Origin of the sequence: Dictyobacter alpinus (assembly GCF_003967575.1) — a bacterium.
Taxonomy (GTDB): Bacteria; Chloroflexota; Ktedonobacteria; order Ktedonobacterales; family Ktedonobacteraceae; genus Dictyobacter; species Dictyobacter alpinus.
The window spans coordinates 1-57,671 of record NZ_BIFT01000001.1 but is presented as its reverse complement, the minus strand read 5'-3'; the positions used below and the strand labels follow the sequence as shown (position 1 = coordinate 57,671).

The 57,671-nt window shown below is 45.1% G+C and carries 50 protein-coding genes and 2 pseudogenes (1 of these 52 running past the window's edge); 28 read left to right on the top strand and 24 right to left on the bottom strand.

The features are described 5' to 3' along the window. The 4 genes from EL633_RS00255 to EL633_RS00240 all read left to right on the top strand — a co-directional run. A protein-coding gene (locus EL633_RS00255; protein ID WP_161981826.1) for a valine--tRNA ligase crosses the window boundary here: on the top strand, window positions 1-36 show its end. Its footprint begins 2,427 nt before the window's first position; only the last 36 of its 2,463 coding nucleotides appear in the window; its start codon lies off the left edge, out of view; it ends in the stop codon at window positions 34-36. A gap of 237 nt (window positions 37-273) precedes the next feature. Further along, window positions 274-1,101: a M55 family metallopeptidase gene (locus tag EL633_RS00250; RefSeq protein ID WP_126625272.1), complete on the top strand. Its 828-nt coding sequence runs from the start codon at window positions 274-276 to the stop codon at window positions 1,099-1,101. A gap of 94 nt (window positions 1,102-1,195) precedes the next feature. Next, complete coding sequence (locus EL633_RS00245; protein WP_126625271.1) at window positions 1,196-2,095, top strand: LysR family transcriptional regulator; 900 nt, start codon at window positions 1,196-1,198, stop codon at window positions 2,093-2,095. 91 nt (window positions 2,096-2,186) lie between these two features. Further along, window positions 2,187-3,191 carry a serine hydrolase domain-containing protein gene (locus EL633_RS00240; RefSeq protein ID WP_126625270.1) on the top strand — a complete coding sequence of 335 codons (1,005 nt, stop codon included), beginning with the start codon at window positions 2,187-2,189 and terminating at the stop codon, window positions 3,189-3,191. A gap of 132 nt (window positions 3,192-3,323) precedes the next feature. Here EL633_RS00240 and EL633_RS00235 read toward each other — a convergent pair whose 3' ends face one another. The 6 genes from EL633_RS00235 to xylB all read right to left on the bottom strand — a co-directional run bounded on the left by EL633_RS00235 (window position 3,324) and on the right by xylB (window position 12,066). Continuing rightward, entirely contained in the window at window positions 3,324-4,130 is an 807-nt protein-coding gene (locus EL633_RS00235) for an ABC transporter permease (protein ID WP_126625269.1), read from the bottom strand. Beyond that, window positions 4,111-4,878, bottom strand: a complete 768-nt coding sequence (locus EL633_RS00230) for an ABC transporter ATP-binding protein (RefSeq protein ID WP_246039056.1) — start codon at window positions 4,876-4,878, stop codon at window positions 4,111-4,113. Before EL633_RS00230 ends, EL633_RS00235 begins: the two co-directional genes overlap by 20 nt. A gap of 110 nt (window positions 4,879-4,988) precedes the next feature. Then, window positions 4,989-6,071: an ABC transporter substrate-binding protein gene (locus EL633_RS00225; RefSeq protein ID WP_126625267.1), complete on the bottom strand. Its 1,083-nt coding sequence runs from the start codon at window positions 6,069-6,071 to the stop codon at window positions 4,989-4,991. 562 nt (window positions 6,072-6,633) lie between these two features. Continuing rightward, window positions 6,634-8,910 carry an ATP-dependent helicase gene (locus tag EL633_RS00220; protein ID WP_126625266.1) on the bottom strand — a complete coding sequence of 759 codons (2,277 nt, stop codon included), beginning with the start codon at window positions 8,908-8,910 and terminating at the stop codon, window positions 6,634-6,636. Between the two features lie 171 nt (window positions 8,911-9,081). After that, a complete protein-coding gene (locus EL633_RS00215; protein ID WP_126625265.1) occupies window positions 9,082-10,503 on the bottom strand; it encodes a hypothetical protein in 1,422 nt (473 codons plus the stop codon). 120 nt (window positions 10,504-10,623) lie between these two features. Continuing rightward, window positions 10,624-12,066 carry a xylulokinase gene (xylB, locus tag EL633_RS00210; RefSeq protein ID WP_126625264.1) on the bottom strand — a complete coding sequence of 481 codons (1,443 nt, stop codon included), beginning with the start codon at window positions 12,064-12,066 and terminating at the stop codon, window positions 10,624-10,626. 454 nt (window positions 12,067-12,520) lie between these two features. On the opposite strand from xylB, the gene EL633_RS00205 reads away from it, so the two are divergent. The 7 genes from EL633_RS00205 to EL633_RS00175 all read left to right on the top strand — a co-directional run bounded on the left by EL633_RS00205 (window position 12,521) and on the right by EL633_RS00175 (window position 19,397). Further along, window positions 12,521-13,558, top strand: a complete 1,038-nt coding sequence (locus EL633_RS00205) for a GNAT family N-acetyltransferase (RefSeq protein WP_126625263.1) — start codon at window positions 12,521-12,523, stop codon at window positions 13,556-13,558. Between the two features lie 140 nt (window positions 13,559-13,698). Further along, window positions 13,699-14,427, top strand: a complete 729-nt coding sequence (locus EL633_RS00200; RefSeq protein ID WP_126625262.1) for a DUF7873 family protein — start codon at window positions 13,699-13,701, stop codon at window positions 14,425-14,427. A gap of 708 nt (window positions 14,428-15,135) precedes the next feature. Further along, entirely contained in the window at window positions 15,136-15,516 is a 381-nt protein-coding gene (locus EL633_RS00195) for a hypothetical protein (protein WP_126625261.1), read from the top strand. Window positions 15,517-15,764: 248 nt separating this feature from the next. Further along, window positions 15,765-16,517 (top strand): YybS family protein, encoded by a 753-nt coding sequence (locus tag EL633_RS00190; RefSeq protein ID WP_126625260.1) that lies wholly within the window; start codon window positions 15,765-15,767, stop codon window positions 16,515-16,517. Next, the gene (locus EL633_RS00185) at window positions 16,502-17,377 is read left to right on the top strand and encodes an energy-coupling factor transporter ATPase (protein ID WP_126625259.1); all 876 of its coding nucleotides are present in this window, start codon (window positions 16,502-16,504) and stop codon (window positions 17,375-17,377) included. The genes EL633_RS00190 and EL633_RS00185 overlap by 16 nt, the downstream gene beginning before the upstream one ends. Beyond that, a complete protein-coding gene (locus tag EL633_RS00180) occupies window positions 17,370-18,278 on the top strand; it encodes an energy-coupling factor transporter ATPase (protein WP_126625258.1) in 909 nt (302 codons plus the stop codon). Before EL633_RS00185 ends, EL633_RS00180 begins: the two co-directional genes overlap by 8 nt. A 336-nt stretch (window positions 18,279-18,614) precedes the next feature. Further along, entirely contained in the window at window positions 18,615-19,397 is a 783-nt protein-coding gene (locus tag EL633_RS00175) for a TIGR01458 family HAD-type hydrolase (RefSeq protein ID WP_126625257.1), read from the top strand. 18 nt (window positions 19,398-19,415) lie between these two features. On the opposite strand, the gene EL633_RS00170 is transcribed toward EL633_RS00175, so the two are convergent. After that, a complete protein-coding gene (locus tag EL633_RS00170) occupies window positions 19,416-19,757 on the bottom strand; it encodes a hypothetical protein (protein WP_126625256.1) in 342 nt (113 codons plus the stop codon). Between the two features lie 257 nt (window positions 19,758-20,014). On the opposite strand from EL633_RS00170, the gene EL633_RS00165 reads away from it, so the two are divergent. Further along, on the top strand, window positions 20,015-21,046 hold the full coding sequence (locus EL633_RS00165; RefSeq protein WP_126625255.1) for an energy-coupling factor transporter transmembrane component T family protein: 1,032 nt from the start codon (window positions 20,015-20,017) through the stop codon (window positions 21,044-21,046). Window positions 21,047-21,650: 604 nt separating this feature from the next. Here the strand turns inward: EL633_RS00165 and EL633_RS00160 are convergent. The 4 genes from EL633_RS00160 to EL633_RS00145 all read right to left on the bottom strand — a co-directional run bounded on the left by EL633_RS00160 (window position 21,651) and on the right by EL633_RS00145 (window position 25,453). After that, the gene (locus EL633_RS00160) at window positions 21,651-23,045 is read right to left on the bottom strand and encodes a glycoside hydrolase family 32 protein (protein WP_126625254.1); all 1,395 of its coding nucleotides are present in this window, start codon (window positions 23,043-23,045) and stop codon (window positions 21,651-21,653) included. A gap of 27 nt (window positions 23,046-23,072) precedes the next feature. Then, window positions 23,073-23,807 carry a response regulator transcription factor gene (locus EL633_RS00155; RefSeq protein ID WP_126625253.1) on the bottom strand — a complete coding sequence of 245 codons (735 nt, stop codon included), beginning with the start codon at window positions 23,805-23,807 and terminating at the stop codon, window positions 23,073-23,075. A gap of 5 nt (window positions 23,808-23,812) precedes the next feature. Continuing rightward, window positions 23,813-24,898 carry a HAMP domain-containing sensor histidine kinase gene (locus EL633_RS00150; RefSeq protein ID WP_126625252.1) on the bottom strand — a complete coding sequence of 362 codons (1,086 nt, stop codon included), beginning with the start codon at window positions 24,896-24,898 and terminating at the stop codon, window positions 23,813-23,815. Window positions 24,899-25,066: 168 nt separating this feature from the next. Further along, entirely contained in the window at window positions 25,067-25,453 is a 387-nt protein-coding gene (locus EL633_RS00145) for a FixH family protein (RefSeq protein ID WP_126625251.1), read from the bottom strand. A gap of 441 nt (window positions 25,454-25,894) precedes the next feature. Between EL633_RS00145 and EL633_RS00140 the strand changes: the two genes are divergently transcribed. The 3 genes from EL633_RS00140 (at window position 25,895) to EL633_RS00130 (ending at window position 30,720) form a co-directional block, all read left to right on the top strand. Beyond that, window positions 25,895-27,616, top strand: a complete 1,722-nt coding sequence (locus EL633_RS00140; RefSeq protein ID WP_126625250.1) for an ArnT family glycosyltransferase — start codon at window positions 25,895-25,897, stop codon at window positions 27,614-27,616. 438 nt (window positions 27,617-28,054) lie between these two features. Then, window positions 28,055-29,563, top strand: a complete 1,509-nt coding sequence (locus EL633_RS00135) for a cache domain-containing protein (protein ID WP_126625249.1) — start codon at window positions 28,055-28,057, stop codon at window positions 29,561-29,563. Further along, window positions 29,560-30,720 (top strand): sugar ABC transporter substrate-binding protein, encoded by a 1,161-nt coding sequence (locus EL633_RS00130; RefSeq protein WP_126625248.1) that lies wholly within the window; start codon window positions 29,560-29,562, stop codon window positions 30,718-30,720. The genes EL633_RS00135 and EL633_RS00130 overlap by 4 nt, the downstream gene beginning before the upstream one ends. A gap of 40 nt (window positions 30,721-30,760) precedes the next feature. Here EL633_RS00130 and EL633_RS00125 read toward each other — a convergent pair whose 3' ends face one another. Further along, a complete protein-coding gene (locus tag EL633_RS00125; RefSeq protein WP_126625247.1) occupies window positions 30,761-31,534 on the bottom strand; it encodes an alpha/beta fold hydrolase in 774 nt (257 codons plus the stop codon). Between the two features lie 1,031 nt (window positions 31,535-32,565). Here EL633_RS00125 and EL633_RS00120 point away from each other — a divergent pair. Next, window positions 32,566-33,819 (top strand): glycosyltransferase family 4 protein, encoded by a 1,254-nt coding sequence (locus tag EL633_RS00120; RefSeq protein WP_126625246.1) that lies wholly within the window; start codon window positions 32,566-32,568, stop codon window positions 33,817-33,819. Between the two features lie 120 nt (window positions 33,820-33,939). On the opposite strand, the gene EL633_RS00115 is transcribed toward EL633_RS00120, so the two are convergent. The 6 genes from EL633_RS00115 to EL633_RS00090 form a co-directional block, all read right to left on the bottom strand. Beyond that, window positions 33,940-34,572, bottom strand: coding sequence for a PadR family transcriptional regulator (locus EL633_RS00115; RefSeq protein ID WP_126625245.1), 633 nt, complete (start codon window positions 34,570-34,572; stop codon window positions 33,940-33,942). 125 nt (window positions 34,573-34,697) lie between these two features. Beyond that, a complete protein-coding gene (locus EL633_RS00110) occupies window positions 34,698-35,306 on the bottom strand; it encodes an HNH endonuclease (protein ID WP_126625244.1) in 609 nt (202 codons plus the stop codon). A gap of 228 nt (window positions 35,307-35,534) precedes the next feature. Continuing rightward, window positions 35,535-37,055 (bottom strand): cache domain-containing protein, encoded by a 1,521-nt coding sequence (locus tag EL633_RS00105; protein WP_126625243.1) that lies wholly within the window; start codon window positions 37,053-37,055, stop codon window positions 35,535-35,537. Window positions 37,056-37,068: 13 nt separating this feature from the next. Then, window positions 37,069-37,668, bottom strand: coding sequence for a DUF4388 domain-containing protein (locus tag EL633_RS00100; protein ID WP_161981824.1), 600 nt, complete (start codon window positions 37,666-37,668; stop codon window positions 37,069-37,071). 828 nt (window positions 37,669-38,496) lie between these two features. Next, window positions 38,497-39,687, bottom strand: a complete 1,191-nt coding sequence (locus EL633_RS00095) for an MFS transporter (protein WP_126625241.1) — start codon at window positions 39,685-39,687, stop codon at window positions 38,497-38,499. A gap of 183 nt (window positions 39,688-39,870) precedes the next feature. Continuing rightward, entirely contained in the window at window positions 39,871-40,728 is an 858-nt protein-coding gene (locus EL633_RS00090) for a DUF72 domain-containing protein (RefSeq protein WP_126625240.1), read from the bottom strand. 250 nt (window positions 40,729-40,978) lie between these two features. Between EL633_RS00090 and EL633_RS00085 the strand changes: the two genes are divergently transcribed. Then, on the top strand, window positions 40,979-41,245 hold the full coding sequence (locus EL633_RS00085) for a hypothetical protein (RefSeq protein WP_126625239.1): 267 nt from the start codon (window positions 40,979-40,981) through the stop codon (window positions 41,243-41,245). A gap of 260 nt (window positions 41,246-41,505) precedes the next feature. Here the strand turns inward: EL633_RS00085 and EL633_RS00080 are convergent, their stop codons facing one another. From EL633_RS00080 to EL633_RS38035, 4 genes and pseudogenes are all read right to left on the bottom strand, one after another. After that, the gene (locus tag EL633_RS00080) at window positions 41,506-41,871 is read right to left on the bottom strand and encodes an acetate and sugar kinases/Hsc70/actin family protein (RefSeq protein ID WP_126625238.1); all 366 of its coding nucleotides are present in this window, start codon (window positions 41,869-41,871) and stop codon (window positions 41,506-41,508) included. A gap of 189 nt (window positions 41,872-42,060) precedes the next feature. Continuing rightward, window positions 42,061-42,195 (bottom strand): annotated as a pseudogene (locus EL633_RS38040) (sugar isomerase); the annotation flags it as partial. A gap of 345 nt (window positions 42,196-42,540) precedes the next feature. After that, window positions 42,541-43,017 (bottom strand): annotated as a pseudogene (locus EL633_RS37395) (DeoR/GlpR family DNA-binding transcription regulator). Between the two features lie 69 nt (window positions 43,018-43,086). Continuing rightward, window positions 43,087-43,269: a DeoR family transcriptional regulator gene (locus EL633_RS38035; protein ID WP_126625236.1), complete on the bottom strand. Its 183-nt coding sequence runs from the start codon at window positions 43,267-43,269 to the stop codon at window positions 43,087-43,089. Window positions 43,270-43,460: 191 nt separating this feature from the next. On the opposite strand from EL633_RS38035, the gene EL633_RS00055 reads away from it, so the two are divergent. The 5 genes from EL633_RS00055 to EL633_RS36405 all read left to right on the top strand — a co-directional run bounded on the left by EL633_RS00055 (window position 43,461) and on the right by EL633_RS36405 (window position 49,538). Continuing rightward, window positions 43,461-44,888 carry a hypothetical protein gene (locus EL633_RS00055; RefSeq protein ID WP_126625235.1) on the top strand — a complete coding sequence of 476 codons (1,428 nt, stop codon included), beginning with the start codon at window positions 43,461-43,463 and terminating at the stop codon, window positions 44,886-44,888. A gap of 789 nt (window positions 44,889-45,677) precedes the next feature. Further along, window positions 45,678-46,832: a sugar ABC transporter substrate-binding protein gene (locus tag EL633_RS00050; protein WP_161981822.1), complete on the top strand. Its 1,155-nt coding sequence runs from the start codon at window positions 45,678-45,680 to the stop codon at window positions 46,830-46,832. Window positions 46,833-47,095: 263 nt separating this feature from the next. After that, on the top strand, window positions 47,096-47,908 hold the full coding sequence (locus EL633_RS00045) for an ATP-binding cassette domain-containing protein (RefSeq protein WP_126625233.1): 813 nt from the start codon (window positions 47,096-47,098) through the stop codon (window positions 47,906-47,908). After that, the gene (locus EL633_RS00040; protein ID WP_126625232.1) at window positions 47,905-49,164 is read left to right on the top strand and encodes a sugar ABC transporter permease; all 1,260 of its coding nucleotides are present in this window, start codon (window positions 47,905-47,907) and stop codon (window positions 49,162-49,164) included. The genes EL633_RS00045 and EL633_RS00040 overlap by 4 nt, the downstream gene beginning before the upstream one ends. A gap of 230 nt (window positions 49,165-49,394) precedes the next feature. Beyond that, a complete protein-coding gene (locus EL633_RS36405) occupies window positions 49,395-49,538 on the top strand; it encodes a hypothetical protein (protein WP_161981821.1) in 144 nt (47 codons plus the stop codon). Between the two features lie 1,024 nt (window positions 49,539-50,562). Here EL633_RS36405 and EL633_RS00035 read toward each other — a convergent pair. Both EL633_RS00035 and EL633_RS00030 read right to left on the bottom strand, forming a co-directional pair. Next, window positions 50,563-51,706 (bottom strand): IS3 family transposase gene (locus EL633_RS00035; protein ID WP_371865511.1). Its coding sequence is split into 2 segments (ribosomal slippage): window positions 50,563-51,417 and window positions 51,419-51,706, totalling 1,143 coding nucleotides; the frame shifts between segments, so codons are not numbered across the junction. 850 nt (window positions 51,707-52,556) lie between these two features. Beyond that, entirely contained in the window at window positions 52,557-52,871 is a 315-nt protein-coding gene (locus tag EL633_RS00030) for a hypothetical protein (RefSeq protein ID WP_126625230.1), read from the bottom strand. Between the two features lie 239 nt (window positions 52,872-53,110). Between EL633_RS00030 and EL633_RS36400 the strand changes: the two genes are divergently transcribed. The 6 genes from EL633_RS36400 (at window position 53,111) to EL633_RS00005 (ending at window position 57,095) form a co-directional block, all read left to right on the top strand. Beyond that, a complete protein-coding gene (locus EL633_RS36400; protein WP_161981820.1) occupies window positions 53,111-53,254 on the top strand; it encodes a hypothetical protein in 144 nt (47 codons plus the stop codon). Window positions 53,255-53,317: 63 nt separating this feature from the next. After that, entirely contained in the window at window positions 53,318-53,629 is a 312-nt protein-coding gene (locus EL633_RS00025; RefSeq protein WP_126625229.1) for a transposase, read from the top strand. Window positions 53,630-53,658: 29 nt separating this feature from the next. Next, a complete protein-coding gene (locus tag EL633_RS00020) occupies window positions 53,659-54,480 on the top strand; it encodes an IS3 family transposase (RefSeq protein ID WP_126625228.1) in 822 nt (273 codons plus the stop codon). 64 nt (window positions 54,481-54,544) lie between these two features. After that, on the top strand, window positions 54,545-54,985 hold the full coding sequence (locus EL633_RS00015) for a Mu transposase C-terminal domain-containing protein (RefSeq protein ID WP_161981819.1): 441 nt from the start codon (window positions 54,545-54,547) through the stop codon (window positions 54,983-54,985). Window positions 54,986-55,521: 536 nt separating this feature from the next. Continuing rightward, window positions 55,522-55,998, top strand: coding sequence for a TniB family NTP-binding protein (locus EL633_RS38030; protein WP_246039055.1), 477 nt, complete (start codon window positions 55,522-55,524; stop codon window positions 55,996-55,998). 857 nt (window positions 55,999-56,855) lie between these two features. After that, entirely contained in the window at window positions 56,856-57,095 is a 240-nt protein-coding gene (locus tag EL633_RS00005) for a hypothetical protein (RefSeq protein ID WP_126625225.1), read from the top strand. Window positions 57,096-57,671: the final 576 nt, after the last annotated feature.

The window sequence follows — 57,671 nt, the reverse complement described above, 5'->3', positions numbered from 1 at the left end:
CCATGGAAGATGGAAATATTGCTCTCGAAAGTTTGATTGGCTTCATCAAAAAGCAAGTATGGTTCTGGCAAACGTGTGTTTTCGTTGGCGAAGTACTTTTCCTATAGTGGTTATCTTGTCGATATCTAAATAAACGTTTAAAAGGAAAAGTGCTTTGCCATTTTGTGCGTGGTTGCTTTGTGGTCCCAAATGTATATGGTCATGTAAGTATCGCTGCTAATCTGTTACAATAATGCATGAAATAGAGGTAAGCTAAAAAGGGAGAAATGACGCATGAAGCTTTTTCTATCTACAGATTTCGAAGGTACAAGTGGAATTGTAGCATGGGAACAAATTATTGAAGGCAATGCGGAATATGAGCAGGGGAGACGCTTACTTACTAATGAAGTAAATGCCGTCATTGCTGGCGCGTTGGAGGTAGGGGTGACAGATTTTGTGGTCAATGATGCTCATCATGCAATGCGCAACCTGCATCCACAGGATCTACTCGGTCGAGCAACTTTAATTACGGGTAGGCACAAACCTTTTTATATGATGGAAGGATTGGATGCTAGCTTTGACGGTATCTGTTTTGTCAGCTATCATGGTTCGATCGGTGCTGAGCACGCGATTCTTTCCCATACATATAATCCTGGCGCGATCTGGGAAGTGCGTATTAATGGTGAAATAGTCGGAGAGTCAGGTATCAACGCTCTGGTTGCCGCCCATTATCAAGTTCCCATTATTTTTATTAGTGGTGATGAGGCTACAGCACGAGAAGCGGGCACTATTGCCCCGCAGGCTGAAAAAATTATCGTCAAGCAGTCACTGGGCCGTTTTGCAGCAGCCCATGTTCATCCTGAGGTAGCCTGTGAATTGTTACAGGTGGGAGCGCGCCGTGCTGTGGAGCAGCTCTCCAAAATGCGGTATCCCGATTTTACGCTACCAGTAGAGCTTGAAATCACTTTTCAGGTAGCGGACATGGCAGAGATGGCAACCTGGATTCGTGGCGTTGAGCGTAGCGCACCCCGAACTGTTAAGATTGCTAGTAGTAACTTATTGGATCTCTATCGGACGTTTGTTATCCTTGTTACTTTGACGCGTTCGCTCGTTGATCGCTAGCCACTATGGAATGCGGCCATTTTCTGCTAGTAGACAGAGATTACGAAGATAAAGATGAAGCACAATTAAATTTCCAGTAAGGTAAATAAGTCGCATGAATTTACAAAACCTGCGTGTTTTCTTAAAAGTAGCTGAACTTGAGCATATTACAAGAGCATCAGAAGAGCTTCATCTGACGCAGCCAGCGGTGACAAAGATTATTCAGAGCCTGGAGCATGAGGCACAGTTGGAACTGGTAGAGCGGCAAGGGCGACGTATTGTGTTGACCCATGCAGGTCGTGTGCTGCAGACCTATGCACGAAAAATGTTTTCCCTGGAGCGTGAGATGGATGACGCTCTCGCTTCCTTGCGCGATATCCATCGTGGAGAGATCAAACTGGCCGCAAACACAACGGCAGGCGTATACTTATTACCATCAATTGTCGCACGTTTTCGGACATTATATCCCCAGGTAGGCTTGAATATTTCTATCTTGAATTCGCAAGATATTATTGAGCATATCCTGGATTGGTCCTTGGATTTTGGTATTGTTGAAGGCGAAACGTCTCAATTGCCAGGAGGACTAGATGTGCGCTTTTTCACACGTGATACTTTGATTCTGGTTGCTTCTCCCAACCATCCCTGGTGTGGTATGGATGCAATAACGCCCGAACAGCTTGGAGATCAAACTCTAATTGTGCGTGAGCCAGGAAGTGGTGTGCGAGATATGCTCGAGCGTGATCTTGCTTGCCGTGGAATTACGCTTCATCCATTACTTACCCTGACAGATAACGAAGCTATCAAACAAATGGTAATAAGTGGAGTTGGATCTGCGGTTGTATCCTTTTTGACAGTCCAAAGAGAACTTGCAAGTGGTGATTTAGTACAAATCCCTTTCTCCAGTATGAGCCTGCATCCCCAATTAAGTTTTATTCAACGCTCCGACAAACAATTATCGCGTGCCGCTCAAGCGTTCTTTTCGTTTCTCTTCCCGCTCGCTGAAAATCCAGTATAAATATTCTCTCTTCTGTTTGTGTAGACTGGAAATGTAGCGCTTATCAGTGATTAACAAGTTTTGCTTTTAATCAGAAAAGAAAGAGGGCTAAATGGATTTATCTCTTATTGATGCTGTTATTAACGAGTACATTCAAGATGAAGATCCAGGTGCGGTTGTGGCTATTGTGAAAGATCGTGAGATCTATTATCAGCAAGCATATGGAATGGCAAATATAGAGTGGGGTATTAAAAACACTCCAGAGACTCTCTTTCGCATGGCTTCAATAAGCAAACAATTTACTGCATCGGCCATTATGTTGCTGGAGCAAGCTGGAGAATTGAATATTACTGATGATTTTACACAATATGTGCCAGGCTATCCGACTCATGGGTATGCCATCACTATTGAACACTTGTTAACCCATACCTCAGGATTGAAAAGTTTTACCAATCTGGCAAGTTATCCACTATTTTCTGTACAAGATCTGACACATAATGAACTACTGGCATACGTCAAAAATGAGCCATTGGATTTTGCGCCTGGCACCCAATACGCTTATAACAATACAGCATATTATTTGTTAGGCATGATTATTGAAGCAGTCTCCGGGTTGAGTTATGCAGATTTTATGCGTACATATATCTTTGAGCCATTGGATATGAGATCTGCCTGTTATCTTTATGACGAGCCTATCATCAAGCAGCGAGCCAGTGGATATCAAAAAAGAGCGGAAGGTAGTTATGAGAATGCTTCTTACGTTTGTATGAAAATCCCATTTTCAGCTGGCAGTCTGGGAGCTCGTATAGAAGATCTTATCAAATGGGACCTGGCGTTGCGTGAAGAGGCGCTTTTGAATAAAGCTATTCAAAGGCGTATGTATACGCCAGTGAAGTTGAATGATGGGCAACAGGAAAATTACGGCTATGGATGGGGGGTAAGTAAGCATATGGGACATGCCGTAGTGAATCACTCTGGTGGAATCAATGGTTTTGTCAGTTTTATTGCGCACTTTCTTGAGGAAGAATTAAGCATAATGTTTTTATCAAATAATTCGGGTGGATTTGATGCTGGGAAAGCCACCTGGGATATCAGCTCGCTAATTTTGGCTAATTAACGTCACGTGTCATTTTTATCCAGCACACCTCGAGCCTGAGGTTCTCGCTCATTTAAGAGGAGGAACATGGCGAGGCGCTCGCGAGCGCCTCGCCATGTTCCTCCTCTTAAACGTTGGTATAGAGAGGCATGGTTAGACTGCGAAGCCCCAGCGTCTACGAACCATTCTTTCTAGTGGCTGAAAGATAATGCTATCAATGGCAATACCAATGATGACGATGACAATCATGATGGCAAAGATTTGTCCGATGTCTCCGAAGTCTCGGCCTCCTTCAAGTAAAGCGCCCAGGCTGACGGTGTTGTAGAGTAACTCTGCCGCCATCAATGAACGCCAGGCAAAGGTCCAGCCCTGTTTGAGCCCGGTAAGAATGGATGGTAAGGCGGCAGGTAGTATAACCTGTGTTGAGAGGGCCAGTCCACGTGATCCCATATTACGAGCAGCTTTAATATAGACAGGTGGAGTATTTTTGATACCCGCATCTACACCTAATGTAATTGAGAAGAGAGCACCCATTACTACCACAAAGATCATGGCCTGCTCACTTAAGCCAAGCCATAACAGAGCCAGTGGAATCCAGCAGACGCTAGGTAAGGCTTGCAATGCAAGGACAAGAGATCCCAGTGTTTCTTCTATATAGCGATTGCTACCAATTGCCAATCCCAAGATCAAGCCCAGGATAAGCGAGATACCATAACCTAGTGCCAGACGACGCACACTTACCAGGATGGCGGTCACTAATGAGCCATCTTGATATAGTACTTTTGAGCTCTCCAGAACGGTGAGTGGTCCGGCGAAAAGATAATCTTTCCAGATATGGGCGTTGGCCAGGAGTTGCCAGATAGCTATCAAGCAAGCATAGAAGATAAGCTGGCGTAAAAGTTTACCTATCCATCGTGTGTGGACACGTTTTTTGGTGATATTAATGGACGGTGCTGCCAATCTTTTTCTCCTGTTCTTGTTCTTCCATTTCTTTGCGTAGCGTTTGCAAAATTTCGGAGGCTTTATCTACCAGCTGGTGATCCTCCAAGCTGCGTGAGCGTGGTAGATTAATGTGGAAGTCGCGAATGATACGTCCGGGCCGGGGAGCAAAGACTATCACGCGATCTCCTAATGCAACAGCTTCTCGTACATTGTGGGTAACAAAAAGGATAGTTTTATGGGTTGCGGACCAGATCGTTTCGACCTGGGCTTGAAGCTTGTCGCGTGTGAACGCATCAAGAGCCCCAAAGGGTTCATCCATTAACAATATTTCAGGATCAATGGCAAGGGCACGAGCGATGGCAGCGCGCTGGCGCATTCCGCCAGAGAGTTGATGTGGATAGCTATGTTCAAAACCGTTAAGGTTCACCATATTGATGTAGTAGCGAGCAATCTCCGCCCGTTTTTTTGCAGGAACATTGGTCTGACGCAAGCCAAACTCGACATTTTTTTGTACATTCAACCAGGGGAAGAGTGCCGCCTCCTGGAAAAGTAAGATGCGGTCGGTTCCTGCTCCACGAATGGGTTTATCATTAGCGATAATGGAGCCGCTAGAGGGTGATTCGAGGCCAGCAATAATGCTCAACAACGTCGATTTGCCACAGCCGCTTGGTCCCAAAAAGCAAACAAATTCGCCTGGTGATATGGAGAGATTGACAGGGCGTAATGCCTCTACCACACGTTCGCCATCCACAAATGTTTTACTCACGCCTTCTATCCGTAGCGATTTACCGCGAGCGGGTGGGGATATAATGTCCCCACTGCTTGCGGAAATAGAACCTCTTTTATTGACGATAGATTGGATCATTTGCATCTCCCTTATGAGGCTGCAACCTTCTGCAGTCCCTTGCTATTGAGCACAGTGTTCAGGGTATCAAGCGAGAAGATATTAGCAAGGTCTGGCTTACTCTTACCCAGAAAACCTAGCGCATAGGCATTGTCTGCTGATTTGAACAAGGTCGTCGCTAATGGATCATATGTGATATCTAGCCGCTTAAAGGAACCATCGATAGCTTTAGCTGAAAGGGTTTTGCCAGTGAGCTTCTTTAACTGTTCGTTAGCAACTTTCTCTGCTGCGGGCAAATTGCTGTTGATATATTGAACAGTCTCAACGTGAGCCTGAAGGAACTGTTGCACCACATCTGGATGTTGATCTAGAAATTCTTTACGAGCCACAACGACCGTTGTGATAAATTTATTATTGGGCCAGGTGGTACGTTCGTCTACGAAGATTGTTCCCTGGGCCTCATTGACGAGGCGAGACGCCCAGGGTTCTGGTACCCAGGCACCATCAATCTGTCCTTGTTTGAACTCGTTCAGGATATTAGCATTATCAGTTGGCAAAATTTGGATGTCACCACCCTGTTCACTAGACTTTAGATTGTTTTCCTGCAGGTAGTGACGCAATGCAATATCCTGTGTTCCGCCTTTTTGTGGGGTCGCCAATTTCTTGCCTTTAAGATCGCTGGCAGTCTTAATATTGGCTCCTGGTCTCACAATGAACGAGGCGCCGCCACTAGATGCACCTGCAATGATACGTAAGGCATCACCATGGCTTTTCACATAAGTATTGATGGCAGGATTTGGTCCTACATAGCCAATATCGATATCGCCCGCACTTAGAGCCTCCATCAATGCTGGTCCTGCATTAAAAGTTTTGGATGCATCCAACTTATTGTTACCTAGAGCCTTAGCAAAGGTTCCATTCGCCACACCAACCAGAGCGACTGCATGGGTAATATTGGGAAAATAACCGAGATGGACGGTGACAGGACTACTAGACTTGTTTCCCCCACTGTTGCTACTGCTAGTATTGCTATCATTGCCACAGGCAGTTATAGCCAGTGAGAGAAGTATCAGGATAGCCAGGATTCGTGGGAAGTGACGGGATGATACCTTCATAAAAATACTACTCCTTCATCCTTAAGACAGAGCATGAATATGGTTACAAAAGACGTGCCTTAGCAAAAGATGTCGTAGGTGTGTCTGACGAACGACCATATAAAAAAAATACTACTCTTTCCCAACCATCATTGGCTTATGAGCTCACTCTCATTACTTAAAGGGATGAGTGTAAATACAAAGCAGGCTGAATAGTACAGCCAGGATTTTATTATGTGCTGTTATCCTATAAAAATGTAACGAACATTACATTTTTATCCTTTGATCGTGATAGAACACCACAAATATGAAACTGATGTTACGATATTGTTTAGAGATTACATAAGTTTAAATCAGAAGTCAATATTTTTGTTGATTTTCTTGATGAATTTAGTCATCAATAGAAAGTTTATCCATGAAACTTTTCTGTGCGTGTATCTTTTATTCATAATAAATGCATATCAATCTGATAGAAATTTCATATGAGTAGAGTAAGAGTAAGGAAGAAAAGAGGGGAGTTCCTGGCAGGAGATCCTCGCTAATCCTCCTGCCAGGAACTCCCGGCTTATGTGGTTTGGTATTTCTAAAAGAGCGTAGGTGTTTCAACCAGAGGGCTAAGTTTGCGTGGAGTGCCGTCGTGTTTGAATAGATAAGGATTGAGTTCACCATCCTCATTGGTTGGAGTAAGCGCAGCCTCATCAATAAAGCGCGAGGGAACGGCATCGCTACCACGATAGCGGAGTAGCGAACTGAGGAAAAGTTGTTTTTGAGCACGTGTAAAAGCTACATAAGCCAGACGGCGCTCCTCAGCCATACCGGTGAGTGCAATTGGACCATCATCGGCGATCATTGTAGAGGATCGGCGGTGTGGGAAAATGCCTTCAGTCATGCCCATTACAAAGACGACCGGGCTTTCCAGGCCTTTGGATTTGTGAATAGTCATTAAACTCACACAATCGCGTTTGTTCTTATTATTATCTTCTGCCTGCTCTTTAAGTTTGGTCATTGCTTGCAAAAAATGGCGGATCGTATGATGCTTTTGAGCAATCTGAATTAATTCTTCAAGTTCATCATAACGCGCCTCAAGCTTAACCTCCTCATGATGGGTTGGCGCCTCTGCCTCATCCTCCGCATTATCCTTGTGTTTGCTATCGTAGTGGCGCAAATGAACATCATACGCCATTTGGCGAAGTTGTTTGATAGCTTCAGCGGGATTATTCTTTGATTTTGACCATAGCCGTTTGATTAAAGCAACAAGATCCTTGACACCCAATTGATGTTCTTTAGCAATTGTATAAGGATATTCTTCACAGTATTGTAACAATGGTCGACCGCTGGCATGGGCAGCTAAGGTACCATAGAAAGTGGCATTGAAGCGATGTGAGGTTTTGCCAGTACTGGCAAAAAACTCGCGGGATGGGATGTTAGCAACGATACGGAATGCCGTATTTTGTTCGCCGCAATGCACTGGTGTAAAAACATCATCCCATTTTTTGGGATCTGGACCATTGCGAGAAGCCAGGAAATCTTCATGAACACGTATTCCATCCATTAAGGAGAGATAAGCCAGGATATCGCGTGTCGTTTTACGTTTGAAGAACGATGAACCACCGGCGGCACGATAAGGAATACGCTTACGTGCCAGCGCAATCTCTAATGATGCCAGATGATGATTGGTACGAGAGAGTACAAAAATATCTTTATAAGAGAGTGCCTCTTGATGTTCTTTCCAGGTACGTTGCAAGCGATCGATGCCCTCAGCAATACCCTCTGCCTCCATCTCTTGATCCTCATATGCCGTAACCCAGACAGGTGCTCCATCAGCCTGCGTTGAGCGTAGCATCTTTTCAAATCCAGGCGTAATATCGTTATGACTGATCAGCTTATTCGCCGCTTCAAGAATCTGAGGAGTGGAACGATAATTGTGCTCGATGCGATAGATCTGCCCTTGAGGATACATAGTTTTAAAAGACAGGATTGATGCTTCCGGACTAGCGCCCCGGAATTGATAAATAGCCTGATCTGGATCACCGACCACGACTACATTTTGTTTAGGAGCGGCCAGATATTGGATCAACTTATACTGTGACGGATTGGTATCCTGTGTTTCATCCACCTGTAGATACTGATACCGTCCCTGCCAGGATTTACGATATTTAGGACTGGTTTCTAACAAATTAAGCGGAATGTAAATCAAATCTGATAGATCGTAGAGTTTTTCCTTTTTTTTCGTCTGCTCATAGGTAATAAAAAACTCTTGATAGCGGGCTGCAAGCTCGGCTTCTATACTCATATCACTGCTGAAGAAGGAACTGGACGTTTCGGGTGTGATCATTGCATCTTTAGCCCGATCAACAGCGGCCAGAGCATCAGTGATTTCGACATCCCAATTCATGCCGCGGGTGCGATTACTACGCCATGGGCGAATAATATCCTCTGCCAGCCACTGACGAGGATCACCACTAAGCAGTTTCTGATTTAATTGTTGAGGAGTGAGCTCTAATTTCTCGCGCAGCATTTGATGGCCAAGACCATGGAATGTTACCACCCGGAGTGGCTTAATTTCTTTTAAAGTCATGCCACGTGCACGCAATGCTTTTGATGCACGCTTTTCCATTTCATCAGCAGCGGCTCGTGTAAATGTGACACAGAGAATAGATTCTGGTGCAATCCCCTCATCTGCCACAAGCCGAACCAGACGCTGTACAAGAATCGATGTTTTCCCAGTACCTGCCGCAGCAATAAATGCCGCGGGCCCATTCGTATGGGCGATCGCGGCAGCCTGTTGTGGATTAGCATTAAACGAAGGAATGGTACTGGTTCGAGTTTTTGCCTTTGGTCTTGTTCCCTGAGAGGTCATTCTACAACTTTCTCTAATTACTAGTGCTCAAGTTTTCAGTGTATGAATGGTTTTTACGACCTGTACTATAGCAGGTTCAACTGCAGAGAACAAGTGGAATCCCATAAAAGTGAGATGCTAATGTCTCTCTTCTAATCAGCATCTCACTGACGTCACAGCTGGGCTGTTTGTTTACCAGCCTTGAGATAGACTTAAGCCATAGCGTACTAATTTGCATTGTTCAATGCGTTGAGCATCACAGGTAGATGAAGCTGAATAATTGTCACTAAACTCCATCAACTTGTTGGGACCTGCTAAAACGAGATCCCAGTCTTCCTGTGGTATCTGGGGGAATAAGTAATGAAGTTCCTCGCGTTTTGGCCAGCCACTTTTAAGTTGAAAGAGGAGTTTGTGCAAGACTGCAGGTATACCCTTTGGTAAGTAAAGAACATGAGAATGGATAGTAATAAAACTTCCACGCAAATGTTGATGCGCAAATTCATTAATTGTTTCAAAGATATTGATAGTGGCTCGCTCATAGACTTTATCATAGTTCCAGCTAATACGTTGATTCTGGAAGTGAAATTCAGTAATAGTTTGGAACTTCTCAAAGGTAGTTTTTAATTGTTCAATTGTCCACTCTCCCTGTGTAAGATCAGCATAGCGCTGAATAATGGCATTCAACTCGTTTTCAGTTTTCCAACTACTATTCATGGGTAAGAAGTGTTCTGGCAATAGTATCTTAAGCATTTCAAGAACACAGGATTGGGCTGTAGCCTCTGCCAGTTGAGCAACAGTAGGATTGTTCAGAAGATCATATTGTTGAAGCAAAGAAGCGACATGAGCAACATGACGATAATGCGCAGTTGATATTCCGAGATGGTCTGTTGTTTGTTGCCATGTAGGCGTGTAACCATACCAATAAGGTTCAGGTAACAACAATACTCCTCCGTCATCCAATAGTTCACAGCGCCAGGCAGGAGTTTTAAGCAGGTGTTCACGACCAAAGCGCTGCACTAACTCTGGCCCAAAAATGTTGACGAGAGAAAGATTATGCACATGCCCTTGAAAAGCATCTAGCCAGTCAGTGGAAGGTTCATGCGAGAAACTTGCATCGTAGAGGGATGCATAGAACGGATGTAGGTGATTATAGGTAAGTTTCACTACTTCTAACCAGTGCTTATACGCTTGAATGCCATCACCATCATACTTGCCTGCTAGATATTTTTGATCTACCTCGATTGATAGGGTGCATAGCGATTCGGGGGACAAATTCAAATTGAATTCCAATGTCTTCTCAATATGATATGCACATAATTTCAATGGGCCGTTGTGGTTTTGAAAGAATGTGTTCAGTTCAGATTGTAGCCGTTCAGTAATACCAGCCTGAAGCATGGTAGGTAGTAGTTTTTCTAATGCTGGCGTAAGGCGATGTTTAGATCGGCCTGGTTGGTGGACATGCCACCATGTTTTAAAGCAATCTATCGTTTCTAGAGCAGAAACGAGTCGGTAGCCTTGATTCACTAAAATTTCGAGCCATGATTCTACAATAGTTCGATTAAGTAAAGTCTGATAATCTTTTATGTCAAAGGTGAGTTCTAACAAAGGCTGCATAGTACCATCTCTTTCTTGAATTCATTTTTCATTTTTTTGTCGTTCAAAAAGAGCAAAAAATGCCCTGCTGCTTCAGAGAAAGCATAAGATTTGTAAAGGAGTAGAAAAGAATCTCCTCGCTTAAAAGCTCATCCTGGCTTGTTGTAGAAAGTGTTGATAGATGTTTTGATAGAGCGAGGCTCTTTGTGAGTCGGGGGTGATGTAGGCTTGAATGCCGGGAGCTATTTGTTGAGTTGCCTGTATATCAGGCCAACTATGATTGATGATCCCTGCCAATAAGGCAGCGCCGCGAGCGGATGCTTCGCTAGTGTTGACCAATTCTAATGTACGGCCAAGGATATCGGCTAGCATCTGTTGCCAGGCTGGATGAACACTTCCACCGCCCGCCAGACGTAAGCTAGAGGCTTGCTGAGCAGCAGGTAAGGATTCAAGAGCAAGGCGGATGCCAAAGGCAACGCCTTCGAGAGATGCATAGAACAACTCTTCCCGACGATGATGGATGCGTAGATGTAAAAAAGCTCCACCTTGATGATCTGCCAGTTGGTTAGCTCGTTCCTTTGTGAACTCAGGTAGAAAAATTAATCCTGTTGATCCTGGCTCTACCGAATTGGCACTGGCAAAAATTTCATCCCAACTGGCATTGAATGTTTGTCTGACCCAATCTAGAACCAATCCTGCGTTCTGGATTGCAGCCATGTTATACCAATTTTTGCCATCGGCGGCTCGGTAGAGATGTGTACGTGTAGTCTCATCTGAAAGTGGTTGTGCACATAGCTGTATAATCTGAGCACCAGTGCCCAGTGTTAGTTGTAACGTGCCTGGAGCCAATAAACCAGTTCCTAATGCAGCAGCAGCAGTGTCAGCGGCACCTGTCGCAACAGGTATAGCTGCTGGAAGGCCGAGTTCAGCGGCAGCCTTAGTTGAGAGTAAGCCAGCCTTAGCACTTGAAGCCATGATATCAGGAAAGAGAGAGCGCTTTAAGTTTAAACTTGCAATTACATCTTCCGCCCAATGATCACCAGGTAAGTCATAAAGTAAGGTGGCCGACGCATCACTTGGATCTGTGGCTGGAATGCCTGTCATACGCATGCGCAACCAATCCTTAGGCTGAAGTGCCCAACGTGCCGATTGATAACTGGCTTTTTCATATTGTGCAAGCCAACATAAAAGGGGACCGGCCATACCAGGGACCAAGGGATTCGCCAGGCGTTTTTTAGCAGCAGCGCTTAGAGATTGATAATGAGACAACACTGCCTCTGCACGCATATCTGCCCATAGTAGCGCTGGCCGGAGCGCTTTACCTTGTTCATCGGTTAGTACTACGCCATGCATTTGTCCGGAGAGTCCAACTGCTGTAATTGTGGGATGCTTGGCTGCAACCAGAGCGTTATGTACAGCGGTGACTGTAGATTGCCACCAAACCTCAGGATCGCTTTCCACCCAACCCCGGTGAGGAGAAAGCACTGTATAATCTGTTTTTCCCATTCCCAACATACCTCCTTGCTCATCTAAAATGATTACTTTAACTGAGCTTGTTCCCAGATCAATTCCTACTAATGCCATGTTACACTCCTCACCACATTATAGTGCGTAATAGAATCTGGCTCTTTTAGATAGCCGCCAGGGAGTCACTCTATAAAAAAAGCACCTAGATTTTTATTATACCGTATAAAGATGTCAATGTATATATCTGGCCCATTTTGGTTATTAGCTTCATTTACTGTATGCTTCTTTCCTCGACAAAATAGGATACTAGAATGAGTTTACAACTAATTGCACCAGTAGGACAAAAGGTAAAACTCATTTATTTAACGTCATATGCAAGTTTTCTCCCGCCCACCTAGCGCTGACAGTGCTAGCTTGTTTTTTGAGGGGAAGGATGGTGGTCGCTACCGCAATTCTTCTCCTCAAAAAAGTTGTTGCGTGGAAGAATTGCACATGGCGTTATGTAGTATAAAATGGTTATGTATCAGGTAAACACAATGAAGTTAAAATAGTTGCTCAGGAGGAAGAAGGAATGAGTAGTCAGCACATACTGGTTACATCTATGGTAGATGAACAGATTCCTGCGATTATTGAGCTAATTCAAGCGCAAGAGCGGCGTTGGAAGCAACTGGATGGTCGGCTTAGTAAAGTACGTTCAATAGAGCAAATAGCTGCGATGATTCAGGACCACCTCAGTCAGGAGTCACCTCCTCTGATAGCTGTGGATGTGCAGAATCGTGTGCGTGCATATGTTCATCCTACTATCTGGCAACTTGATCCGGAAGATGAGCTGAGAGCATTTTTTGCAGAACGTAATGGTTTGGCGCGCTATCTGACCTTGCCTGATCCAGCTGACTCTGATGCTTTTCTGGTAGCGAGCACGCTTTTTGCTGAGTTAAGCCTACGCTGGAATAATCAACAGGTATATGGTGAGATGATGCGTTGGCCATGTTGTGATCTCTGGTTGGATAAATTACTTCATAAGCAAGGATTCCTGCTTGATAGTGAATTGGCCTATCAACGAAGTCCAATAAACTTGCCTGAAATAGTTACCTCCTCTAATGATTTGCAAGCACGTCTGGCCCGCCCTGAAGATGAAGAGATGCTGGTTGCATTATTTAAAGAAGAGTTAGTTTTTCATGAGCCTTATACTCCATTTGTACGTATGAGCCCTTCAGTTGAACGTGCGTTTCGCGATCGTCTAGCCTTACTCTGGTCTGGTAAAAGTTTAGAGGCGGGAGCACCATTGGTGATTGTGATTGAGCAGTCTGGAAAAGTAGTAGCGATGGCTGAAAATGACTTATACATTGTGGAGGGGGGTAAAGAAGAAGAACCATATTTTATGCCTGTTGGTTATTATTGCCATATTAATAACATGGGAGTAAGTCAGGAACTTCGTGGCCGAGGGATCGGTCGCGTGCTGTTAAAAGCAACGGTAGAGGCTTTTTCCAATGTGAAATTGGATGGCTATATCCTCTGGTTCAATCCAGACAATCCACTATCGAGTCGCTTCTGGCCACGACTAGGCTTTCAGCCCCTCTGGCGTACATATCAACGCCATTATAAGTAGCTAGCCAGGCTTTAACTCCAGGTTGGTACGATGCAGTCAAAAGAATAAGGCAGTATACTGAGAGTTGACAGAGCGACTTATACTAATTAATGTAGCAGTACCAAAATAGAATATAAAAAAACGTATGAGGGTTAAAAAGCATGAAGCTGAACCAAATCATCGCGATTGAAAAAGGCACGAAAAGCCGTTCGCTGCAGGAATTAACTGAATCCCATCATAACTTACAGAAAACTACATTGCTAGCTGGTATCTCCCGTACCTATCGTCCTAAGGACGAAGAAGGTGAACAATTTCCCCCCGAGTCTACCCGCGTACAATTACGTGCTGAAGAAGTTATTCGCACGACATCAGAAATGCTCACGAAATTGTTTGATGTAGTGGCTACCAAGGACTGGGCTAACTGCCAGGCTAAGGCCGATGTAATTATTGACGGTAAAATCTTATTAGCGCAAGTACCAGCAACGTACCTGCTTTTTTTGGAGAAGCAGCTGGTTGATGTGTATACCTTTATCAAAAAGTTGCCAGTGTTAGATGCTTCTGAGTTATGGACCTTTGATCCATCAGCTGATTGCTGGGCAACAGAGCCGGTTCAAACAGTAAAAACAAAGAAGATCCCACGTAACCATGTAAAGGCCGAAGCTACTGAGAAGCATCCTGCTCAAGTTGATGTTTATTATGAGGATGTAGTAGTTGGTAACTGGCGCACCATTAAATTTTCTGGTTCTTTACCTGCAAAACGTGTCAATGAGCTGCTCAATCGCGTTGAAAAATTACAAGAGGCTGTGAAATTTGCAAGAGAAGAGGCCAATAATCAAGATGTTACCGAACTGAAAGTGGGAGCTGCCGTATTTAATTACCTGTTTAGTTAAGCCAGTAATTAACTACAGTACAATTTAACAGGCAAAGGTATTGCAAGTAGAGTTGTCGTGTTTAACCAGACATAAATTTATTATTTGCATTTTTGCCAACATTCTTTTATAATTTTAGCTGGAGTATAAATTTAAGCTTAAATTAATTTTTACGGTAAAGACGTGAAGGGCAGGTTCGAATCCTGCACCCGCCATTCATGGCGGGGTAGCCCAGTTGGCAGAGGCAACGTCAGCGCCATCCAAGAATGAGATTATTACTCCAATCTCAGCATTCTCTGTCGAACGCCAAATCGTATGAAGACATTTAAACGTCGAGGTGCTAGTGCAATTCTGGCCCGGTCCGCTCTATTCACATGGGCCGGTAGTTTATCAAGTAGAACACGACGTACTAAAACTCAGATGTCTGTTTAAATGTGTTGGTGTGTGCAAATGGACAGAACATAGGGACCCGGACAGGCTACGTTCCGGGTCTCGCTTTTTTATGGAGAGATGCGAAAAGGCAGCAGTAAGCATGTACTGTTGTCCTTAGTACAGGATATTTTAGATAAAGATCAGAAAACAGGATCTGCTGAAAATTTGGTTCTGTTCGCTGATCTTTTTGTGATTTGTGATATTTCGTGTCGAAAATTTCCGCATCCGTGGTGGTGTATGGGTATTACAGTTGTGGAGGACATATTAGTCTGCATCAGGTTGTTGAGGAGGTTAGAGATGACACTAGTAATTCCATGCACCGAAAGATTTATTGAAGCTCTTGAAGGTTTCAACAAAGCTGAGCGTATAAGTGTAGTAAAGAAGGTTCGTCTGTTTGTCACCAACCCAACGAGTAAATCGCTTAAAGTACATCGTTATGCGGCACTCGATAATGTTTGGGAATTTTATGTCGATCGACGAATGCGTGTCCTCTTTGAGCGTTTCGAAGGTCAATTACATCTAAATGATGTTGGTTTTCATGCAATTCTGCAGAAGGCATGCCGTTATCGATATAATTCATATACACATGTACTGCATCTTGATGAGAATGTATCTTATTATGCAACCAGCCAGAGTTCACTAGCATCCCTTGAGGAAGCACGCGTTGCTCTCTTTTAGCAGGGTTTGATGTATTCAGCAATCGGCACGTGCTCATGTGCCGATTGCTGACATTAAAACAGTTTTTTTTGCACTCGGGTGCATGCATACATCGTTTACACTATGGGTGAGAGAGTTTCCTGAAGGTTGTGCTACATATGCTAAATACAGAAGAGATATGTGTGATAGATCATTGTTTGCCAACCTGATAAGAGATTAAAATATATGTCAGAGGACTAATTAAAAAAGAAAAATATGCAAGGTGTAGAATGTTCCGAAATTTGCAAGCCATCGAGATCGCAGAAGGCGCCCTATTGGCGGACATAGCCGTTGCTTTTCAATTTCTAAAAACTTTTTTGCCCGTTGGCGGTGGTTTTTTCTATGCCATGAACTTTATCGTTTTTACAATTTTAGTTTTGCGACGAGGGGTATATGTAGAACTATTAAGTATGTGTGTCGCGATCTTTGTAATGAGCATTTTTGTGGGCCCTTATTCCATCATTGCTTTAGTCACTCAAGGGTTGGCAGGTGCATTTCTTGGTTTTACATTGAAGCATCGCTTTCACTATATTCCTATTGCCTTGTCTGGGGCACTGGCAGGTGCTAGCTATATCTTTATATTAACTGTGGGTGTAGCCTGGCTAACTGGCATACCGTTTGACATCTATATAAACGGCCTTCACCGCACCTATAAGGCAGCCATGTCATTGATCGCTTTAACTGCGCAGCGTGTGGGACTTGAGGCAATGTGGCAACAGAACTTTTATCCCCATATGGTTACTCTTTCTCAATGGGCCTTTGATCATTGGGCCCTCGCCTATTATTGTCTACTACTAATATTCTTTGTGCCTGCGATTTTAGGAATATATGCAGTCGTTAATTCTTTTGTGCGTATGCTTGGTTATGATGTGCGTCCCATGCTGAGCGGGAAATCCAGGCGTTGGCTACAGCGTTTACGCCGACGAATAGTGAAGTTAGCTGTGAAAAGAAAAACGGAGCGTCAGCGATGGAGCAACGTATAGCCTCTTTACCTTTAATTGATGTCCAGCAAGTAACCTACAGGTATCCTGTACAGAATGCTGCGAAAGATCAAGAACTCTTAGTGGCAGTTCCAGCTTTGCAGAATGTCAATTTACAGATCCAGAAAGGCGAATATGTAGCGTTATTAGGACATAATGGTTGTGGGAAGTCAACGCTGGCCCGTCACTGTAATGCACTATTGCTTCCTGATCAAGGAAAGGTACTTATTGCAGGAATGGATACTAGAGATGTCGCGAAGCAAAATATGATTCGTGAACGGGTTGGAATGATTTTTCAGAATCCTGATAATCAATTGATTGCGACACTTGTTGAGGATGATATTGCCTGGGGACTAACAATTAGAGGATATCCACTCCAGCAAATTCGTGAGCGAGTAGCTGAGGCATTAGATGCAGTTAATATTCGTCATCTACGTCAGTTACCACCAGATAAATTATCTGGCGGTCAGCGCCAACGCCTGGCGATTGCTGGTATTTTGGCTTTACGACCACAATGTATTATTGCCGATGAGGCCAGCTCAATGCTTGATCCTTTTTCGAGGCAAGAACTGGCAAAATTGTTTGCGCAGATCCACCATATGTTTGGTCTGACCATCATTCAGGTGACCCATTTACTTGAAGAGGCCATCTATGCGCAGCGGATCGTTGTTATGGAGCGAGGTCAGATAATACAGGAAGGGACACCAGCACAAATCTTCTCAAATGTGGAACGGTTACGGGAGCTCAAACTTATTATTCCTGAGCCTTTAACTTTAGTGGAGCATTTGCGATCAGCCGGTTTTACTATTGCCGATCATGCATTAACCATAGAAGAGATAGCACAGGAGATTGCCAATGCCTGAAGCAATCATTCGTGTAAAGCACCTTTCGCATATCTACAAAGCAGCCCCATTTCCGAAGAAAGCTCTTAACGACATTTCTCTGGAAATTGTCCAGGGGGATTGTGTAGCAATTATAGGTTTTAATGGTTCAGGCAAGTCAACGCTTGTCCAGCATCTTAATGGCTTGTTACGACCCACGCAGGGCTCAATTTGGGTAGATGGGATTGACATAGGGGTTAAGAATATAGACCTGAGAGCTCTACGGCAACGGGTAGGAATGTTATTCCAATTTCCTGAGTCGCAACTCTTTGGTCGAACAGTCTACACTGATGTCGCGTTTGGTCCTCAGCGTATGAAATTAGGTCGACATGAAATTCGTACACGTGTAAAAGGGGCACTAAATATTGTAGGCTTACCGCATGAGGAATATGGCTGGCGATCACCATTTGAGTTGAGTGGTGGCCAGAGACGCCGTGTAGCCCTGGCGGGTATCCTGGCAATGTCACCACGCATTCTTATTCTAGACGAGCCAACTGTCGGCCTGGATGGTGAAGGGCGCTCAGAGTTCTATTCCTATCTGCAACATATTCAGCGCGAACAAGGTGTAACAATTATCCTGGTTTCTCATGATATGGCAGAGGTAGCAGCTATGGCGGACTGGTTGTATATACTCCATCAAGGCAATCTGGTGCAGCAAGGAACGCCGCGAACCATTTTTGCGGAAAGTGGGCAGCTACATGCCTGGGATCTAGCCGTTCCCCCTCTTCACGCATTATTAGAGGAGTTGCGCCAGCTGGGAATAGCCGTTTCAAAAGATCTTTTAACTGTTGATGAAGCCTTTACTTTTTTGCAAAAGTGGAAGTTGGAAAGCAGCTTCCGAATAGCATATTCGGAAGCTGAGGCAGATCACCCTCGTCGTTAGAGAGCAGTTGACCTGAGCAGAGTGAGCACCCAGGCTCTTTTTGCCTGCAGTGGCATGGACATTTGCAGAACGAACGATAGGGAACGTCCTGACTATGTGTCATACAATCTGGCAGCTCAGAGTGTTGGATGCACATCTTACATCTCGATAATTCGAACATTTGTATTATACACTATTTTTAGTGTCATTGAAACCATCAAAGAAACGGTGATGTCAATGCACTGACATATCAAGTACAATGTATTATTTACTAAGTAAAGAAATATTTTAATCAGATAGTAGTATATGAATTATTGTCATATGATGATGTTGTGCAAGCAGTAGAAAGAAAAAGAGATGCCGCCAATTCGTGGTGTTTTACTTGATATAGATGGAGTGCTACATGTGAGCATGCAGCCATTGCCAGGCGCTGCAGAGACCCTCTTCTGGCTAGACCAGGAAGGCTATAGTACCTACTGTGTGAGTAATACCACAACTATGTCACGGGAGACTCTAGCTCAGAGCTTGCAGCGAATTGGTTTGCCTGTATCCGAGCAGCGTATCATTACGGCCCCAGTTGCCGCTGCTCGCTATCTACGGCAGCATTTTGCTGGTAAGCGATGCTGGTTATTAACCAAAGGAGACACAGCTAAAGATTTTGCAGGTATTGAACTGGTTGATACACATGCGGATGTGGTGATAATTGGTGGTGCAGAAGAATTGCTGACTTACGAAACCATGAATGCAGCCTTTCGAATGCTTATGGATGGAGCAACTTTGTTTGCGTTGCATAGGAATCTCTATTGGAGAACGAAAGATGGCTTGCAACTAGATAGTGGGCCATATGTGAAGGCGTTAGAGGTAGCTAGCGGAAAAGAAGCGATTGTGTTTGGTAAGCCAGCCGCTACATTTTTTAAACAAGCTCTGGATACTATTGACTGTGCAGCCAATGAAACCATAATGGTTGGTGATGATATCGAGAATGATATTGGGGGAGCGCAAAGAATGGGGATGCGTGGGATATTTGTTTGCACTGGCAAGCACAAAGCTGACTCTCCTCTACTTGCCCGTATTCAACCTGAAGCAATTTTACCGGCCTTAGCTGATCTTTCTCATTGGCTAGCAAGCAATAACGCGTGATGGCTGTATATATAAGTGTCAGGTTGGAGACAGCCCATTACCTTTCATTGCAGGATGAAAAAAGGCAAAGCGATGAAAAAAGCGTTGCCCTAGTGGTTTACGTGGCGTCATGCCAGTTGTCGAAGGGATATCCATATTCCATACCTGTTCATGTAGGTCAATGATTGCTTTAACCTGTTGTTGTACTGATTCGGGAAGCATTTCAGAGACAATCGATAACGTTACCACAGTCGCGGCATCTATTTCGATGCGCTTCAAGTTAATGTCATGTGTGGTTGTTATATCTTGTTCGATATAAAGCCTTGTATCATTGAGCAGTTGATGAATGCGTTGTTCTTGTTGCGCCTGTGTTTCTGTCATGATAAATGCTCTCCTTCTCTATAGTAATGTGACTGAGACATTCCTATACGATATACGTTTCAAGGTACAAAATCGATGGCTTTTTTTGTACAATAAGAAATAAATATACTGGTAGAATTACTTTCTAAGCGAATCGGAGTACACACAGATAATGTCATAATGGCGACAGCACTTTTTTGAGTAGCAACTTTCTTGATACGTTAGATGTATATTGAAGCACTAATATTGCGCAAATAAACAATAAAAAAGGATATTATATGCTCAAAAGCATTTCATTTGGCACCTTTTATCCTGGTAATAGTGTACTGCATCGTTTGCAAGCACGTACTAAATTGATAGCAGCCATCTGGTTGGTAATCACGTTATTGATAGCCAATCACAGGCAGTGGCATTTGGCATCTTATATTATGTCTATTATACTCGTTATAGGTAGTATATTCCTTGCGCGTATCTCCCTGCGTGAGTTTGGAAGGCGACTCTGGCTGCTGATCTTACTCATTTTTTCAAGTATGTTTCTCTCTGTTTTTGGCTCTGCGGGTGATAGTCCGGTGATCTGGCACCTGGGTCCCTGGTTACCATCCTATGGCACAGTTAGCCAGAGCTTGTTTATCGTGGGATGTACTTTTCTTGGTCTTTTTGTGATAAGCTGGTTCCCTCCTCTGCGTTCCTGGTGCCAAAGAAAATTCTGGTTACGACTGATACGTAATTTATTATTATTATTAGTCATTGCGGACCTGTACTTTTTCTGGCTTACCAATGGTTTTGATCCCTCGCACCATATGACAATTGGGCCTCTTGTCGTTACTCAACAAGGAGCCTGGCTGTCTCTTGTAAGCTTTATGGTCTTTTTTGTGCTTTATACTTTCTCGACATTATTGACCATGACAACGTCTCCTATAGCCTTAATAGAAGGTCTTACATTACTGCTTTCTCCACTCAAATATTTGAAACTGCCTGTGGACGACTTTGCATTAATGATCCTATTAGCTTTACGCTTTATTCCAACATTACTTGACGAAGCGGATCAACTAATGAAGGCGCAGGTAGCTCGTGGAGCTGATATTATGCATGGAACCATGCGTGAACGTTTTCAGAGTCTGGCTATATTTTTTGTTCCTCTTGTTCAGAACACTTTGCGTCGTGCTTCAGAACTTGCAACCGCATTAGATGCTCGTGGATATCGCAGTGAAAGAGGACGTACGCTGCTTCATGAAAAGAAACTGGGAAAGCTTGACTACTATATTCTAGGTATTGTTCTTTGTCTTACGACAATCCCCCTGTTTTTATAAATGTGACATCTTATATTTTAGAGAGTGGCATCAATTTTTTTGTTATATAGGAATTTATCGATACATAAAGAGCAATAATGCTTTATTTTGTATTCTATAGTAGAAGTGATGTATTTTTCTCAACCAGAATGAACTAATTTGGATGAATCTCTACAAAACCTTAACGTGATATCAACTCTATCTTCCTCTGCATTCGATATCATTATTTACGGGGAAATGGCGTTACTAGAACGAGGCCTGGGGGGGCCAGTGTTCTGTAATGTAACGTTTTTCATGGGCATGGTACCGCTACGTTTGGTGGAAACTAACGCCTGTGGACAGAGCTGCTTGCATGGTGCACAGGCACAGATCTGGATGAAGCAGGAACAGAACATTCGCGATTTGTCTGTTTGGCCAACAGTTTATTCGCGAGCATGTTTTGATGAACGAAGTAGATGCCAGTGAAAGATGTTTCGGGGGGAATGTCTATTATCTGGCATTAAAGAGCTTATGGAGCCTCTTGAGACTCTATAGTTCTGGCGTGATCTCTGGTTTCCAGGGAAACAATAAAGGAGGGTCATTTTTGACTCTCCTTATTGTTTTTTGGAAGCTATCGAAAGAAGCATCAGGAATGCCAGATGGTATCCATTTCCCAAATATCCAGTGAATAGAGTTGAGCTTCTCCTTCGTTAGCAAAGAGAGCGAGACTTAGATGTTGTGGCATACTAAAATAGAAGCGTTCCGTCAGGCACATTTGCTCATCAACGAATATTTCCATAACAGATCCATCAAGAAAAATATGCAAGCGCCTTGAAAGTGTCTTGAGTTGTTGGAGTTCGCACATTTCTGCTTCGTATAGCCTTGAATTAATCCCTTGAAATTTGAATTCACTGACTAGTTGTGATTTTTGAACAGTAACAGTGATAATTTCTTCAGGATAGGAACTGTCTTGGATACGTAATCCCCACATGGACGTTGAGCCTGCATCAATTTCCAGTACAATCTCCAATGCATTTGTCGATAAATCTGTAATGACCATATTATCGCCGGTGATAGGTTGGGCAGGTATAGTATGGTGTTTGCGACGTAGTTGTTGGAGTTCTGAGGCAGGTTCAATTTTCAACTGGTGGCCTGAAGTCAATGATAGAATACGTGGTAATGACATGGCGCCAGCCCAGCCAGCAGTTTGTATCTCTTGATCTCCTCGTCCTTCGCGCAGCCAACCGAATAATAAACGTCTTCCTTGATCATCCTGCATTGATTGGGGGGCATAAAAATGGGTACTGGCATCTAGAACACCCCGGGTTTCTGGGGTAAAAGTAAAATTTTGATAAGTGCCAGTAAAGTAGTAGACAAGACCATCTGGTATGGAAGAAATGGTCAGAACATATTTATCTCCAAGGGGAAAGAAATCTGGACACTCCCACATGGTGCCGGTTTCAGCTTTATTCCCTATGCACAATGGTTGAATAAATTCCCAGGAGAGCAGATCGCGAGAGCGATAAAGTAAAACTGTTCCACCGACATCTTTGATCCCAGAGCCAATAATCTGATACCAGATGTCATCCTCCTGCCAGACACAATGGTCTCGGAATTCGACGACATCTAATCCTTCTGGCCAATGTTGGATAACAGGATTTTGGATATGCTTTTGCCAGGTAAGCAAGCCATCAAAGCTAGTTGCCAGGCATGGCAATTGCCGACCATGAGCATTGCCGCTGTAGACCAGAGTTGGTATTCCTTTATCATTAACCAGGCAACCAGACCAACAGCCATCTTCATCCGGTCCACCCGGAGTAGGACTTAATGCGACAGGCAAATGTGTCCAATGTAGCAGGTCATAGCTTACCGCGTGTCCCCAATGTATTTTTCCAAATAGAGGTCCATCAGGATTATACTGGTAGAAGAGATGATAGTCACCTTGCCATTGTACAAGCCCATTCGGGTCATTCATCCAATTCGTAGGGGATTGAAAATGATAGGCAGTTCGATGATGATCGCCAGCATGTTTGTGTATCATTTTTGTATCCTGTCATAGTTGCAGTAACTATAAATATGGTTCAGCTGAAATCAAGCCGTAGTGGATGGCGAAGCGGACAAGATGAGTAATATCATGCAGTCCAAGTTTTTCCATCACATTGGCACGATGAGCTTGAATTGTTTTGATACTTAAAACTAGTATATCAGCAATTTCTTGATTGGTTCTACCTTCAGCAACAAACTTCAAGACTTCAATTTCGCGCGGGGTAAGTATATTTAGAGCATGTCCTAGCGAAGTGTTCTTCTCCTTGCCCATATATTTAGGGCTAATAGACGAGATATCGGTCTGATCATGAGTAGAAACATAGGCCCGTATAAGTGTTTTGGCCAGGCCTGGATAAAGGTACACCTCACCTTGTGCCAGTGTACGTATCGCTGTACTCAGTTCTGTTGGCGCGGCTTTTTTGACCAGATAGCCAGAAGCGCCAATGCGTAAGGCCTGTAAAAAGTACTCTTCGCTCTCATGCATGGTAAGGATTAAGACCTGCGTAACAGGATAGAGCTTACGAATGCGCTGGCAAGCCTCCAACCCATCCATTTCAGCCATGCTGATATCCATCACAACAACATCTGGTGTGAAGCGTTGAGTCTGGGTGATAGCCTCTTTGCCGGTGCGGGCTTCTCCAACGACCTCCATATCTGACTGCGCTTCAAAAAGCAATTTGAGTCCCTGGCGTAATAAATCGTGATCATCGGCAAGGAGAATACGAATTTTTCCATGTGTTTGATGTTCGCCTGACATACATATTATCCTTTATTATTCTTCATGATTTTCCTGGAGTCGATTGTAGAAGGGAGTGGTAGAGTAGCCTGTACAATTGTCCCTCGTTCTGGGAGAGCGTTAATAGTGAGTGATCCACCTAGAGAGGTTGCTCGTTCACGCATGCCTAAGATACCCGTGCCCATTTTTTTTTCAGCCTGGTAACCAGTGCCATTATCCTGAATGGTTAGATAAATATTTTTTTCCTTCAATCCTAATGAAATAAGAGCCGTTTCAGCCTGAGCATGTCGTGCAATATTCGTCAGGCTTTCCTGAGTGATGCGGAAAAGAGCTGTTTCATAATTGGGAGGCAAAAGTTTCACAACGGGTTCGATTTGTTGAAGGTCCAGATCCACCTGTAATCGTAGTCTTTGTCCACTGTCCTCCCCCAACCAGCGAAAAGCCGCCAGTAATCCCAAATCATCCAGCACACTAGGTCGTAACTGCTGGGCCAGGATACGCACATTTTCCAGTGAAAGCCGGGTTAAATGTACCAGTTGTTGCAGTTCAGTGGATAGCTGTACATGTGATTGTTCTGCCATCCTGCTGGTGGTAAGTTGATGGAAGTGTTGATTAAGTACCTCCGCATGAATGAGTAGAGCAGTCAAATTTTGTCCAGCTTCGTCATGTAGTTCCATACCAATGCGCCGGCGCTCATTTTCCTGGGCCTGTAAAATGGTTCTTGTCTGTTCACGACGTACTTCTTCCAGGCGGTCCAGCATATTATTAAAAGCTTGTGCCAACTCGCTAATTTCCCATGAAGCGGTAGTGACAGTGGCTCGTTGTTGGGTATGTCCTGTTCCTATTGCTCTGATGGTCTTGAGCAACTCAAAGAGTGGATGGAAGCTAGCGCGCAACAAAAAAATATTGGCGAAAAGTGTAAAGAGAGCAGCTATGACAATGAAGATTGTATCGATCAGATAGTGGTGCATTTCTAGTTGATGGCTTGTAACCCAGAGTGCAGCCAATGTCTCTGCAATGAGCATAAAACTGTTTACAAGGATAACCTTTTCAAACAGGGATATGTGCCAGTTTTGAAGCCACGCCGTTAAGGGACGGAAAAATTTGCTCACCGAAATATGGCCACCTTCTATCTATCAACATTGAGCTCAGCTTGTTGTTTCGTGTTTTTGCATGCAAGTTCTCATAGTGCCGATTTTACCATAAAACAGTCGCAACGGACTCGCGTATAGGGACAATGACGTGGTGTCATAACTAATTTAGTGCGCAAGTGGCTTAAATCAAAGAACTATGACCTGTAAGGTTTTTTGTTGGGATATAAATCCTTGCGCCTGTGTTTTGATTGTTATTGACCATGGACCTGCCATATTCAGAGCAAGATTCACCTCATAATTGCCTTGGCCACGAGCAACCACACTACTTTGCAACGCAGGCATGTCCATATTAGTCATGTGAGCATTGGGGATTACCCGAGCCTGATCGATTGGTAAGCCATCGGGATCAGATAGATGTAATTCTAGCTTTGAAGGGCCAGTTGCGACAAATTGTTTTTGTGCCACTTCTACTTGTAGAAATGCTGGTGCATAAGGTTGATAGAAAAAAGCCAGCGTCAATGAGCTCGCACAAACTATCAGCAAAAGAAGCCAGAAAAAAGGTCTGATGCGCATATTACTCCACCATATTTACAAGATAAATATTTCTATCTTCATTGTATATGGACAATGGGACGGTGACAATATCACACCTTACTTATGAAATAACTGTGTGTTTAATCGTAACCTCCGCACGACATCTACTTGAAAATTTAATAGCCTTGCGTGATAACGTGCTCCACTAGAGAATATACCTAAAATAGAGCCAATGTCCATCCGGAAAACTACCTAATTTTGTCCCTAAGGGAGATGGTTATATAGATGCTTTCTGATCAGGTATAGTGAAAGAAGAAACCTCTCCTAGCAATACATTTTAGATCCTCTCTGGGATAATTTCCTGGAGAGCTCTGTTAATGATGAGCTAAAAAGAGAATTAACAATAACGTTAGCGGTATTCAATTTAGAATATGAGTAACAATACGTGTCTTGATTTTACGCTAATTGAGGAGGCATCCTTTGCCAGGTGCGCATATTTTCAAATATTTGAGACAGAATATTCATGGTTTTGTAGCTGCACTCATAATTACTTTTGCAGTTGGTATGCGCCTGATTTTAATTTTTCAGCATTGGCCGCCAACCAACGGTGATGAAGGTATTATGGCAACGATGGCTTACAACATTGCCTACAAAAATGAGCTTCCAATGATGTTTTACGGTCAGGATTACATGGGAGTAATAGAAGCTTATCTCGGAGCATTATTTTTTCATATTGCTGGTGGTCCTTCCCTGATGGCATTGCGCATGGGGGTAGTGCTTATGGTTGGTTTTTTCTTTGTCTGTATGTATTTTCTGATTAGTTTACTCTTTTCAAAAAGATTGGCCCTGGTGACGCTGGCATTGTTGAGTATTGGTTCAATTCCGTACCTGACACGTCAAACTATTGCAACAGGAGGGTCTTCACAGACCCTCCTGTTTGGCTCACTAGCATTCCTCATTGCTGCGTGGCTTGCGTATTCGTATCGACGCTATATGTCGGTCCGTACACATCTGTTTCGCCTTTCACTCTATGGTGTCTTTGGTGTGGTAGCTGGACTGGCCATATGGAGTGACATGGTTGTGCTGCCCTTTTTAGCGATGGTAGTATTACTGATGCTCGTATTTTGTTGGTATGAACTTCTAATCTGGGGTGGCTGGTTAGCAGGGATTGCTGGAGGTTTTATTGGTTTCTTTCCTTCCTTCTTGTATAGTATTCATAAAGGGCTGAACCCTTTGCTGATACTCCTCAATCAAGTGCATGGCACGGGATGGGCCAAAGATGATCCTATGGCTACAGTAGGGTTATGGCACAATCTCATAGAGACGATACAAGTAACACTTCCCACAGCGACTGGATTTCCTTTTTGCCCTGTTATTGAATATCCTTTTTTAGGAGATAATACTCCACGCACAGTTCAATGTAGGATCATTCAAACAATCTGGGGTGGTAGCTATCTGGTGTTGATCCTATTTGCACTGTTTTTTACTCTGCTTATGTTGCAGAATGTCATCCGAGATAGAAAAATCCTAGGTGAGGTTGAATGCCACACGCGCTTGGTGAGAAGGATTGCCCAGCTCCTAATGCTTGGTGGTGCTATTAGCGCCATTGTAGTGTTTATACATAGCACAGGTCCTGTTAATCAAGCAGGCTATCATGCTCGTTATTTAATTGGCCTACTCATAATATGGCCAGCGCTCATTGATCCGTTATGGAGTGCCGCAGGCCAAATAAACCCACGAGGTCATTGGCAGAAGTTATTGGTCTATAGTAGCCGGTGTATCCTGTACGTTATCGGCGCCATCCTGATTTCTGGTACCGTGATCGCATTTAGTCAGGTGTCCAGAGCCCAGACTGCCAATCAACAGCGGAGCCATCTTGTCGCACAGTTGGAGAATATGGGGATAACCCATATCTATATGGACTATTGGAGTTGCTATAGCTTGATTTTTGAGAGTCAAGAAAAGTTACTTTGTGGCGTTATAAACCATCATCTTAATCCTTCACATAATCGTTATCCAGCATATTACACTATAGTACATGCAGATAAAGCGTCCTCCTGGATGTGTCCCAAGTATGCAAACATGACAACTGCAGAATATGACTGTTTGGATTGGTTAGAGAAGTGGATAGTAAAGCAGACGCCTGGTAAATACAAACGTTACGAGATTGATAACTATATCTTATATCGCTACATGTTTTAGTTAATATATAAAAAATAATAGATTTGTAATTGGCTTCTTTATAAAAACACTAATGGCTTTCCGTCCTTCTGGAGTGGAGGAGGAGGGTTACGAGGGCAGCTCACGCTCCGTCATGGGCTACCGCCCCTGCACCCCGCTTTTTCCCTAGTGGACGAAGAGCCATTAGTGTTTTTATAAAAGCGCGATGGTTGCTGTAAAGTCCTGTTTTTCTCATAAAATATTGTGTATGCTTGCATATTTAGGTTATAGTATGTACAGTTATTTTTTTGGAACTATTAGATTAATAGTATAGACATTCATTTGCCAGATGAATGTTGGAGGGAGCGAGGAAGATCTCGCAAAGAGAGAACGTTTTGTATTATCTAACGCACGCAGATATCAATTTTGCACGTGCAGAGTTTGATAAAATCATAGAAGTATCTCAAAAGGAAATAGCATATGGCCTTATTTAAGAATGGATCTTCGACGAATAGAAGATTTACGCTTACGGCAAAGGTATCTGTCCTGCTTGTATTAGCTGTATTTGTCCCATTGATCATTACACTAATTGGTAGTGAGTTATTTTTACGCCCAACCCTGGTATCTCAGGCAAGTGCTCAGATGGCGACCGATGCAGAGACGCATGCCCAGGCAATTGACGCCCTTTTGATTGCTCGTTTGCAAGACTTACAATATATCAGTCGATATCGAGCAATTCAAGTTTATCTATCTGGTAATAATAAATATCAGAATCAAGCCAAAGATGAGTTGGCCGTAGGCAATCATCTGGATGCCAATTATGGAAACTGGACCTTATTTGACGGGAGTGGCAACCCTGTACTTTCATATCCAACCGCATTGCAGCGAGGGGTAGACAGAATTCCACGGTCTTTATTAACCCAATTACAAACTCACAATAAATCGCTCATTTCTGATGTCCATCTTGATAAGCAGACACACATGGCCTATGTGGATATGTACACATTAATCTCTGCTGAAAACAACCGCACAATTGGTTATGGTCGTGCGACATTTCACCTTACGGACATCTGGACAGCAGTGAATAACGCCACGAGTGCCGCACCTCGTAGCTATGCAATGATCGTAGATGGCAATGGAATGCGTATTGCATATACTAATCCAGATAAAACGTTAACAACATTACCAGCTCCTCTCTTTACATCTGTTGGGCCTATCAGTGATAGTTTGAGGAAGCAGATTGCTGAAGAGGACCTATATGGCAATACAATGACCAAAGTGAAAACCTTATCTGATCCTAAGTTAATGAATACCACGCGTGATGGAACTTCATTTGATTTTACTCCAGCTACCAAAAGTGAAGTGTATCAAGCCTATCAAGTGAAAGCGCATGTGGTGCCATGGTCCTATATTGTGCTTCGGCCCGTAGATACAATTACAAATGCAGCAACTCAGCAGGATGTCTATCTTGTGATCATCATAGTAATCGTTGCTGTGTTGGCCGTACTGGTTGGTCTTCTGGTTGGCCGCACGATTACAAAACCCATTTTATTTTCAATGTCCTCACTCTCCAGTAGCAGTGACATGTTAAATAAACTGGCCTCGCGGGAGCAAGTGACAGCGACCGAGCAAAAATGGATTGTTGAATCTTCACAAACTGCATTACAATCAGTGCAATATTACACAGAAGCGACTAATGTTGCAGCTCGCAAGCTAGACGAGATCGGGACGGAGCTACTCCATAACTGGGAGCGTGTTGATCCAATACAAGCTCAGCAGCGTTTGCGAGAAATTTTAGCGGCTGCACAATATATTGAAAAAGTTGCGATGCACCAGGAGAAGAGCAATCAAAGCTTATCGACTGCTATTCGTATTGCGACCCAGGTAACTGATCAATTAATCGAAGGTGCAACTTCAGCAAATGAAGCAGCCGTGCAGTTACAAGAAGTTATCAAACAATTACGCCAGGTGGTAGGAGAAACAAAATGAAGGAAAATTCAGGTATAAAGAAATTTGGCCGACGAAGGTCATTCCGGTACGAATTAATGGGGACCCTTCTTTTCTCCTGTATGCTGCTCGCATCCTGCTCGTTTGGAGATAATAGTGGTGTTGGTAATATCCCTTCTGGCAATGGTGGAAAGAATTGTACGCATGTGGGGGTATTTTTGCCTGATCGCACGACTTCAGATCGCTGGGAACATAATGATCATCCATTATTAGAGGAAACTATAAAGAAAGCAATTCCTGGAGTGAGCATTGATTATCACAATGCGAATGGTGATAGCGATGCACAGTTAACGCAAACAACGACTGGAATGGTAAATGGCGATTGTATTTTGGTAGTGGCGGCCCATGATAGTATCGCTGCTGAGCCAATTGTGGCACAGGCTAAAGCCCATAATATACCTGTAATAGCTTATGATCGTTTAATCCAATCTAAGGATTTGGATTATTATGTCTCCTTTAATAATACCAAAGTAGGGTCCTTACAGGCAAAATATATTGTTGATCATTATCAAACATACAAAACAGCAGACAAACCTGTTCGTATGGCGCTCATTAGTGGTTCACAGACAGATACAAACGCCCTGCTATTCAGCATTGGAGCACATTCCGTGCTAGATCCATTGCTAGCAACAAATGAATTAAAGATTGTCAATGAGGTTTTTACACCTGATTGGAGCAATACTACAGCTCAGACCGAGATGGAAGCAGTTTTAGCGGACAATCAGAATGATATCCAGATTGCATATGTAGCAAATGATGGTATGGCTGGTAGCGTAATTACCGCCCTAGAAAATGCGAAGTTAACAGGTAAAGTACTAGTGACCGGTCAGGATGCTACTCTTGGAGGGCTACGGAATATTTTGCAAGGCAAGCAAAGCATGACAGTATATAAACCGATTGCGAAAGAGGCCCAATCGGTTGGGGATCTAGTCAAGGCGCTTTATGATGGGAATGACGTAAAAAAGCTTACGGGAGAAAACACAACATCGACCTATAATGGTGGCCTTATTCCTTCAATTTTGGATGATCCAATATCAGTCGATATCCAGAATATCAAGCAAACGGTTATCAAAGATGGTTATGTTTCTATGTCGGATCTTTGTAAAGGTCTGCTACGTGGAAGTGGAAATGTGTGTTAGTTTATAGGAGGAGGGCAAAGAAAATTTGCCCTCCCTAGAATCAATTATGTTCCTGGATTGCCTGGCGTAAAAATGCCTCTGCTGGAGGATAAACAATATCAATTTCACTGATTTCCTGGTCATGATCAAGGTGATCAAAAATACGTAAAGTAATACCTTGAGCGTCAATCTCTTCCTGTTTCTCCAGCAGCGGTTTCGTAATACGCCGATCGTCTGAGCCGGAATAAATATAAAGTGGGCAGCGTATTGTGTCTGGATACACAATTGGCCAGCGAACAGTAGCCTGCCAGCAAGCAATCAAAGCCGGGATCGTGCGTTGTTCGACCCAGAGCATATCCTCATTATCAAATCCCAATTGTTTAAGGGTTCCTTCTTGCTGAGCTTTATCTATGATGCGTAGTTCTGAAATAATCTGATTGATACGTTCCTCAAAGTAAATGCGTCCAAAAAAGCTACCTGCGACGATTGCTCGTATGATACGTGGTGAACGTGAGGCAAGCAGTAGAGCAAGAGTGCCTCCGAAAGAGTGTCCCCATACAAGAAAATTTTCGACACCACATGCATCTACAACAGCAAAAATATCTGCAAGCATCTGCTCAATATGATATGATTTGGGATCAGTGGGACGAGCACTATCGCCGATGCCCCGGCGGTCCATGGTCACAACACGAAAATGATGACGTAAACGGTCAACATATCCAGTTTCATGCCAGATTTTGTGTGTCTCATCGAAACCCTGAAGGAGGAGTAGGAGTGGTCCTTCTCCCTGTACATCATAAACTATTTTTGTGCCATCGGTTGAAGTAAGAAACATCTATACCCCTATTCTTCATTAATATGTACCAAACTTTTAGCGAGCTTTTCAAGAAGAGAGTAAATAAGCATACTTCTTATACCATTCTCGTGAGCCCACAAACTGAATAATTATGTGTAGTAGATGAATATTCTCATCTACACATAGTGTATCATTTTTAGTATCTAACCAGATAAATTTAGTTAGCGGTTTGTCCATATTCCGAGTTATTATATCTTACTACAAGCTTTCTGTCGTTTGTTTGCAATTTCCCATGGTAAACTAGATAGTGTGACGCCTGAAAAATTGATATTTGTGAGCCTCAAGTCAGAATATTGAAGTATCTTTTCAGGCCTTTTGAAGATATTAAGATTATCAAACTTTGCTACAATGTCATGTTATATTCTATAGATCCTAATTTGGCAGAAAAGATATCTATGGTGTATAATATGGGCAGACAACCGATATATAATTATTGAGTTCCTGAGAAAAAGGGCATCCATTGATCCTATTACAGCTCTGGTAATGTTTTATGGCAAGTTATGTTTTCTCTCTGTAGTGATTATTTATATAAAAATTATCAATAAACTATTATTTTAGTATAAAATTCGTAAATCTTCAGATATTCCTCTTGCGCTAACTGCAGAAAAAGAAAAGAGATTTGCGATGACTATGGGACTGTTATCCCACCCTGACACCCCTACTGCATAGTTACTGAACTTCTTAAAATGTACATGTGGATATGCATATTAAGTTCAAGTATAGTAAACATATTCTGAATTATTTTGCAATCATCGTAAGGATTTTAATTGATAGTAGCCTTTACTACAGAATCTATATACATAAATGAAATTAGTTTTGCTAATTTTGGAGAGTTATAATCAGTTCTAGCTCATAAGAAATGCAAAATTGTGTTTTTGGTAAGTCTAGTGTTCCACTGTATGTAACTTTTTTTTGTTGACAATCGTGTAACTCTTGGGTGTAAAAAGCTCAAATAGATTGTAGAGTAACTTCGTAGCCTGGCACATATAAGCTAGAGTGAAGGGTTCAGTATGAAAATCGCACATATCGCCCCCCCTTGGATCTCAATTCCTCCCAAGAACTATGGTGGTACTGAGAACGTTATCTATAATATAGTTGAAGAGCAAGTTGCTCAAGGACACGACGTTACCCTATTTGCCCCTGGAGATGCTAAGACATCAGCGCATCTTGTATCTTTTTTTCCTCATTCCTTAATTGATGCAGGTGTACCATGGCAAGCTCACTTAAAGGCATATTACCATACTTATAAGTCAATTGAGTATATTAAAGAGCATCATTTTGATATAGTGCATTCTCATCTCTCTTCCAGCGCGGATATGTACACTTTTCCACTAGCAAACCATCTAGGGACTTCACACGTATCGACGTTACATAGCCGTTTCCCCTTTGATCGTGTCCAAAATTGGGTAGGTGATGCAGACGAATTCTTTCTGGAATGGTTAAAGTTGACTCCTTTAATTGCAATTAGCAAGAACGCTCAGGCTGAAATTACTATACCAGTCAACATTGTTGGTGTAGTTCACCATGGTTTACCAATGCAGCAATTTAAACCGACCGTGGATCAAGCAGAGAACTTCCTGGTCTGGTTGGGGCGGTTCGTACCTGAGAAAGGTGCCCATCACGCGATCAATATAGCAAAAGCGTCAGGTATGCGACTTGTATTGGCAGGTACTATTGACCGTCATATCGCCACATCGGTTGATTACTTTGAGCGAGCGATTAAGCCCCAAATTGATGGCAGACAGATCAAATATATTGGTCCTGTTAATACCAAAGACAAAATTGATTTATTAAGTCGTGCTCGTGTCTTTTTAAATCCTATTGAATGGGAAGAGCCTTTTGGGATGGTTATGATTGAAGCCATGTCAGTTGGTTGTCCCGTCATCACATTTGCGCGGGGGGCTGCGCCAGAAGTTGTTGCTCATGGTAAAAGTGGTTATCTGGTAAAAGATGTCAAAGAAATGAAACGAGCTCTGGCCCAGATAGATAAGCTTGACCGCAAACAAGTCCGAGCTCATGTTGAAGAGAATTTTTCTGCTCGTGTAATGGTTGAAAAGTACATGAGTATTTACCAGCAAGTTCGTGCGGCTCAGTTGTTGAAGACAGCTTCTTTAAATCGCTCAGTTGCTGATAGCATTGCGAAGATGCCAAAGATAGTTCCGCCAGTACCGTTCCCACAAATAGCGGATCCATTACTCGACAAATATCCCATTTCTCGTGTCTCACAACAGACACTTGAGGCAGAGCCAGATATTCTTCAGTAGCCTGGGATGCCAGCGCGCAATTACTTGTTTCAGACTTCTAGACAATCATGCTACATGAATTCCAAGGAACGACGGCAGATATCTTCTAGCTTTTTTGTAAGGTCTATAAGCTAAGAAGATCTATAGGGGATCTTGTGCTTCCGATGGATTGATGCCGCCCTTTTCAACTATCTCAAGTGCTTCATAAAGCCACTTAAGATAAGTCTGTTCAAAATCGAAAGCAAAGCGGGAAATGAGGCGGAAGTAGATATCTTCTTCGTTGTTTGTTTCCTGCGCGTATGGATTGGGGCGTCCACTGGTTTGTCGTGGTTGATCTGGAACTGGTATATATTGTGTATTTTTTCGATATTGAAATAGGCGTTGTTCATGTATGGCAATTCCAGTTCGTAGCGTCTCAGCAATGGCTGAGGGTGGAGCAAAAGAGCCAAAGGTGATCTTGAGTAAAAGCTCATCTCGTAATTGCAGCACGGCTGGTGGTTGTTGCTGCCAGTTAGTGAGCGCTTCGCGACCAGCTCTAGTGATAGAGTAAACCTTGCGATCAGGCCGTGATTCCTGTTCTTCACGTTCCATCTCTACCCAACCAAGTTCTTTCATTCGTTTCAGTTCATTGTAAATCTGGCTATGTGCTGCTGACCACATAGCGGAAAGTACTTGGTCAAAAAGACGTTTAAGGTCATAGCCAGAAAGTGGGCCCCAATAGGCCAGTAATCCCAAGACGCCATAAGTGATTGGATAAGCTTCAGGTCGATCCATAGCGTTGTTTTTCCTTTTGCATTGCCTATATTTTTTCTCGCCATAATTTTAGCATATTGTGCTTGCCCATCATATGTTTTCCTGGCCATAGTTATTAGAATAATAGAGTAAAAGCGTCATTCTGTTCAGGTAGAAATAAAATGCTCTGACTGTTTGCGATATGTACTACCTGGAAGACATTGCCATTTCCAGACGCGTTCCTGGAAGCCGTTCCAAGCTCCTTGCTCATGAAAGACTATGGCCAGGTCTTCCGGAAGATAGGCGCGAAACTCAGGTTGTTTGATTGATGTGACTAACTGATTCGCGAAGAAGAGGGTGTCTTCTTTATCATATATTTTGCCACCTGATCGTAGGAACTGATGATAAATGTTTGACTCAATTTCATCCCAGGATTTTTGCTTATTGACCAATTTTCGTGTTTCACAAACGATTGTTGCCATTGAGACCAATTCTTTTTTGCATTCAAAAACAGTGATGATGCCTTGTAAGGCATTAATGCCCATATGCATTACACTATGGCAGGCGGGACATACGGTCTCTAAATTCTTCAGTTGATGGTTATCCTCGGCTCCAATATGATTAACCTGCATAAACTTGCGGCAGGTCAGTGAACAATAGACGCATGTATAGTGGTCCTTCTCTAATACTTGACTGCGAATACGTTGCCAGTCCTCTGCATTTCTTTCTTTAAACCACTCACGTGCTGTCATAACAGATGGGCGCAGTATCTTCATTTTCTTATTCCTATCATTGCGATGATGATGTCTATCATAACATCCGTAAGGCCTCTTTAATAGAAATCTGCATGTAGTAGTACTATCAAGGACAGAGTTATAATTTTTGCCTTGAACAGAGCTACCAATATGATGAAGTGCGAAACGCTAAAAGCGGTAGTACCAGCTTTCGGAGGACTCATCAAAATTCAATGGATGACGAGTCCCTTTGTTCGTAAAAAGAAGATTTTATCCTCCGATGACATTGCGGAGATCAGTTACAACATTTTGTAGTTGGTTAGAAGTCTCATCGGCTGCAGTAGCTCCAGATACAAGCTGTTCATTCACCTGAGTCGTGATATTGATTGCTGTCGCCAGTTTCTCATTGCTTGTATTTTGATAATCTATGGCGCGCTTGATATATTGGGAAGTCTCGATTATTTGCTCAACAGCCTGCTTGACTGTTGTTTTGTCTAATGTATCCCAATTGCGCAAGAGATGAGTACCCGTGGTGCTCATATGTTGAATCGCTACCTCTGCGGCATTGTTATAGTACTGAACGGTCTTTAATCCCTCCCGTGAGGCATCGATGACCCATACTTGTTCAGCCGCCGCATTTTTTTGTTTCGAGGCCAGAGTCGCAAGCGATTCACTATTGTCGCTCAGATGATTGACTGAGCGTGAAATCGGATAAGAGATACGTCTTCCTCCTATCAGGCCAAAAAGCACTGCGAGAATGAGCACGCTAACGGCGACAACAGACGTTATGAAAAACTGCTGATTGGCAACTGTGATAATGGTATCGACGGGACTAAGCACGATATAGTTCCAAGGAACGGTGGTAAGGGTTTGTCGTACCGCCTCAAAGGACTGATTCTGTCCAGTGGGTTGTAACGTAAAGTTCGTGGGTGCGTTATCTCCATTTAGTGCTTTCGTTAATGCATCATCTTTAACTACTCTTACCGTACTTTCTTTTCCATAACGTGCTTCATCGCTAATTTTCTGTTGCATATCTTTATCAATAGGAGCCGTAGCCGTAAACTGTTGCTGAACATTAGTGGGATCAGCGATGCGTACATTATTCTCATCGAGAATAAATGCATAGCTACCAGCACCGTTTGCCCCTTTTTCGCTGTTAACAATACTCCAAATGTAGTCTAAATTGAGGGTGGCACGTACAATACCAACCACCTTATTTAACACCAATGAGAAGCTTGGTACATAGATATCGACTGAGGCCTTTTGCGTGTTGGAGTCATAGTAGACTGCTGACATAAACGGTTTGCCAGTGAGTAGCCGTTGGGCATCCTCTGGCGGAATGATATACTTGCCATGAGGCTGGAACTTCGCATTTGTGTTATTAGTAGAGTAGGAAAGCAACGGTTTCCCTTTTATGTCAAAGAGCGCCCACAGAGTATAGTTGGGATCAAGATAGGTGCCAACGACCTTACCATTTTGTATGATAAGAGGAGCATTCGCCTGATTTTTGACTGGATCAAGAAGGAAATCCTGTGCGAGAGGAACCTGAGCCAGGCTCTGAACGTCCAGCATCCGATCTCTAAAATAGTTATTGATCAACTGAGCGCGCGTATGGGCATCTGTTTCCATCGCCAAGCGTGCCTGATTCGTCAGAGCTGGACGTGCAAGCCAAACATTTGCTGCAATAGTGATCGTAAGAGGTAATACTGCTGCTGCGAGTAACCAGATCGCGACCTGTACGGATAATCGAATACGTTTTCGAGGAGCGCGTATCTTCTGTTGCTGGGCCATATAGATCTCCTTTTTAGTGTGGTTCTCGGTGAATAACGCCGATCTTTTCTAGATCGTTTAGTTGAGTTGCTACTTCTTGTACTTGTCGCCCAGTCAGTCGGGCTAAATCGGTTAGAGTGCGTTCTCCATTCACTAACATAAAGAGGTGTTTGTGAGCGCGTGAAAGCCGTGCTGTCTCAATCAACTGCACGCTACGACCAGGAAGGAGTTTCTTCTGATAAGGCACTTCTGTGTGAGTAGGCATTCGTGGTGTTCGTTCCTGCTTCTGGTTGGGAGAAGGAGTCAACACGGTTGGACGCGTATCAGGAGGGGGCGGGACATCCAAGTCGGATTTATGGGGGTATGACCGAGATGAAGGCGTATCCTGTGTAGGTGATTGGGGAATGAAAGCAAATCTGCATTGGGTCCAGGTATATAATAAATTACAAGCATCCATTCCATTGCGATAGCCTATCTTGGCACCTATGATGAGCCCATCAGCGAAAACAAGCATGCCCTCCTCAAACGTTGAACCTTCCCCGCGTTCGACGGTCAGGATGCCAGTTTTTCGACCTAATTGTAGTACTTGAATGACCTTTATAAGCTGGTCTGCTGTTGTATCCCGTTGTGTCAACACAGCACTCCACTCTACTTTGTTGCCGTTCTCCCTATCCCTAGAAGGGTAAGGATTTTATCTCTCTGAAGTATCAGCTTAAGGTTTTTATAAGCACAATGGCAAAGATCTCATCATGAGCGAAGAAAAATAATGATTTCGAGGGTATGTTGCACACGCCAGATTTTCAAAGGGGTAGCACTTAACACACCCGCTTACTTTGATGCTAAAGAGGAAACTCCCTATATTCATGCCTGGGTATCTGCTCCACCAGAATTGCCCATCTAGCTTTCGCTATAACATTTTTTAAGCAATTAATAGTCTCTAATCTGGCATTAATTTGGCATGTGAGAAGCGAGCTATATTGATAAGCGACACCAATAGTTCAGTGTTCTGAATGATCGGTGCATCGAACTGTACAACTTCTATTTGCTCTGAAATGTCTACCTCCTGTCCCCATTTAACGAAATGAAAGGATTGGAGTATGCCTAGAACTGGAAAGCTATTTTGGGGCCTGATCTTTGATGTTTGCGGACAAGGTTCTTTACCTTGATAGGAACGATACTTCTAGCTCAAAATCAAAGAATGCAGAACCCTACATGCCAGGATGATAAAGATCTATAGCAATACAGCAAAACCTACATATTTGTAGAATAGTAGAATGATTGTGATTTGTAAAGCGGGTTGCCCGATTGGTGAGCTTGACGCGTTTTTTGGGCTAGTACAAATAGGTGTTTAATATAAAAAATAAATATGGCCTTAAGCACAACATGGGATCTCCCCAATTTCAAGACAGACTTATAAAAAGACATTTCTCCGGGAGAGACTGAAGAGAGAGGTAGTGTAGCTTTATACATCTGGATAGGTAATAAGCATGATCAGAGCGATAAGCGCCAGTATGGCCATGATTGCGCTGAACGCGACGCCTGCTATCTGCAGTCCAAATATCTGTGCAGCCACACCCACGCCGATTACAGGAATGGAGATTGCGATGTAGAGTACTACGAAGAAGCTTGATATAATCTCGCTGCGTTGTGCGGAAGGGCTCTGGGCATTGATTGCAGCTAAACCGGCACGGAAACTCATGCCTTGTCCGAGACCAGCGACTACTGCTCCCACAACGAGCAATGCTAACGAGCGTGTTTGTAATCCACTGGCAACCAGCGCTAACCCAATAATAAGCCCGACGCACCCTGTAGGGAGCATAAGGCGTTGGGGGAGACGCTCAAGAAGAAGTTGGCCAAAGGTAGAGGAGGCAAATACAGAGAATACGACCAGACCTGTGAGTGCATGGTTGGGTAAGTGGAGCGTTTGGTGCAAAAAAACAGGTGCGACTGCTGTAAAAAGTCCAAGCATAGAAAAACCTGCAAAACCAGGTATTGATGCGCGGAAAAATGTAGTGCGTACCTCGGCGGGTATGCGCAAGCGTTGCGGCCGAAACCAAACATTTGTCTTTACCTTGATTGGCTCTGGTATAATCAAAATACCTACGATAGCAAGGACAAGCAGAATGAGGTCGAGGATGAAAACGAGCTGCAATGGCAATATAGCATATTGCGAGAGCAATCCGGCAAGTAGCGGCCCAAGGCCCAAGCCACCCATATTTGCGCCAGCGGCGATTAATGTTGCCTTGCGTTGTTCATCTTGTGGAGCGAGATCCACGAGTGTGGCTGTTGCAGTTCCTGTAAGTATTCCTGCTGATAATCCAGAGAGCACACGACCTATAAACAGGAGGGTCAGGCTACCTGCAAACAGAAAGGCTAGTGCACTGGCCGCTGATAGCAGCAGGCCAACTAGAAGCACCCAACGACGCCCAATCTCATCTGAAAGATGACCAAACAGGAGCAACGCTGCTATCACCCCGACCGCGTAGGTCGAGTAGATCACGGTTACCAACAAGCTTGAAAAGCCAATTTCTTGTTGATAAATTGGATAGAGCGGTGTAGGCAACGTTGTGCCCATCATTGTTACTATGAATGCATAAGAGACTAACACAAAGCCAACGTGACGCCCGACAGGTGCTTTCACTATGGTTCTCATTAAAGTGTTTCCTTTCACATGCGCGCTTCAACCTGGTTACAGTAACATAAATAAAGCATACTATTTGTTATCAAATTTTGGATCAAAAACAAGATAGTGATACACTCCTTGCCACATTAAGGCAATTCCTCTATGCTTCAGCAAAAATTACCTTTGAATATATTACGTGCTCATGTGTTTTTCTTAGAAGAGGCGCATCTGCTCGAGGCTTGAGTCTGGCTCTTCTGGTTTCCACGTGAGAGGTGGTAGGGAGATGAAGGCGCGCACACGCTGATAGAGTTGGTAGCAGATCTCGGGCGAATGCGCCTCATAGGGACAGTGGCAAAAGGCGTAGATTGTTAAGCCCTGCTTGTACCAGTCGGCAAGCTGTCTGGCCCAGAAATCGAGCAGGGGAGCGTTGATCTCCATGCTCGGGTGGCCGATGTAGCGGACGAAAGCGAAGTCGGTGGTGGTGGTGATGTGGACGGGCAGATGGGGCTTGCGCTCGCGGGCCTGTAGCTCCTTCTGTTCCTTAGGCGTGCCGGTACGGATCGGGCGCGTATCCATGATGACGCGTGCGGCTCGGTGTTGCCGTAGTAACTCGTTCAGCGCACCGATATGCGGTTCCTTATAGAAGTCGGGGTGGCGTACCTCGACGGCCAGTCGTACCTCCGCTGGCCAGAAATCCAGCCATGCCTGCAGCTGATCGATCTGTGAGGGACCAAAGAAGGGCGGCAGTTGTAGGAAGATAGGTCCGAGCCGCTCTCCGAATTCCTGCATGCGATCGACAAAGGTCAGTGTCTCACTTTTCTGCTGGGAGAGCAATCCCTCGTGGCTGATGCTGCGCAGCACCTTGGGACAGAAACGGAAGCTGTTTGGTGTCTCCTGTACCCAGCGCGTCACCGTTTCCACCGAGGGCATAGCGTAGAAAACTGTGTTGCCTTCAACCGTGGACAATTTTCGACTATAGAGATGTAGAAAATCGCCCTGTGGAGTGCGGGCAGGAAAGAACTCTCCTACCCACTCTTTATAACCCCACATTGGACAACCAATATAAAACATCCACCAAAACTCCTTTAAGGGTGTAATGGATACTGCTTTTCTGCGTATTGTATAAATCATACACTATCTGTTAGATCTTTCAAAGCGTTGCTGTCGTATTATATATACTGTTTGAATATCCAAAAATTAGTAAATAATCCGCTTGTTTTACATACCTGTATATGCGACCTCTATAAATCGCAAAAAAGCTGTTTATTGTGCAGACGTAGAGATGATAAGGTTTTTCTGGTAGGAAAACATGGAGGTTTTGATGGAAAATCGGCTGTTAGGGTACGAGCATGCTGCGACAGTGAATGAAGTTGCAATGTGGGCCAATGGCTTACTGGGCAAAGAAGTACCAGGGGAGCCTGGATATACGGTTGTTAAAATTATTCAATTTCAACTTATACAGATTTCTAATGGCTACGATGTTTTGGTGTTGGTTGAAGTAAAAGAAGAGCTTGAACCTTTAAACCTTAAGAAATCTGATGTTGAGGCAATTATTGATATAACATCAGCAGTTGACGATCGACTTTAATATAGATGTAAGGATATAATAATGTGTCGTATTGGGTGGTATCAATCATAAAATACCCAATGCGATGTATTTTAATCTGCAGTTATCTGGCAGAATGTAGGGTATGCTTTGTTCCACTGATCTACGTCTTGCGGAGTATAACTTTGAATCGAAAAAGACCGACGTATTAAAGAACGCGCTTGCTGTAGATCGGCTATATACTGAACAAGTAGGTTTCCCAATAGCAGTAGCCTCAATCGGCCCCGCCCAGACATAACGACCTATAGCATTAGCTGTATATTGATATAAAACCGTATTCTAGAGCCACCGCCTACGACATAGCGTCCTGTGAAACGTTTTTGAACGAGATTTTCGATTTTAAGGAGAGAAGAGTCAGCTAGACGTAGCGCTGCAAGTTGGTAAATTGTGTTAAACGAAATAAATTGGATCCCTGTATGGCTAAAAATTTCTGCTTGTGTGACCTGCTGAAAAACTTGTTTCATCATATTGCTGGTGTAGGCATCTCGATAGTGATAAGGATTGCTAAGCGGTTCGCCCTGAGAATTGAGAAAACCGAAGTCTACTCTCCAGGTATCAATTCTAAGGCTTTTGATATCACTATAGCCCTTGAGGCTGGTTTGAATCATGCCTTGCTTTATTTCATGGAAAAAACGCATATATCTCAGTACATGTGATTTAGCACATGCACTGGCTCGTTAAGAAAGCGATGAGTGTTGATAATGGCAAGTTTGTCGTTGACTAAATCGCCAACTACAGCGCGCCTACTACTTGCTCATAAATCAAAAGCGAGTACTTTTACCAACTGGCACCTCCTATCGTGTGCCAGAGTCGTCATCGCCCCAAGAAGGGGTTTCAATTTTCAAAGCCTTGAGCCGTTTTTTTATTATCTCTAAATTGATACCCCGATTATTTTGTTGTCTCTCAAAAAGTGTGTAAACTGTACCTCTCATTGACAGCTACTCCTTGTTTGTATTGACGATAATTGAGATCACTATTATATTTACTTAGATGAATATAATAGTGATAAAATATGTGATTAAAAGAATAATATGCATGAAGTCATATATGAAGCATTAAAATTTTAAACTCTTCTATAAAGAGATTTTCAGATAGTTGCGAGTCTATTAAAAATCTGAGTTTACAAAATAAATATTGTTAAGTACATCTAGTTAGCAGAAAAGAAGATTGCTATGTTATTTGTTTCCTAAACAATCCAAACATCAATACCTCTGTTTCGTACCTGCTCTATCATATCAACCGGCGCTTTAGAATCAGTAATAACAAGCTTAAGGCGTTCAAGTGGGCAAAAAAGTTGCAAAGGCTAAATGTCCCCATTTGCTATGATCGACAATAGCAATCACCTCTTTGGCCGCCTTCATAATAGCTCTCTTTAACTTAACTTTTTCACTATTGACGTCAGTCGAACCTTCAGTTGCAGAAAAGCCTCTGGCTCCTACAAAAGCCTTACTAATATGGACCTGCCGTAAAACGGATTTACCTCATGTGCTAATGAGAGAGAAAGATTCGTACCGTAGCACAATACCAGGAATAAGGACGGAGATACCAGAAGTATTAATTAGTTCCATACCAATGCGTAAACCATTTGTGACGACGGTTAACTCCTTTCTGGCTTTTAGAAATTGGCTCATTGCCAGGGCTGTTGTGCGGGCATCCAAAGCAATTGTTTCTCCATCGAGTACATAACTGGTAGCAATAGTTCCGATATGTTCTTTTTTGTCGTGCTGGAATTGTTCGCGTGTATTAAAGCCCATTTCCATTGAATGAGTTATTGCAAGGACTGCGCCGCCATGAGTACGTACTGTGACATGATGAGATTCAAGTCAGGCTAAATCCTTGCGTATTGTGACCTCAGACACCGAAAAAAGTCGACTTAAAGCCGGGACCGTCACTTGTTGCTGTACTTCTAAGATTTGAGCGATTTGCTGGCGTCTTTCATTTATAAATAGGGCTAAACCTGGAACTGTCCCTCCAGGAGTGTATAGCTCGTCTCTTTTTATACCCATGTATCGATTCTTTCGCTGGTGTCATATGATTTCATTGTGTTTCATTCACCTGTGACATATTTGCAGCATTTTGTCAATAACATGAGTCATCCCTAATTTTTCAAAAGAAGGGCTAGGCAAAATGGATCTCGTCATTTAGACTGTTGAATATGAAAACAAAAAACAGTTCTATGAGGAGATCCATCGTTATTATGTCAGAATTGTCAGAAACCTTCAAACGCTTGGAACGCGATCCGCAAGCGGGATCGCAGCATCTGCTTCAGTTGCTTGAACAGTTTTTGCAGCCTTTTTTGCTCAGGCTCGATGACGTCTTGGACAAACGATTGGTGCGCACCTTACTGCAATGCCTGGTTGCCATCATCCGCCTGCGTCAAAATCCACAAGCTTTGTGGCTGAGTGAGCTTGGTTCCTATCTGCAAGGCTATGATGGGTACTCAACGAGTGCCACCGCAGGCACCAAGCGGGTTGGAAAGCTGTTGCGATCCGTGAAGTGGACGGTAGGACTCATTGACCACTATCTTCTGGAAAAAGCGGATGAGGAGGTACGCACCCTCAAAGAGCAATGCAAGCGGATCCCCTGCATCTGGGATGGAAGTGTGCTGGAGAAAGCCGAAAGCGAAAAGTTGGAAGGACTCTGCCCGGTTCTCTCGAGTAAAGCCAAGAGGCGGCAGCGGACAAAGCGGGGCTTCGTGTTCAATTGGCCTGCTGCTCGTCCGGTCAGGGTCATGGGAATGCAGTGGAATGCTGCACTCATTGTCGGAATGCAAGGGCTTCCCCATCTGGCAGTCACGAAGTGGTGGTCAACCAAAGGCATCTTTGCCACCAGGCTCCGAGATGCGGAAGAAGAGGGATTGCGGATCTGTGTCAGAAAATGGGGCTCTTTGCTGGTTCATGTCTTTGATCGCGGCTATGCCTCAGGATATTGGCTGCGCGTGCTCGCCAAGTATCGAGCCCGTTTCATTATCCGCTGGGTCAAACATCACGTGTTTCTGACTCTGGCCGGAGAGGAAAAGAAGCTGTGGCAAATTGGCCAGGGGAAGAAGTATCGCGCGCACAAAGAGATCTGGGATGGCAGAACGGGAGAAAAGATGGCCTGTGATTTGTGGTGGACAGCCCTTCGCCATCCTCAGACGCATGAACCATTGTTTCTCGTGAAAGCGCGGGTCAAAAAAGGCATCATGTATTTGATCACCAATGAGCCAGTCCACACCGAAGAGCAAGCATGGGATGTATTCTTCAGTTATCGTCGGAGATGGCAAATTGAGGTGAGTTTTCGCTATGCGAAATGTGAATTGGCCTTGGAATGTCCTCGGTTGTGGTCGTTAGAAGCTCGACTCAAGTTGCTTGGTATGGTCATGCTCGTCTATGCCTTCCTGCTTTCCTTGCTTGATCCGAGGCATCACGAACTCGTGCAAGCGCTCTTGCGCTTCCGATGTCACCGAACCGGAAAGCGGTGCCTGCACGTGCAGGCACCACTCTATCGGATCCGATGGGCACTCAGTCGCTTGTGGGACGATGACCGTCCCCGCTTCGGTTGTTTCCTGCCACCTTCTGATGATCCCCTCACGGTTTGCTCACTCATCCGAGACCTTGAGCGATTTCAGAAAAATTGGGGATGACCCATGAATAATTTTCTTCTCATATCCTATAATATTATAGGATATGAGAAGAAAATTATCATACTATATTGGCCAATGGTAAATTACGTGTAGTATATAAGGCATTTGGGCCATTGAGTCTTCACTTTAATTGAGATTCTTCTGATTTTTTGATAAAGTGAAAGTTTGTTAATTTGATTTGTTGACAAACTATATTGGCTGTGTTACATTTCCTCTGTTGGATATATCGTCCAGGTTATCAAAAGCAAAGTTGCTTATTGATAAGTTTTCATGACTTCTTCAAACGATGAGTAACTAAGCCATACGTATTTTTAAGGAACAATTTCGTGGAATAGTTGTAATTGTGTAATCCTGGTTTACTCTCAAAGTAACTTGCATCCATAAATAAAAGACCATCAGAGTGGATAGCGTTTTTTGTGTTGTGAATGTTAGTAACCTCAACGACTAACTCGGAATTGCACTTTTGCATTACAGAGGATCTGAAGACGTTATTGTCGAATGGTAGTATACGATGTTTTTCTAATGTCATTGAAGATACGCGAATATTTGTTGTATTGCAATAGCGGTAGAACTAGTGTAATTCGTGATGATAATTAGAAATAGATGTATTACACTCTCATTTTTATACGAAATTATGGCTTTTATCAAGGCTAGAAATGTTCCTCAATGGCTTATGGAAAGAAGCTGCATCGGCTGAGGGAGGTTATGAAAGCGTTCATTTGAAATTCACCTGTGGGTTGTCTTTTTTGTATAAAGGCAATGGTGTGTTTTAAGAAGGAAGGTTTCAAGATGAAACTCTCAAAGGGTCAACGCGGCAGATGGAGCCTGATGGCAGGCATCCTTTTATTTACACTCCTCTTATCTGCTTGTGGTAGCGTTAATAGCAACACGACAAGTTCATCTACCCCAGCAGCGAACAGTGGCCCAGATGGTAAAGGCTGCAAAAAAATTGGCGTCTCATTTCCAGAGACGAACACCTCATATCGTTGGGATAACCAGGACAAGCCGTTGCTCATCAGTGCATTGAAGAATGCTTTGTCCATTACAGACAATGACATTATTTATAACAATGCGAATGGAAGTACTGCAACTCAACAGACTCAGGCAGAGTCGATGTTAACGCGGGGTGCTTGTATTCTTGTTGTTGCTCCGTCAGACAGTAAAGTAGCGGCAGCCATTGTTGATAAAGCCAAGGCGAAGCATGTGCCTGTTGTTTCCTATGATCGTCTGATCAATAGTAAAGATGTGACAGCATATGTGTCATTCCAAGGGCAGGATGTTGGTAAGTTGCAGGGTGATTACATTGCCAAGCATTACCAGGATTATGTCAAGAAGAATGGGACGACCAATACAGTTATTATCAATGGCTCACAAACAGATAATAATGCGATTCTTTTCAAAGAAGGTTTGCATACATCACTTGATCCTCTATTCAAAAACAACACATTGAAGAATGTGTACGAGCAGTTCACGGACTGGACTGGACCAGTTGCCCAGAAAGATATGGAAGCGGCCCTTTCCCGAACTGGAAACAAAGTTGCTGTTGCCTATGTTGCGAATGACAATATGGCTGAATCTGTTATTGCAGCGCTTAAGACCGTAAATTTGGATAAGAAGGTACTGGTTACTGGTCAGGATGCAGCGCAGGTTGCTATCACCAATATTTTGAATGGTGAGCAAGCGATGACGGTGTACAAGCCATATGGTAAAGAGGCCGAGTCAGCGGCGAAGATTGTTGCAGCCATCAGCAAAGGTGATGATGTAAAAACGATTGCGACGACGAACGTAGCGGAGACAACGAGTAATACGCAGATTCCATCTCTGCTGGAAGAGCCGATTGCAGTTGATCTGAGCAATGTGAAGGACACGATTATCAAGGATAACTTCTATACCAAGGACCAGGTATGTAAAGGTGTAGCAGCAGGTGCTGGTGGTGTTTGTTAAAGAGTGGTCAAAGTTGTATGTGGGAGGGCAGAGGAATCATGTTGCTATGTATAAAGGTTTGTAGGATGAAGAGGCACCAGAGGATTGCTGTCTTTTTGTAAGCTGCAGAACACATACCTTGGACCGATGAATGAGCCCTAGTGCAGTGTTCACAGACATGTACTAGGGCTTTGTCTTGTCAGGCATGAAGAAGTGGTACGTATAGAGTTAGATCGCAAGGTATGTAGAAGGATGTCCTCTTTTGATACTTTTGAGAGGTATATATGGCTGATAATGAACAACTGTTAGAGAGTCAGAGAGAGCCGCTATTACGCATGACAGGGATAGGGAAGACGTTTGGGGCAGTGAGGGCTTTGTCGGGGGTAGACTTTGAAGTCTATGCAGGAGAAGTTGTGGGGCTTGTAGGAGACAATGGAGCGGGGAAGTCGACGTTAGTAAAGACCATTTCTGGAGTTGGGCCGGCGGATGAGGGGGAAAGTTTTTTTGAGGGCCAACCAGTTGTGATCAATAGTCCGCAGGCAGCGACGCGATTAGGAATTGAAACAGTGTATCAAGATCTTGCGCTGTGTGACAACCTGGATGTCACATCCAATTTATTTCTTGGGCATGAACTGAAGACGGCATATGGGACGTTGAGGTCCACGGAGATGGAGAAGCGTGCGCTGGCGGTGTTGAAGACGTTAGATGTGAAAATTCCGTCAGCGCGAGCGCTGGTGGCGGCCTTGTCGGGAGGTCAACGGCAATCGATTGCCGTAGCGAAAACGATTTTGCGGCAGGCGAAGGTAGTGATGTTGGATGAGCCTACAGCGGCATTAGGTGTTGCGCAGACTCGTCAGGTATTGAATCTGATCAAGCGTTTGAGGGAGCAGGGATTAGCCGTGGTGGTTATCTCTCACAACATGGTTGATGTATTTGAAGTTGCGGATCGTGTGATTGTGATGCGTTTGGGGAAGAGGGTTGCGACGTTTAACGCGAAGAGGTCCACATCGGGGCAAGTGGTGGCGGCGATGACAGGGGCAGACTATGGTCTGGAGAATGGAGAGAAGAGCAGAGTTGTTGGAGGAGAAGGAAAATGAGCGATATGATTGAGAAGCATGGAGCGGATGCGAGCGTGGCAGAAGTGCAAGCGGCAGCGAGTACGGTGGAGGTTCCGAGTTATCAACCGCGGCAGACATTTCGGCAGATGTTGCGGAATGACCTGGGTTTTCTGCCAGTGTTGTTGACGCTGGTGTTGATCATTATATTTTTTCAGGTGCTCAATCCGATTTTTTTGCAGGGAGAGAATTTTACTAATATTTTATTACAGAGTGCATCGCTAGGTATTTACAGTTCTGGCATTGTGCTTGTGTTGTTGCTTGGGGAGATTGATTTGTCGGTAGCGGCGGTGGGGACGTTATGTGGGGTGATCATGGCGGTGTTGACAGAGAGGCATGGGTGGGCGATTGCGCCGGCGTTGGTGGTAGCGTTGTTAGCGGGAGGGTGTGCAGGTTTGCTGAATGGACTTTTTGTGGCGGTGTTACGTATCCCGTCGTTTATTGTGACGTTGGCATTTTTCATAATATATTCAGGTCTCTTACTTTTTCTGTTAGGGACGCAGACGACGCAAAGTGTTGGAGATCCGTTTATATTAGCGCTGGCAGGGACGCGTGTGAGTTACTTTACGGATGTTTTGGGTGTAGGATTACCGACGTTAGCGGTGTTGGGGTATGTAGGGAGTTTGATTATCGAGTATTTTGCTCGAAAAAAAGCTGGATTGCGGACGATGTCCATAACGAGATTGATGGTGCAATCAGTGGTGGCGGTGGTGGTGATTGAGGGAGTGGTGGTGATTTTGGAGAACTATCAGGGTGTTCCGTACTCTATGGGCATTCTTTTTGGGCTTATCCTGTTGCTGTGGGTTGTGTTGACGAGGACGTCATTTGGGAGGCATATTTATGCGGTTGGCGGCAATGCTGAAGCAGCGAGGCGTGCGGGTATTAACGTGGTGGGGATTCGTGTGGCGGTGTTTGTGTTATGTTCGCTGATAGCAGTGCTTGCAGCGGTGGTGGATACGTCGCGTCAGAACGCGGTGGCCAGTGCGATTCCATCGATGTTGCAATTGAATATCATTGGGGCGGCAGTGATAGGGGGGGTAAGTCTTTTTGGTGGACGAGGATCGATCTGGGCGGTAGTATTGGGTATTTTCATTATTCAATGTTTAGACAATGGTTTATCGCTGTTAAATCAGACGTCGGATGTGCAGCAAATGGTAGAGGGGTTGGTGCTTATTTTGGCGGTGACGTCAGATGCGTTGATTCGTCGAGCGCAAGCGCGTAGTCGAAGTGGTCGTTAAAGGGAGAGAGAGTGAAGGATATTCCTGTGATGTGATGAAGCATGACGGGAATATTTTTGTGTGGATGTGGTGATAAGAGAGATGGAGTGATGAGGGAGTGGAGAGCCGTGGTGTGTTGGAGCGCTGTGTCAGGCATCGAATGATGTAGTGATGAAGACGGATTAGGGGGACATCACGCAGCGCGTGCAAGCGATCCACTGTCGTTGGGAAGCGTGGAGCGATGTGATCAAGTGAGTGAGCCAGATTTGGTGGAGGATGCGGTGGATGAGACAGTAGGAGCGACCGAGGCAGGTGTGTCAGCACGTCGCCGACGGAGCTTGTTTGCACGGTTGGTAGGTTCCTGCCTCGTCACACCAGCGGAAATGACGTGTTGATCCTTCTGGTGTGAAGTGTGCCTGTTGTTGTCGAGGCTTGGATCTCGCCGTGCAGAGTGGAACGGAGATCCTCGTGCCTGGAGGAGAGAAGAAAGCGGTTTCTGTGCTGTTTTTGCGCATTGCTCAGCCGTGGGGGGATATCGAGAATCCGGGAGATATGCGTGGCATACTGTTTGCGTTGGGCAAGGACATCATGAAGAGGATGTGAGAGAAAGGAGCATCTTTCCCAGGCAGTAGAGGTGGTGCATCTGATGGGAAGGCGGCCTCCTGTAGGAGGGTCATGAGGTGGTGTAAAGCATCAAATGATGAATTTCCGAAGGCGTCATCGGAGAGCGTAGTGGCGATGGTGTGAAACCTGGGGGGAAGTGAAGCAGGGTGGGAATGCTGCGCTGCTGGAAAGAGTTCTTTTTTGCTCTGTGTCCTCTCTCCAATTGGCGGGTGTATTCTGTATGCAGATGGATGATCTTGCAAGCGAAGAAGTATTTCATCATAGGGTGAATAGGAGGATGGGAAACGCGATCGCTGAGGCTTTTCTGTCGACGAGATGAGTGGTTGGCAGTGGGCATGAACAGGAGCGGCCGCCTGGTCCAGGTCCATGAATCGGTCTTCATCCTGCATGCATGACTGGAACATCTGAGGGGAGGGGAGGGAAGGCCAGAGGGAATGCGGCGGCAGCTCTTGGTGTTTGTCTCCGCTTCTCTCTCTGCTCTTTGGCTCGGCCAGTCCGTTGCTCAATCCCGATTCTGCTGGTGTTGTTCCTCTGTGTGGAGAGGATGGGAAGGAGCGAAGGGAGACAGAGAGTGTTTCTCTCAAGGAATCATGTGTGGATGGCAGTGCCCGCAAGAGAGCTCATGGTATGAATACAGTGACCCAGATTGTCAAGACAGAAAAATCCGAGTCCTTAAGAGAAATCTCCTTTCTTTAAGCATGCTCGTCCATTTCTGAGTGAACGTGTTTCACCGTTTTACGAAAACCAAGCCAAATGGTACGTTGGGCCCATTTTTCATGAGAGACAGAGACGACGTTACGTCGAACGTTTCCCAGAAAAGTAGCGTTCGGCTGGAGTTTGGTAATCAAGTGCCTGGTGAAGTCGTTCCTCGTTGTAAAAGTGGAGATAGCGAGACAACTCTCTACGAGCTGTGCGAGGGCTATCATACTCTTTCACATATACTTCTTCATACTTGATTGTTCTCCACAAACGTTCCGTAAAAATATTATCGAGTGCTCTCCCCTTTCCATCCATGCTAATACGTACTTCATGCTCCTTGAGCAGATTAATATAGCTCGTACTGGTGAAGTGACTGCCTTGATCACTATTACAAATCTGAGGGGTGGCCTGTTTCAAGGCATTGTGCATCGCTAAGAGCACGAAATCCTGACGCAGACTTTGATCTAACTCCCAGCTCACAATATAACGAGAATACCAATCCAGAACCGCGACCAAAAACATCCATCCAGCGCGCAGGCGAATGTAGGTGATGTCAACGCCCCAAATGTGATCAGGCACCTCAGCTTTCAGATTCCTGAGCAAATAGGGGAAGATTGCCGCTTGCTGCGCACGTTTGGAAAGATTGGGGCCGGGGAAAATGGCCATCAACCCCATCTCCTGCATATATTTTGCGACCGTTTTCTTGTTGACGCTTCGCCCTTCTCGATGTAATTGCTCAGCAATTCTGCGGTACCCGTAGAACGGGCATTGTGTAAAAATCTCATCAATCCGATGCTTGAGTGCCACTTCTTCTGCTGATGGTGGCCGCGGTTGATAATACAAGCTACTTCGATTCAGATGAAGCAATCTGGCCTGGGTGCTCAGCGGCAGTTCATTGTCTTCCCAATCAATGAGCTCTTGCCGCTCATCTCTCCTTAAAGACTGCTCGAGATTTTTTTTCCAGCCACAGTTTCTCTGTGGTTAATCGTCCAATCTCAGCATAGAGGGCTTCCCGCTCTCGTTCCCAGGCTATTTCTTTCTCGGCCAGCGCTTTTTCTGATTGCTCATCAAATAAGCCGGGTAAGCCAGCTAACGCTTGGTCCCTCCATTTATAGAGCTGACTTGAATGAATCTCATATTCCGCTGAGAGTTGGCTGACGGTTTTTTCTTCCCTCAAGATCTCTTTGACGATCTTGGCTTTAAATGCTGCCGTATATTGCTTCCGTTTCTGCTTTTGCATGTGCGTGTGTTTCTCTCAAGGAATCATGTGTGGATGACAGTGCCCGCAAGAGAGCTCATGGTATGAATGGCGTTTCTTCTTCCCATCCTCGAGACGATAGCGAAGCGTTTTCCACCCAGAATCTGGCAGAACACCTGGAGAGAATGATGTTTTGAACGGGGAGAGGTTCATGCTCATCGCTAATCCCTCCCGGCCAGATGCTGGTATGTGCAGAGTGAGAAGTATTGCATGGTAGGATGAATATGAGGAGATGGAACCTCCTCTGAGGGTCCGGTGCTGGCCAGGGAATGGCGGCAGCGGTCTCCGACTGACAGGTGGCCGTGGCCACTCACTCACTCTGCGAACCGGTGCGCCACCAGTGCTCCCAGCTGCGCCCTCGTCGCTTTCCCCGCTGGTAGATCCTTTCCCCATGCCAGGGCTGCAATGTGTCTTGCTCCCCTGGTTACATTGATGGCCCTGCCCCTTTGCAGCTTCTCGCCTTGTCACAACCTGGTTGGAAACCTGTCGCTCTGGAGGACCTATTGACAGCAGAAAAGGACGCGAGTAAATGCGAAAAATACATGAGGTCTTTTTTTCGTGGTGGCATGGGGAGAAATAAGGAGGAGGAGAAAAGGGAGGGAAAGCGCATGGGGAGGGGAAGGAAGCAGGGTGAGGCAGGAGAAGGAACGTTCAAAAAGCGAAGAAAAAAGCAGACCAAAAACAAATGGAATTGACTGTGCCAGCCTCCTTGTGTCATTGCTTGATCGATAAATGAGATGAATGTGTGAACACTATGTGAGAGGGGAACCAGGTGAGCAGGACTGGTCAGCTTGCCAGTCCTGCTCACTGCTGTGTGAGAGGATGCTGGTCGCTATGGCTCCCCCTGGGTACGAAGGAAGGTGGCCAGCTGGGAGATGTGGATGGTGTGATCTGGGAAAGCCGTAAGCAGGTGAGCGACGATGCGCTGGAGATCGGTGTCGAACTGCTGGGAGCGTGGCAGAGGCATGGCTTGCAGGCGTGTCCAGAGGGCGTCTGTCGAAGGATCGCGCAGGCCGAGCAAGGCGCGTTGGCGTGTGAGCGAGAGGCCGGTACGCTGGCGATAGAGGTGGAAGGCATGGCCGAGAAAGCCAGGGGCGCTGGCGGCGTGGGCATACCAGGTGGTGAGGATGGATGTGTCGTCGATCATCAGAGTGTCCTTTCAGTGGAGCCGCCAGAAGCGGCGTTTTCATGTTGTCTCACGTGAGTCATACAGCCGCAATATGAACGTGTCGCACGAAGAGAGGCGAATTTGGGGAACAGGGAGAAAATTCGTGGAAGGGTGCGCAAGAGGAGTGGCGACTGATCACCGTATCGGTCGCCCCTCCTTTGTGTTCAGTGCGCGTTCGCGTCTTCTGAGAGGAGCGTGGAGAGGGCGGCCTGGTCGTCGTGGAAGCGATGTGCGAGGTGGGCTACGTCCTGATTGGTGGCCGGGAGACGGCAGAGGTGCAGGTGCGTCAGATTGCCAGGCGAGCATCGCAAGAGCGTGGCAAGATGTGCATCGGTGAGGCTATGACGCTGTTGTGTTGTTGATGCCGTGCGAGGGCTGTAACGTACCTGGTAAAATAGACAGTGAAAGAAGAGAGGTACGGAAACATGACAGGGAAACGAAAAACCTATACACCCGAATTTAAATTCAAAGTCGTGATGGAAAGCTTTCAGCGTGAGACGACCCTTGAAGAAGTGTGCCGGAAATTTGGTTTGGCCAGCTCAGTGATCAGCCGATGGCGGCAAGAATTTCAGCAAAAAGGGCCAGAGATTTTTGCCGATCAACGCGATCACAAAACGCGCAACCAAGCACAAGGCTATGCACCAGGAGAATCACCTGAGGAGTTGAAACAGCTCATTGGCGACCTGGCGGTTCAAAATGAACTGCTAAAAAAATCCCGGGGGCTACTAGGCAATTAAGCGCACATGAGAAAGTTGAGATCGGGCGTATGCTCTGCGCTTCTGGTGGTCCGATCAATAAAAGTCAACTCGTCCGCGCCCTTGGCATTGCTCGCAGCAGTCTGTATCTGCATCCCAAGCGGCCTCACCTGGATAAAGCGTTGGTTGTCAGCATTGAGCAGTGGCATGAACACGATGATACACTCGGACATCGCAAGCTTGCGGTGCTCATCAAGACCGGAAAAAATCGCGTCAAACGGGTGATGCAGAAATATGGCATCGCTGCTCGGCGCAAAAAGAAAAAGTACATCTATCCAGGTAAGGCGACGCACACGGCTCCCAATCTTGTCCGAGAGATGACCGAGGAGAGTCTGCAAAAGGTGGTGTTTTCCGACATGTTTGAAGTCCATCTCGCTGATCAATCACGTGTGCGAGGGTGTTTTGCCCTCGAGAAGCAGACGCGCCAGATTCTCGGACTGGCATTTGATTATCATATGCGGGCAGATCTGGTGACCAGTGTCATTGAAACAATGACGTTCCACGCTCCAGGAGCCATTTGGCATAGCGATCAAGGAAAACAATATGGGGCGCAAAGCACACGAGAACTGCTGTTACAGAAAGGGTTTCTTCAATCGATGAGTCGTGCAGGAACGCCGACAGATAATGGATTGGCCGAGCGTTTCGTTGGGACCTTCAAGTTAGCGGTGGCTGAACGCCGTTCCTATCGAACGCTGGGTCATTTCTTGCGAGCAGCAGAATCGTGGGTCAATTTTTACAATAGGATACGTCCTCATGAGGGCTTGGGAAATTGTTCACCGTTACATTATGCTCAAACACATCAGTTGCATATGGCTCCTTTCATTTCCTTATAGGAGTGTCTCTTTTACTGGGTACTTTACAGGGAAGATCGAGCGTTTTTTTCGGACGGTGGAGCAGTTGTTTGCGGAGCGAGAGGCGGGATATGCGCCCAAAGGGGAATGGCCGAAGAAGGCAGGGAAGGAACCGAGGCGAGAGCGGGCAGGGATTGAGAGCCTGGAGGAAGTGGAGCAGCGATTTCGCCGATGGGTGATGGAGGAATATCACCAACGCGAGCATGGGGAACTGGGAATGAGTCCGAAGGAGAAATGGGAAGGAGGAGGATTTTTGCCACGGATGCCCGAGAGTGTGGAGCAATTGGATCTGCTGCTAGTGACGGTGGCCAAGAAGAGACGGGTGCAGCAAGATGGAGTGTCGTTTGAGGGGTATCGGTACATGGATCCGACGTTGTCGGGGTATGTGGGGGAGGATGTGGTGCTGCGATATGATCCAGCGGATATGGCTGAGGTGCGTATTTTTGCGGAGGATCGGTTTGTATGTCGAGCGGTGTGTCCAGAATGAGCGGGAGGGCAGGTGAGTTTAAAAGAGATTGTGGCAGCGCGTGTGGAGCAGAGGCGAGAGGTAGAGAGAGCGTTGAAGGAAAGACAGGGAGCGGTGAGGCGAGTGAAAACGGGAGTGAAACGAGGGGTGAGTGAGGAGAAGCATGCAGGAGGGGTGCCGGGAGAAGGATCGGTGGAGGCGGAGAAGCCGAGCGGGGAAGAACCTGGGCGGGTGACGTTGAAGCGATATTTTAATGAGTAGGACGTGGAAGCAGAAGGGAGCCGAGGATGGTGGATGGACGAGGCAGGTTTGTGGAAACGAGGGAATACTACCGGTTCGTGGAACTGTGTGAAAGTTGCCGGAGAGGCAGGACAATGGGGATCTGTTGTGGGGTGACGGGAGTGGGCAAGACGAGAGCGGCGAAGCAGTATGCGCAGTGGGAAGAGATTGAGCCGTTGTTGACGTGGAGAGGGGTAGTGGAACCATCGTTGTCGCCGGAGAATCCGAGGCCAAGAACGGCGGTATATACGCCGCGAGCGAGGGTGACGCCGCGACAGATGGAGCATGAGATCCGGTTGCTGAGATGGAGTTTGCGGGTGATCGGAGTGGATGAGGTGGACCGGTTGAAGCCCCTGGCACTGGAGGTGCTGAGAGATCTGCACGAAGAAAGCGAGGTGGGAATGATTCTGCTGGGGTTGCCCGGGCTAGAGAGAAAGCTGTCGAGATATGCGCAAGTGTATGGGCGTGTGGGATTTGTGCATCAGATGAGGGCGCTGGGAGTGGAAGAGCAACGGCAGATCTTGTTGGAGCAAGTGGAGAGGATAAGTGAACGGCGAGTAAATGCGAGGGAACCATTGCAGGTGGATCAAGAAGCGCTGGCGACGATGATCCGGATGACGGAGGGGAATTTTCAACGGCAGAAGCATGTATTGATGCAAATCGAGAGAATCGTGCAAATTAACCCGCAGGTGGATGTGGTGAGTAAGGAGGTGGTAGAGGCAGCGCGGGAGCAACTGGTGTATGGGCGAGGGTGAGCGCGAGAGGGGAAAGGCAAGCAGAGAAGTGCGAAGACAGGAGAGGTATCGAGCAGGTGCCTCTCCTTTGTGTATCCTCATGCACCTACATTGTTTGGATCCTGGGAGGAGAGGATCGCGTTTGAGGCAGTCGAGATCGCTGGGAATGGGTTTGATTGTCTTGGGAAATGCGCGGTGGTGGAGAGTGGGCCGGAGGGGATGCTGCTGCTGCTGGAAAGAGTTTTCTTTGTCCTGTGTCCTGTATCCCCTGGGCAGGTGTGTGCTGTGTTCAGATGGATAATTTTGTATACGGAGATATATTTCATCATATGATGAATAGATGTAGGTGAAATGCTGTTGCGGCTTTTCTGTTGACGTGATGAGTAGTTGGCAGTGGGCAGGAACAGGAGCAGCAGCCTGGTTTAGGTGTAGGGATCGGTCTTCATCCTGCAAGACTGGAATGTCGGAGGAGCAGCGCTGCTGCTGGGAACCTGTCTGCGTGGCATGTGGGGAGGGAGAGGAAAAGAGAGGGAAATCCTCTGATGAATGCAGAGCATCATCTCGTGATATCCATGGATCAGAACACATGCGCCTGGCTGAGAACAGAGGCGGTAGATGATCCCCAAGGAGATGTCCATCTGCTAGCTGCACCTCTGCCTGGTGGGGGATGTGCCATGGTGTCGAGCTAGAGTTGTTCGCGGTGCCGTCCGACGGGGAGTACCCGAGCTTGTGTCTGACATTGGGAGAACAGATGGTGGGCAATCAGTGTGATGGGCATTCGTGGAATTGGCTGGCCAGACACATGAAACCTGGGTGGATGGCTCGAAACTGGAGGTGCTGTCGACAGCATCCTCAAGTACCGAAGAGAGCTCTGCTTCTTGGAGTATTCCGATGCTGGAGCGGATCGTGTTGACGCCAGAGAACCCCTCGATGAAACAGGTGTGTTCCAGCTGGTACGTGGTGGTATCAGCATCATCGTGGTGCATGGCCCTGGTTCCTTCACCCAGTTGAGCCGTAACGTGATGTCCATCCTGGCATGGATGAGCTTGCCCCCAGTGGCGATGTTTGTCGCTGGGAGATTGATGACACCATGGTGTGGTAGCGTGTGCTGGAGGTGACAGGAGGGAAGTGCAATACGTTTGATCACCCCGAAGAGGCTGCCCAAGTCTGGGTATGTTGCCGCTAGAGAGCCTCCCCAAAATGCAAGGCGCGTAGCGGCCTGAGCATGAATATTTTTGGGGGCATGAATGCGTCCTTTTTTGGAGAAAATGGCCTGGCTGAAAGGATAGTATCTGTTGAAATACAGGCTTCACTGTCACTTCCAGGCCATTCATGTTTTCTGTTGGAGAGTGTAAGCGCGACAGCGCGTTGAGTCTGCCAATTCCCTATTCCAAAGGAGGTGGTGAGCTGAGGAGTGGCAGAAAGGACAGTAAAATATGCTAGAGAGCTGATGGGCGTAGGGAAAAAGAGGGATCTTAGCACCCTTAAGAAGAAAAGTACTGAAAAGAGCATATTATCTATTTATAGAGATATAAGAGTAAAAAGAGTTAAAATGATTATACATATAAATTCCAATAATACAATACTTTGTTGATAGAGTATCAAGTTAGCTAGCAATAGAATGATGAAGTTCGAGAGGAGCGACAGCGACTCGATCGAGCGACTGCGACAGCAGGAGCGCGCTGCCCCCCCCC

Bases quoted from the DNA above. Each gene is read 5' to 3' on its own strand.
- EL633_RS00250 (WP_126625272.1), top strand. From the start codon at position 274: ATGAAGCTTTTTCTATCTACAGATTTCGAAGGTACAAGTGGAATTGTA.
- EL633_RS00245 (WP_126625271.1), top strand. From the start codon at position 1,196: ATGAATTTACAAAACCTGCGTGTTTTCTTAAAAGTAGCTGAACTTGAG.
- EL633_RS00240 (WP_126625270.1), top strand. From the start codon at position 2,187: ATGGATTTATCTCTTATTGATGCTGTTATTAACGAGTACATTCAAGAT.
- EL633_RS00225 (WP_126625267.1), bottom strand. From the start codon at position 6,071: ATGAAGGTATCATCCCGTCACTTCCCACGAATCCTGGCTATCCTGATA.
- EL633_RS00220 (WP_126625266.1), bottom strand. From the start codon at position 8,910: ATGACCTCTCAGGGAACAAGACCAAAGGCAAAAACTCGAACCAGTACC.
- EL633_RS00215 (WP_126625265.1), bottom strand. From the start codon at position 10,503: ATGCAGCCTTTGTTAGAACTCACCTTTGACATAAAAGATTATCAGACT.
- xylB (WP_126625264.1), bottom strand. From the start codon at position 12,066: ATGGCATTAGTAGGAATTGATCTGGGAACAAGCTCAGTTAAAGTAATC.
- EL633_RS00205 (WP_126625263.1), top strand. From the start codon at position 12,521: ATGAGTAGTCAGCACATACTGGTTACATCTATGGTAGATGAACAGATT.
- EL633_RS00200 (WP_126625262.1), top strand. From the start codon at position 13,699: ATGAAGCTGAACCAAATCATCGCGATTGAAAAAGGCACGAAAAGCCGT.
- EL633_RS00195 (WP_126625261.1), top strand. From the start codon at position 15,136: ATGACACTAGTAATTCCATGCACCGAAAGATTTATTGAAGCTCTTGAA.
- EL633_RS00190 (WP_126625260.1), top strand. From the start codon at position 15,765: ATGTTCCGAAATTTGCAAGCCATCGAGATCGCAGAAGGCGCCCTATTG.
- EL633_RS00185 (WP_126625259.1), top strand. From the start codon at position 16,502: ATGGAGCAACGTATAGCCTCTTTACCTTTAATTGATGTCCAGCAAGTA.
- EL633_RS00180 (WP_126625258.1), top strand. From the start codon at position 17,370: ATGCCTGAAGCAATCATTCGTGTAAAGCACCTTTCGCATATCTACAAA.
- EL633_RS00175 (WP_126625257.1), top strand. From the start codon at position 18,615: ATGCCGCCAATTCGTGGTGTTTTACTTGATATAGATGGAGTGCTACAT.
- EL633_RS00170 (WP_126625256.1), bottom strand. From the start codon at position 19,757: ATGACAGAAACACAGGCGCAACAAGAACAACGCATTCATCAACTGCTC.
- EL633_RS00165 (WP_126625255.1), top strand. From the start codon at position 20,015: ATGCTCAAAAGCATTTCATTTGGCACCTTTTATCCTGGTAATAGTGTA.
- EL633_RS00160 (WP_126625254.1), bottom strand. From the start codon at position 23,045: ATGATACACAAACATGCTGGCGATCATCATCGAACTGCCTATCATTTT.
- EL633_RS00155 (WP_126625253.1), bottom strand. From the start codon at position 23,807: ATGTCAGGCGAACATCAAACACATGGAAAAATTCGTATTCTCCTTGCC.
- EL633_RS00145 (WP_126625251.1), bottom strand. From the start codon at position 25,453: ATGCGCATCAGACCTTTTTTCTGGCTTCTTTTGCTGATAGTTTGTGCG.
- EL633_RS00135 (WP_126625249.1), top strand. From the start codon at position 28,055: ATGGCCTTATTTAAGAATGGATCTTCGACGAATAGAAGATTTACGCTT.
- EL633_RS00130 (WP_126625248.1), top strand. From the start codon at position 29,560: ATGAAGGAAAATTCAGGTATAAAGAAATTTGGCCGACGAAGGTCATTC.
- EL633_RS00125 (WP_126625247.1), bottom strand. From the start codon at position 31,534: ATGTTTCTTACTTCAACCGATGGCACAAAAATAGTTTATGATGTACAG.
- EL633_RS00120 (WP_126625246.1), top strand. From the start codon at position 32,566: ATGAAAATCGCACATATCGCCCCCCCTTGGATCTCAATTCCTCCCAAG.
- EL633_RS00115 (WP_126625245.1), bottom strand. From the start codon at position 34,572: ATGGATCGACCTGAAGCTTATCCAATCACTTATGGCGTCTTGGGATTA.
- EL633_RS00110 (WP_126625244.1), bottom strand. From the start codon at position 35,306: ATGAAGATACTGCGCCCATCTGTTATGACAGCACGTGAGTGGTTTAAA.
- EL633_RS00105 (WP_126625243.1), bottom strand. From the start codon at position 37,055: ATGGCCCAGCAACAGAAGATACGCGCTCCTCGAAAACGTATTCGATTA.
- EL633_RS00095 (WP_126625241.1), bottom strand. From the start codon at position 39,687: ATGAGAACCATAGTGAAAGCACCTGTCGGGCGTCACGTTGGCTTTGTG.
- EL633_RS00090 (WP_126625240.1), bottom strand. From the start codon at position 40,728: ATGTTTTATATTGGTTGTCCAATGTGGGGTTATAAAGAGTGGGTAGGA.
- EL633_RS00085 (WP_126625239.1), top strand. From the start codon at position 40,979: ATGGAAAATCGGCTGTTAGGGTACGAGCATGCTGCGACAGTGAATGAA.
- EL633_RS00080 (WP_126625238.1), bottom strand. From the start codon at position 41,871: ATGATTCAAACCAGCCTCAAGGGCTATAGTGATATCAAAAGCCTTAGA.
- EL633_RS38035 (WP_126625236.1), bottom strand. From the start codon at position 43,269: ATGGGTATAAAAAGAGACGAGCTATACACTCCTGGAGGGACAGTTCCA.
- EL633_RS00055 (WP_126625235.1), top strand. From the start codon at position 43,461: ATGTCAGAATTGTCAGAAACCTTCAAACGCTTGGAACGCGATCCGCAA.
- EL633_RS00050 (WP_161981822.1), top strand. From the start codon at position 45,678: ATGAAACTCTCAAAGGGTCAACGCGGCAGATGGAGCCTGATGGCAGGC.
- EL633_RS00045 (WP_126625233.1), top strand. From the start codon at position 47,096: ATGGCTGATAATGAACAACTGTTAGAGAGTCAGAGAGAGCCGCTATTA.
- EL633_RS00040 (WP_126625232.1), top strand. From the start codon at position 47,905: ATGAGCGATATGATTGAGAAGCATGGAGCGGATGCGAGCGTGGCAGAA.
- EL633_RS00030 (WP_126625230.1), bottom strand. From the start codon at position 52,871: ATGATCGACGACACATCCATCCTCACCACCTGGTATGCCCACGCCGCC.
- EL633_RS00025 (WP_126625229.1), top strand. From the start codon at position 53,318: ATGACAGGGAAACGAAAAACCTATACACCCGAATTTAAATTCAAAGTC.
- EL633_RS00020 (WP_126625228.1), top strand. From the start codon at position 53,659: ATGCTCTGCGCTTCTGGTGGTCCGATCAATAAAAGTCAACTCGTCCGC.
- EL633_RS38030 (WP_246039055.1), top strand. From the start codon at position 55,522: ATGGAGCATGAGATCCGGTTGCTGAGATGGAGTTTGCGGGTGATCGGA.